The organism is Acinetobacter tandoii DSM 14970 = CIP 107469 (assembly GCF_000400735.1).
In the GTDB taxonomy this organism is placed as follows: Bacteria; Pseudomonadota; Gammaproteobacteria; order Pseudomonadales; family Moraxellaceae; genus Acinetobacter; species Acinetobacter tandoii.
Genome location: NZ_KE007360.1, coordinates 148,979 through 206,649, shown reverse-complemented (window position 1 = coordinate 206,649; position 57,671 = coordinate 148,979). Strand labels below are relative to the sequence as shown.

Genomic DNA, 57,671 nt, shown 5'->3' with positions numbered 1-57,671 from the left:
TTAATCGATGAGCTATTCTCTACTGTATCTAAAGAATAATTCCCTTCAGATAAATAGGTTTTATTGGAATCGGCTACCGTATTATCGTCATCATCATTACAAGCTGTTAAAAATAGACTTGAAAGTGTCAATGTAAGTGCCAAAGCTATTTTCGTGCGCTTCATAAAATATCCTTTTTAATCTTTATTTTTTGGGCATGAAACTACATGCAGAATTATTAAGGCATAAAAAAAGTGCCCTGTATAGGACACTCTTTAACCATATGGTCATTTTAAATTGTTAATTCTAAAAAAATTCCCATAAAAATGATCATTCCTACCCAACGATTGTGACGGAATGCCCAAAAACAGAGTTGTGGATCACGGTTTTTGGTTTTAACCGCTTGAAAGATAAAATCCCCAGCAACTAAAATTAATGCAAGCAAACCAAATGGCATCAATAATTGTTCTAGAAATAAAGCCGTTGCAATTAAAATCAGGCTTAACACCTGTAACGTACCAATAATTTGAATATCGTAACGTCCAAATAAAATCGCGGTTGATTTCACCCCAATTTTTAAATCATATTCACGATCAGTAATGGCATATTGCGTATCATAAGCAACCGTCCACGCTAAATTCCCAAAATACAATAACCAACAGGTTAATCCCAAAGGTTCACCCACCGCGGTATAGGCCATTGGAATAGACCACGAAAATGCAGCTCCCAAAAATACCTGTGGCAAATGGGTATAGCGTTTCATAAAAGGATAGATAAACGCGAGAAATAGCGCACCGAAAGAACAATAAAAAGTTTCTATCGGTAAAAAAAATAGCATACATGCACTGGCCAAAACCAGTATTAAAAACACATAAACCGCTTCTTTTGCACTAATCACCCCTGTTGCCAAAGGTCTGTTTTTGGTTCGCTCTACATGAGCATCTACTTTACGATCTGCGAAGTCATTAATGGCACAACCAGCAGCACGCATAAAAATGGTGCCCAAAATCATTGGAATTAAAATTCCTGAACTTGGCATACCTTTATTCGCAACCCATAAAGCCCACATGGTTGGCCAAAAGACTAATTCAGTACCAATGGGTTTATCGAAACGACATAAATAATAATAAGCTTCTAAGCGTTCACGCCAAGTAATATGTTGCACCGTAGCCATGAAAATCCTTTAACAATTTCATAATTTGGTTTTGCGTAGATACTGCTCGAATGCAGGTAAGAACGTTTCTTGAACAATAAATTTACAACCGTGCCAAGTATAACAACTTTGGCGTGTCCAACCATCTTCTAACCAAATCACACGGCGTTCACATGCTGGATTGGTACGCTGGAACAAAAACCAGCCAATTGGTTTTGTGCCAATATGTTTAAAAAGTCTTGCTCGACCTTGCAAACTTAGAATCGGAAAAATACTTTTCGCTTTAACCCAAGGCTGCATATCATTGCCATATAAAAAGCTTTCTCTAACCCATGAGGTATGCTGATGTGGCATTCTCATCCATTTTGCATCAATAAAATGTAGGCGCTGAAAATGTTCTTTAATCGGTTGTACCCTAAATTTTCCACCCGCTAAATCCGTGAGTTGCTGCGTCAATGAACCTGAAGCATACAACCATGTTTTCAGTTCAGTTGGAATCTGCTGCTGCATAACCTTACCTGTTTAATTGATCCACTTTACGTTTAAACCCTTTTAGAGTTTATAAAGAATGTTATTGATTCAATTTAAAGATCAATTATTAACAATTATCTGTTTTTGCGATGACTTCAAACTTCCCTTGTGGCGTTTTCACTAATATGAACCCTTCAGCACTCAGAAAAAAGCTTTGGGGATAATCATAATCGAGTGCCAATTCTGGGCTTTTTAGTGCAACAAACTCTGCCTGTTTATAACCTTCTGGAGTACGCCCAACTTCAATATAGGTCACCATTGAAAAATTAAGTTTAAAACCTTTGTCATGGTCTTTGGGATCAATCCAGGGATAAAAACTGGTGTGTTTTTTACGCTGTGCCATAAAGCCGTTCTATTTTTTAAATAAAACAGATGATACAAAAAAAACCCGCGACAAGCGCAGGTTTTTTACAGTGGAATTCCGTTCAGAATTACAAGCTGTAGTACATATCAAATTCAACTGGGTGAGTAGTCGTGTTAAGACGACGAACTTCTTCAGTTTTAAGTTCGATGTACGCATCAAGCATTTCTTTAGTGAATACACCACCTTTAAGAAGGAAGTCATGATCCGCTTGAAGTGCTTCAAGAGCCATATCTAGGCTATGTGCAACTGTAGGGATTTTAGCTTCTTCTTCTGGAGGAAGGTCATACAAGTTTTTGTCAGCAGCTTCACCTGGGTGAATCTTGTTTTGGATACCATCAATACCCGCCATTAACAATGCTGCAAAACCTAAGTACGGGTTCATCATTGGATCTGGGAAACGAGCTTCAATACGCTTGCCTTTAGGGCTAGAAACGTAAGGAATACGGATAGATGCAGAACGGTTACGCGCTGAGTAAGCCAACATAATTGGTGCTTCAAAGTGCGGAACTAAACGCTTGTACGAGTTTGTAGAAGGGTTAGTAATTGCGTTCAATGCACGAGCGTGCTTGATGATACCACCGATGAAATAAAGCGCCATTTCTGAAAGACCAGCGTATTCATCACCAGCAAACAAGTTCTTGCCATCTTTAGAGATTGACATGTGAACATGCATACCTGAACCGTTATCACCTACCATTGGCTTAGGCATAAACGTTGCAGTTTTAGCATATTGATGCGCAACGTTCCAAACAGCATATTTAAACTGTTGTACTTCGTCTGCTTTACGAACCATGGTATTGAAGCTCACACCAATTTCTAACTGGCAAGATGCAACTTCGTGGTGATGTACTTCTACACGACCTGGGCCCATGATGTCTTCAATTTTCGCACACATTTCTGCACGCATGTCATGTGAAGAATCAACTGGAGGAACTGGGAAGTAACCACCTTTAACACGTGGACGGTGACCTGAGTTACCAGATTCATAGTCTTTACCAGTAGACCAAGCAGCTTCTTCAGCGATTAATGTATGACGAGCGCCAGACATATCGATGTCCCACTTCACTTCGTCAAATACAAAGAATTCTGGTTCTGGACCAAAGAATGCAGTATCTCCAATCCCTGTAGATTTTAGATATTCTTCTGCACGGCGAGCAATAGAACGTGGGTCACGGTCATAACCTTGACCAGTTGATGGCTCGATGACATCACAAGTAACAACTACTGTAGGCTCAGCGAAGAACGGGTCGATAAAACCTGTTTCTGCATCTGGGCGTAAAATCATGTCAGACGCTTCGATACCTTTCCAACCAGCAATTGAAGAACCGTCAAACATTTTACCGTCTTCAAAAGTATCTTCATCAATTGTATCTGCTGGGTAAGTAACGTGCTGTTCCTTACCTTTAGTATCAGTAAAGCGGAAATCGACCCATTTTGCGCCACTTTCTTGGATGAGTTGAAGGACCTTGTTCGCCATGCTCATTTTGCTCCGATGATTTTTTGTTGCACCTGTGGAGTGCGTGTTAGTAGTTGGCAGTTATAAAGCAATTCTCATACCAACTTTTAAAAAGCAAAGCTAAAACATTGAATTATTTATCAGAATACAAGATTTATAAACTTCGCTTAACACCTATTATACTGTTTGAAAAATGAAATGCACCATATTCAGACATTTTCATTATCAAGCAATTAATCACCTCATAAAAAGAACCAAAATAGTGCATTTAAATATAAATGTTTTAATGCAGTGCATTTTTCAGCATATTTCACCATGTTGATGTGTCTTTTATTTATAAACCTCAGCGTAATTAATCAGGAAAGCTTATCAATAATATAAAATTTCGTCTTTGGAACTACTTCACACAATAATGAGATGACTTTTTACTCGACTTTCCATCCCCATCCTCTATTTTTAAGTACGTCTAACAAAAAGTTTGCACTACTTTATTGCGAGTTAAGACCATCCTTAACTCGAACTCATTTTGTGACCCAATGGTTCTGACATCTTTAAAAAAAAAGACGAAAGCTCAATATCTAGCAATATAGACAATCAAAAAAATTGACCAACACTGCTCTACAACAGGTCAAGAACAAAGGCCCGATCACAATGCTTTTTCAACGACTTAGCAGTTATCAAAAAATGATCCTTTTAAGATTTAAGTAAACGAAAAAATTGGTTACTACCTTCCTCATCTAATCACAATTATGAAATGTAAAAAATTTTATGTTTAAGTCTTTGTTCTCTCTTTACGAGAAGTTTACGCTACGGATAAGCACATTAAGCAAAGTAACATGCTAATTCTATTGCTGATATGGTCAACATACCTTTTCAATTTCACTATGATGAGAGGATTGATGCAATTGAAGATACAAAGAGCGGGATCAACTCAATATTCAACCTGTGATTAACGACAGTTCTAAGTGTGATCAGTAGTGTACTGGACATAGATTACGAAGTTTGTTTCATTCTTCAACTGATCTGGAGCAGGAACCGTTGTATTTAAACAAATGAATGATGTAGCTTTTGACACTTTGGCAAATCATTTTTAGGCAGTTCAAGATAAAACAATGATGGCATCCCCTTCTTTATGAGGCAGTACGGGTAGACCACCAACATAAAAACGAACCTAAAGTGACCAAAGCGGCACCTTGCCAAAATGCCCATGACAGCTCCAAATCAAGTAACTGCATAGCAATAAATGAAGAAATAATCGGCGTGAAATAGGATGCCGCTGTAAGCAATTGAATATTGCCATGCAAAATGCCAATATTCCAAGCAGCGTAACCTAATCCAAATGCAGCAGCACTAATCGCCAAATAAACAAAACTCTGTAGGTGAAGCTCAGGAACTTGAAAATCACCCATCCAAACATATTTAAGCCATAAGGCCACTGCCGTTAGGCAAAAAAATAGAGCTATTGCATTCTGACCATCGCCAATTTTCTTCGTAAGCGTGCAATACGCTGCCCAAATAAAAGCGCCCATAGAAGCTAAAGCATAACTGATCGGATTAAGCGCAATATTCTGTATCAGTTGATTTAAACTAAACTCACCGTTTCCAACTTGAACCTGAATAATTCCAAATAAAGTTAGTAATATCCCCACAATCACTAAAGGATGAAACTTTTGCTCTTGGGTTAAAATTAAAAGTAAAACGGTCAGGCTTGGCCACAAATAATTCAGAATGCTCACTTCCACAGCTTGTTGGTTATTTTGAGCAAATGCTAAAGAAAGTGACAGGCATAACTCATAAGCAACAAATAGAATTGAACCCCAAATGAGGTAAACTTTAGGAAATAAATGTAATTTTGGTGGTTTAAATAAGATCAGTAAAATGAAGGAACTTAAACTATAAATTAAACACACACCCAAAATTGGCCCGAAGCTATCCGTTACTTGTCGTAATAAGCCAACAATAGCGGCCCAGAATACAATGGCGCACAATCCAATTATAGTGGCGAAACGATACGACATAATCCCTGACTTAACACCTGTAAATTCATGTGAATGTAGCAATAGTCAGGTAGGGCGACAAGTTATTTATGCCAAAGACAAATCAATATCATCATCTCATTTAGATCCCGTTTGGACTGATCGTGATGATAAGTAATCAAACAATCATGAATGATAAATTTTTATATCACTTCTAATTCGCACCTTGCACCATATTTTGCTTCGGTAATAATTTACAGCCGCAAGATAACGCATCATTGACCCTTGCAACGGCTTTGCCCATCACCAACATATGCATATCTCCTGAAATAATGGTCGCGACCACTTTATGCAACGGACAAGTTGCTTTATCTCCAATACAAGCAACTGCAATCCCTTCGACCAAGAAACTTGCATTTCCAGAAATTACTTTACCACCACCTGTTGTTGGACATCCAACTGTTATATAAGGCACCGCCATACCCTTATCCCCTTATTAGCAATTAAAGTACTTCAAACTCAATTCTACGATTTTTTTTACGTCCCTCTATTGAGGCATTATCCGCGACAGGTTTCTCTGAACCCAATCCAGCCGTACTTAAACGTCCTGCAACAATTTCTTTCTGAATTAAATACGTTTTGACTGCTTCTGCGCGTGCTAAGCTCAACGCCACATTCTTTTTAGCATCACCAGAACTATCAGTATGGCCAATAATTTTGACGTTCTTGTCTCGTACTTTATTTAATGCCACTGCCATCTCATCCAGAATTTTTGTTCCTGTAGGCGTTAAAATTGCACTTCCAGATTCAAATTCTACAATTCGATCTTTCAAAGCATCATCTACGATTTTTTGTTCGGATTGATTAATCGTAAAACTCGTATTTACCCGATAAGGTGGCAGTACAAGAGATTGAAACATAGATGTAACTGGTTGAATTTCTGTTGGATTCATCAGTTTTCCTGTTAATTCAACTTGTGTTCCTTTTACAGTTAACTTACCAGCTGTGATTTTTTTTAAATCTGGAGTAATCACCCGTGCCACAGTATTATCCCAAGCTTGGGGTGTGGCGACAGGTCTTATCTGGATTTTATCCACAACCTGATCCTGCCCATAAACAGCATACAATTTCTGTAAAATTGCCTGTTTACTGGTTTGATTAGCAACCACACCTTCAACAATTACAGGCTGTGCATAAAGTAAAGCACTAGACAAAAAACTACATGCCAAGATGATATTTTTGTAAATCGTTCTATTTTTTAAATTCATTGTTAATATTAGCCACGAATAAATGTTTGTTTAAAAAGTTTAACCCCTTGAGTGAGGCTCAATTGTCGCTCACACAAGGCCTGTTCTAAGGCTGCTAAACCGGCATTTTGTTCCAAATAGCGATCAATCCATTCGGCATGAATCAAAGAAACCCAACGTTCAGTGGTAAAATTTTGCATAAAAATATCGCTGAGTGCTGAAATATCGGCACCTTGAAATCCAAAGAGTAAAATAGGTTCTTCGGCATGCAACAACCCGATCAAAACTTCTGTATTTTGGCTACCAATGAACAAATGAATTAAATTGACCCAGAATGCTGCAATTTCATAACGATAACGTGCATTATGTATGGGTAAAATCAACACCTTATTTAAATTAGCAACGCCTACACTGAGAATAGGTTGTAATAACAAACCTAAGCCAATCATACTTTGAGCCAGTTGATAACTATTCATTTTCATTAAACTGGCAAATGAATACATGGTCTGATGATCAAAGAAGTCGAGACTAAGATTAAGATGACAACTCTGCTTATCACGACCAAAATGTGATAATTGTTCCAGTAATTGATCGGGTTCCCGAATTGTTTGCAACTTTTTATTCGTTTGAAATAAATCAATTAATAACGGTTTATACACAACTGGTGCATAGCACAAATTCTGCATTGGATTAGAAACTTCTAGCAAATGACACAATACCATTGGAAACTTTCGCCCCGAAGCATCTTCACTGGCTTCTAAGTTGGCAAGTAAAAGCGCTGATTCCATTGGATTGGCAATAAAAAAATCTAAGCTCGGCAGAGTTTGATATGATTTTTCAAAGTCAGGCTTTTGCATCGCCAACTCCAATGCTTCAGTCATCCAGCGATCAATCATTTGAATAACATTAGACTGCCCTTTACTTTTTAGGAAGTCTCCACGCGCTGGACTCTTACCAAAATAAAATGATGCCGTTTTACTTACTTGCATTGGGTCCCTCCCTCACTCCTTTTCAAGCATCGTGTCATTGTGGTTTTACTCCTGATAAAACTTGCGAAGGAGAGGTCAAATTTTGCGGAGCTTCTTTTATGTTGACTTGTGGCGGAGCAACTTGTGCAGCAACCACTCGTACAGCTTTGTCCATAACCACTTTATCCACCAGTTGCAGACCTGCATAACCACGACCAGCACCAACACTGCCACCGCTATTACCACTAATCAGGCGGAAATTTAACTTCACAGCAAGTGATGGATCTTTTGGACTGGCCCAAGTCATTTCAAAACTGCCGTTTTGTGGCTTTCTTTGCGCAGAATCAATCAAGCGGTTAATGCCATATTCACCTGGTGCCTCAAAAATGGTATGAGTTTGTCCTTCCAAGTCGACAGCTGTGATTCTGACACCAGGAATAGCACCTGGATTTGGCCAAATGAAATTCACCCACTGCTGTATTCCATTTTCATACACCATTCTTTGACCATCAATATCGACGCTATAGGACAGAAATTTTGGATTCGGTAATGGATAGAATTGGAAATTCGATTGACTCGCGGCAGTAGAAGGTGCTGTTTGATTTAAATCACCTGTCGCTACACCATTCGCTGGCGCAACATAACTTTGAAAACTCATCACAAACTGCGGATTTAGACCTATACCTAAATCTTTCCAAGTTTTGGAGGACAACATATATCCACGTCGGATCACTAAAGGATCCAGACTTTCTTTAACAAAACGAGCAATACTGCCTGTCTCACCAAAAATCTGTGCAATTTCCGCGCTGGTCGCTTGTATTGTCGCGCCCTGATTAAATGGATATTTTTGTCCCAAAGTCGTGCTGAATGGTTGATATGCCTGCATGACCCATAATTTATTCAGTTCATCTTGTGCAGGAGGCAATAAAGCATTAAAAGCTTGGGTCAATGGACTCACCAATAGACGTTGTAACACTTGCTGATCTGTCGCATTCAGCCCAACCATTAACTTTTCATCGACAATTTTCTGCGTAGCATTAAATACAGAAGTTTGTTCATTAATCGTTTGTTTAACGACGGTTAAAGCACTTGGGCCAATATCCCCTGCATTTTTTAAATCATTAAACTTACTACGTACCTGAGAAAGGTTATTTAAATATTCATCCAAAAGAGACTGATTTTGCTGATCATCACGCTTACGTATCAGTTGATAGAAAAATACAAACTCTTGCGATATTGGCCCTTGAGCCTGATTGATGGCTTTCTTTATGGCATCTTCGTTATTTTGTCTTAATATCGTACGCTTGAACCATGCAACAAAACCTGTTTGTGGTGCTGCCAATTCAGCTTGTACAACTGGGTTATCCCAACTGGTTTCTTTCGTCACACGTTCTATCAATATTCTGATTGGTGAGTTTTGCGGTTCACCTAAGATTTCGACAATACGAGCATCACTTTTAAAGTCTGTTCCTTTTGCATAATGTACGGCGTTCAGGAACTTTTTCCATTCTGCAATATATTCCTGCTTATACAACTGGGTGAGTTGTTTTCGAATTTGATCTGGACTTCCAGTAAAAGTTAAATCATCCGATTGAGTCGTATTCAGCACCCAATCTTTTGTATCAGTCGGTTTATTCGCGGCATCTTCAATGGCTTGAGCAACGTAATCATCCCATGCCTTATAAGTGAATACACCTGGTAGCGCATAGCCTCCCATTAATATGCTCTTATTATTTTCTCCCACAATTTGACCAACAGTCAGTGCAGGGAAACGAACTGATGCACGCATTTTAATTTCATTATAAACTCGGTCTCGCGCTGGCATACCCCGTACTACAGCCACCATCACTTGACGAGTTTGATCCACCAATTGTGTATCCGCTTCTAATACAGGGAACTGTTTTTGATTTGCTAGAGACATCGCATAAGTTAAAACTTGCTCCGCTTTTTGCATCAGCTCACTTTGCGGCATTGCTCCACGATTTGCCAATAACCAAGAACGCCAGAACTTTGTCACCTGATCACTGAGATGACTTGCATCCATATACTGTGGATTGCTCAGCATGATATATGCCTTTAAAGCATTATAAGCATCTTGAGGGTTAGTATCAGACGGTTCAAAGTACTGTTGATTCTTATTGGCGGCCAATTGTTGAATTTGTACATTGACATGATTCGCCTTTAACGTTGCTTCATTACTTTTAACCCGCTGCAAATATTGCGCAATATTCTGTTGCGAAGGTTCCAATACAATCTGCCGAATACCTTTCAAATATTCACCTTGTAATTTCTCACGCAATTGATTGCCTTGATATAAACCGAATGAAAATTTGAAAGGATGATCTTGATCAAAGGTATCTAATTGCTGCAATCGATTTTGCAGTATTAAAAGGGCTTCTAATTGTGTCGCTAAATCATTTTCGGATGTTTTTTCCAACTGTTGGACTTTGTTTAGGTCCGCTTGTACATCCAAAATCAACTGCTGGTTATTACGATAAGACCAAACCCATACGCCAAGTACCATAGCAACTGTTATTAAACCCACCATAAAGCCCAAGTAACGTTGGCGTTTACGCAAAGGATTAATATGTTGCTTAACCAAATTTTTGTCTTTTAAAATTACATTTGAAAATAAACCTTTCAAAAAATAACCATGATTTTGCGCATTGATTTTCTTTGAGGCATCTTCAACATGTAGCCGATTCAAATCAAATTCTTGCGCAATTTGCTCAGTCATCGGGCTTTCAATAATGCCCTCTTGTAATGCACTGGTAAAATAGAAACCACGAAAAACAGGTTTAAATTGATAAGGGTTGTCTTCAAATAATGCGGCAATAAAGGTCTTTACCGCTGGTTTTAATGTTTTAAACTCGAGCGGAAATGTCATTACCCCAGGTGAAATATTTTGTGCATGGCGACGACTTAAATGTGTGGTGCTTACGCTTTTTAAGCCATCAAATAGCGTATTATAATGTTGCTCAAATAAGTCTGAAGCATTCGGCGAAGAGTCAGCGTGATATGGAAGTGTTGCACCCCACACTTGATCGAATTCCTGCCCCTCATAATATTCAAAAAACTCAGTAAAACCCGCAATCAAATCCATTTTCGTAAACACCACATAAACTGGTGCAAAAACTTCTAATCGTTCTGTTAAGTCTTGAATACGTGCTCTTAAATTTTTGGCAAGTTTTAGTGATTTCTCAGGACTCTGACTAATCAATTCGGCAATACTAACCACCACAATTAAGCCATTCACTGGTGCTTTCGGTCGATTTTTTTTCAATAGTTTTAAAAAACCAAGCCATTCACCATGGTCCTCTGCATACACAGAATAACGACCTGCTGTATCTAATAAAACACCATCTGTTGAGAAAAACCAGTCACAGTTTCGGGTTCCACTTAGCCCAGCAGACACTACTTTTTGATGGGATTCTTCAAATGGAAACTTTAAGCCAGAATTATAAATCGCCGAACTTTTACCTGCTGCTGGATTGCCAATGACCATATACCAAGGCAGTTCATATAAAGCAGCATTGCCCTTCTTATCCCCCAATTTTGATTTACGAATCAGTTGAATGGATTCTTTCATTTGTTGTTGAATCAATCTTAATTCTTCATTATTTTTGGTTTGACTGTACTCAGATTCGGTTTCCTTACCCATTGCTTCTGCAAGTTGTTCACCTTGCTGTTCATACTTTCGACGTTGAATCAACCAGTAAATACCATAACCGATTAAACCTAAAAGATAGGCAATACACAGCATAATAAAGATATGCCGAGGCACCACATTAAATGAAGATATCAGAGCAACCAATATGGAAAGTGCAATCATTGCTTTTGGGTTGGTAATGTACTGCCACAAGTAGCCTAAAATTGTATACATTGTTATCTCGTCAATTTTAATATTCTTAAGTATTTAATTCTGATAGTAATTCTTCAGACTGAAATATCACATGTGTGTGTGGAGCATCCAGACTGAACATAAAACTATGCATAGATTCAGGTGCTTGAAGTCCAAGAAGAAATCCGAAAATCTTAGCCAAACTTTGCGTATGTCCTAAACTGTAATGACTATATAAGCAGTGATACGACTGTATGTTTGATGCACCAATACGTGTTGCTATTTGTTGAGCAACTTTGATTTGAGCAATATTGTCTGGCACCACAAAAAACGGAGTTTCGTTCTCATATTGTTCTAAGTTTTCAATACCTAATTTTCTAATAAAGTTCATTACATTGGTTTCATTTTCAACCAGTTCAATCACCTTGACTCTAGAGAGTTCCTCAACTCGGACCGATTCAGCTGAAATACAACAACTACCAATAAACTCTGCAGGAATATATTGATCCATTGCCCATAAATGTTCGTCGATAATGTCCTGATCTATGGCTGAGTCAACCACCGTAATATATGAAACTTCATCCTTTTGATGCTGAATGGCTTTAAGTAATTCAATCCATTCCACGTAAGCAGTTTCGGTACCCCAATAATGGTAATGCACGTTTATTTGTTGGACTAATAGCCCTAAACTCTGTAAATACTCTTCAATCAATACATCACTCGATTGTTCATTCCAAACATGGAGTAAATAATCGGAAAGTACGACATGAATATTCAACATATTGAGGCGTGGAACATCCATAACCACTGTTTGTTCCTCTTCATCTTCCTGATAATCAGAGCGAACCCAAGCAGGATGCATACGATATTCATAAGCAAGTTGTTGGTCATAAAACATCGCAGAATTTTTCAAATGCTCCACAATAGTTAATAAGGATGCACAATTTTCATTGAGTTCTGCCTGAATCAATGCCTGTATGCGTTGTTGAATTTCGCTTATATCAGGGCGATCCACCTCACGGTCTAAAGTCTCATCGACAGGATCAGGCATTCGGTAAGATAAAATTGGATTACCCATCTGATTCACAAGTTTGGAATCCAATGTAGGTGCAGGCATCTCAGCCATTTTGGCAAATATTTCTTGGTTTTGCCCCAAAGCCGATTGCAACGATACTGCATAAACATTTAAACGTAGATACTCAGGAGACAGCTGATTTTGTGTATTTACATTGTCAGAAGATGAATGAGTTTCTATCAGTTGTGCATCTCGTTGCTTATTTTGTATAAATTGGTACAGCTTCCATAGGAGATAAGGACTGAGTACTACCAATGAAATCAAAAAAGGCATCAACACAAAATAAAGCAATAAATCTTGTGCTGTCGGTTCAAATTTAGCATCGCGCCAATAATAAATAATCAGCGTAGAACTTACGAAAAATATGCTTAAAACTGTACTTAATATAATTTTAAGCATTTTAGATCTCTCGTATTAACGCATAACAAAATTCGTTATGATCTTCTGTCAATGTTGGCATTAAGAAAGTTCCCTGCCCCAAACCTAATGATTGGTTTGCACCAATTTGAACTGTTTTTTTGTCAGTTCTTTTCAAAATTAAACGAACATCGACATGTAAAGTCGGGTCACACCAACTCTTAAAAATCTTTCGGAGTTGTTCGCTTAATCCTTTTCCAGGCAAATAATCTAAATAATGTGGGTAGGTTAAAGGCCCAATTTGAACTTCAATTTTTCCATCCACCTGACGGACTTTTTCGCCACAAAAAGTATTTAAACCTAAAGCATTTTTAGCCAAGCTGCCCAAACTGGTTTTCTGAACATCATTAAGCTGGAAGATTTCCACAATAAATTCTTTAATTTCGATTTTTTGCTTAAATACACAATGCAACATCGTTTTCAAGGCATGCACATTATTATTCTGCCCTTGCATTAACCCTGAAAACTCGGCAAAAAAATCTTCCAATTCAGAAGGCTGATGTTGCTGACGTACAAAACCATTCAATGCATGTAAAATCGTTAAATAGTGATTATTCTGATCAATTTCGTAACGAACAGGTAAGTTATATACCAGACTGGAATCGACATACTGAGCAGTCAACTTGTGATTAAACAGCCCAATAAATTTCTGTACTTCATCACGTTGCTTGCGTGGTGATAACTTAATTTTCTGCGTATAACTATAAGGTAATGCCCCTTGTATCCCGAGTAATCCCACCATCAAATTTTTGAGTTCAATTTTATTGTCTACTAGATTTAAGGACTCAAGCTCAGAAACAGGAAAGTTGAGCTGAATTGAGCTCTCAAAACTAAAACGATCCGCCCAATGTTGAACCTGATTAAAAATAGGATCATGCCGTAACAAGCGAGTCGTTTGGATAAACTCATAAGCCGTAGGTGTATGAAACAGGCCATCAATTACAGAAGCTTCTTGCCACCAACGTTCTGAACGCATTGGTATAACTCCTGTCCTGATTGATCATCAAAAATAATTAAATCAACGAAACTGTTCATTTGTACTTTTAAGTTGAATACATAGCTCAATAACTGGCTAAAAATATATAAACTATGCCCCCGAAAGACTTCCGCTTGGATTGATACTTTGACTTTTATACCGCGGACAAAAGCTGGGAATGGCTTGATATTCATCATTTTATGGGTAGATTCAAATTCAATGCCCTGAATAGCATCAATCAATAGATGATTTTCTTTGGCATTTGATAAATTATATAAAGCCAACAATTCTTGAATATGGGGTACGGCATTTTCTTGCATTAATGTCATTAAATTCAAAGACAAATGTGAAATCAGGCGCCACTGTTCTTCTTTATTTCCATTAAAAACATAACATGGGGTAGGTCGTTTTAAGACCTGTGCACGTCGAACCAAGCCTGTACCATTCATATTTAGAGTATGCTGACTCAGACTCATGCTCTCGTAAGGCAAATTACCATTCGAACACAATAAGTTTGTACTAATAAAATCAGACTTGATTTCATGTGGATTCAAATGCCGAGAAATAATGGAATAACCCAATTCAATATTCTTATGTTGGTATTGTTTTTGATTCAGTGCATAAAAGTATCGGACATTCTCTTTATGGGCATGACTCATGGCAAAAAATGGTGTGATCGGATAAGTCACAGCATCCTGTTCATGTTTTTCTCTCATCATTTGCATATTAAGGATTGAATAAACACGATAAAATTCAGGGTGATGCGCATCCGTTAAAATTGGATATTCTAATTTTTTATGATCAATCTTCTGAGGCTCAGCCTTTTTCTCAAATAGATTAACGGCAGGACTACTAAATAACTTGAAATTTGCAATATTCAAAGCTGAATAATTATGAACAATTGCAGGGTCAGTCAAATTGAGTTTTAAATGAACATGTAATTCAAATTGGCTATTTCGTTGTGTTAATTTTTTCAGACCCTTTAAATTCAATTTAAGATAGTTGAATTTTTCTGAAAAGCAAAAATACTCCATTAAAAGCCGATAAGCATGATGAGTATGCTGATCGAGAGGCAATAGACTTTCATTCTCAGCAAAGCCCATCACTTCAAATGGATTCTCAATTGCCAAAGTATGCTGACCTGATTTCAAGCTAAAACTGGTTTCAGATTTAAAAACTGCATCTAAAAACTGCAAAGGAAAATTTGAAATAGCATCTAAATAAATAGGTAAGACTTCATTGTCCAACCATGCTTCTGCCCCATTGAAAGCTTCAAAAGAAAAAACTAAAGTGGCATTTTGATTCAAATGTAAATGTGAGCTCTGATTGGTCTGAAATTCCAGAGATTTCAACTGAAGCGGTAAGAGCTGTACAGCCATACTGGTTTTAAACTCACACTGTACCCCTTTTACACTTCGTGATTTCAGTGTTGTATTTTCTGGGACAATCGTACCTTCCGTAAGCTTCTTCTGTTTTTCTATATCTTCGAAACTCACCACGGTACAAGCAGGAAAATGTCTCAAATATTGAGGAAACATCACCTCAAATAATGACCGTGTAAACACGTCATAACTATCTTCTAATTTTTTATCAATTCTTGCTGCGATTAACGAAAAAGCTTGAATCAGCCGCTCAATGTGCGGATCATCAATTTGCTCTTGATTTAGAGATAAACGTTGCGCAATTTTAGGATACTTTTTTGCAAATACTCTGGACTGTAGCGCAAACTCTTGTAACTGCTTTTCATAATAAGGTAAAAGTTCTTCGATCACAGCGTTGTCCTTATACCTTAAGCTTGCGCAGAAATAACATATTGTTGCGTCGTTGGTTTTAATAATGCATCAAAAACCACAGGCTCATATAAGGGATGGATATTTAAATATGCCTGGATGGTTAAACACAATGCCCCCATATTGTGACCATCTAAAAGCATCTCCACTTTGACTTGTTTTAAGCGTGGCTCATGTGCAGAAATAGATTGTTCTATCGACTGACAAATTTTATCGCGATCAAGAGGATTTGCAGTCGAAAGTCCAACAAAATCAATAATGCCAAATTGTACAATCGATTGTTTTGACAAAGGATAAGCATCAATAAGATGATCTAATTTTGCTATACGGCTATTCAGTAAATCTTCAAGATCATTGGCGACTGACTGTCTTAATTCTTGAATTGAAAGTCCTTTTATACTCTCAGTTTCAGGAAGCAAGCGATCAAACAGTGTGGACTGAAAACCGTAGGGATGTAATTGTTCTAAACTCATGCTCATTATCTCAGTCAATTTATTCTGCATTCAAAAAATAGAGGACAACATTAGTTATCCTCTATGTATTGATCTGAGTTTAGTTACGCAGCATAAGATGCTGTGTTATTCGACAATGACCATTTCTTGGTCACAGCACCTTTCGCAGTACCGTTAATATCTTGTTGATTATAGGTCCACTCAACTGCAGCATATTTCAAACCGAAAGTTTCAGTTGGCACACCTTCTTCATTAACACTTGGTGCAACACTTGAAACTAAAACATGTTTCAATTTAATTTGAAGATATTTAATACGCTTATCACCATTGGCACGGTAAAAATCGATTTGCACTTCATCAAAAGTGTAACCTGCTGAACATGCTTCCCATAGTTTCGGGCTAGTCGCATCAAGATCTTTTACAAAGTGCATATCTGCATGTTCAACACGTTCAGCGGTATGACCACCTACGCTAGATGAAGTTGCAGACTTAGGCTGACGAATATTGTGTGCCCAAGAGTTTACTTCTAACCAACCCTTGTGCTCTGAGTCGCGTGACTCACCATCAACTTTGTATTTACCTCGAAATTCGACGTATATATCTTTCATGAGATTATCCTATATTATAAAGTTCTTAATTATTGAGCTGTTCTTAATTTAATTAGAAGACTGAGGCAACTCAGTGACGAGTCGCAAAGATACGGACAACTCGTCCAGCTGGAAATGTGGTCTTAAAAAAACCACAGACTTGTAGTGACCAGGCTCTGCTGGGTTTTCTACAACTTTCACGGAAGCTTCTCTTAATGGAAATTGGGCTTTTGCTTCTTGAGAAGCCCCATCATCCAAGAGCACATATTTTGCCAACCATTCATTTAAAAATGCTTCGACATTGCCTGCTGATGCAAAACTACCGACTTTGTCACGCATCATGGCTTTTAAATAGTGTGCAATACGAGAAACTGCCATAATGTATTGAATCTGGCTCGATAATGCAGAATTTGCATTTGCAGTATCGCTGTCATATTTCTTTGGCTTTTGCGCTGATTGCGCACCAAAAAATGCTGCATAATCCGTGTTCTTACAATGTACCAATGGAATAAAACCAAGATCACTTAGCTCTTTTTCGCGGCGGTCTGTAATCGCAATTTCAGTTGGACATTTGAATGCAACTTCACCATCACTGGTTTTAAAGGTATGTACTGGTAAACCTTCTACCAATCCCCCTCCTTCTACTCCACGAATTGCAGCACACCAACCATGCATATCAAATGCATTAGTTAAACGTGTCCCAAATGCATAAGCAGCATTCATCCATAAATATTCATCGTGGTTTTGACCCGAAACCTCTTCTACAAAATTAAAGCCTTCGGTTTGCATGCCTTGCTTTGGATCATAGGGTAAACGACCTAAAACACGTGGCATGGTTAATGCCACATAACGGGCATCATCACTTTCACGGAATGAACGCCACTGCACATATTCAGCGGTTTCAAAAATTTTTGATACATCTCGCGGTCGGTCAATATCAGTAAACGATTCCAGACCTAACATATTGGCACTGGCTGCGGAGATAAATGGAGCATGAGATGCCGCAGCAACATGTGAGATTTGCTCTAACAAATACATATCAGCTGGAGTACGGTCAAATTCAAAATCACCAATCAAAGTTGCATACGGTGCTCCACCAAAGGAACCATATTCTTCTTCATAAATTTTCTTGAATAAGGTGCTTTGATCAAAATCTGTAGCGCTTTGAAAATCTTTAATCAACTCTTTTTTCGTGGTGTTTAATACCCGAATTTTAATGAGTGGATTTGAAGGTGATTCTTGACAGAAGTAATATAATCCGCGCCATGTTGATTCAATTTTCTGAAACTCAGCATGATGCATAATTTGACTTAATTGTTTAGAAATCAAGTCATCAATTTCGGCAATCCGCTTATCAATCGACATCGACATATTATCTGAAACTGTAATTGTTCCAGCCATGACTTCCTTTGCCAGCTCAGCAATGAGGCTTTTCGCACGATCATGCTCTTCACCATTTCGAGCAATGCGACTCTGCTCAACAATAGAATCGAGTAGACCAAATTCACTTGAGTTATCTTTTATAGCGACTGCCGATTGCATATTACTCATTGTCCGCTCCTACTTCTTCACTCAGTTGGCGGACTTGTTCAGTATTTTTTAAAACATCATCTAACAAGTCTTCTAAACGCTCACTATTCGAGATTTTGTTACGTAAATCCGTTAAACGTTCACGCGCTTCGACCAGTTTACGCAGTGGTTCAATTTGCTGTGCAATATTTTCTGGTCTAAAGTCATCCATTGATTTAAAGGTTAAATCAACTCCAAAGCGCCCACCCGTTTCTGAAAGCGTATTTTGCACCTGGAAAGTCGCTCGTGGTGAAAGTGATTCCATGACTTCATCAATATTTTCTAAATCGACGTTCACAAACTTTTTATCTTTAAGTTTGGTTTTTTCCTGTTCAGAAGCCGCAGAAAAATCTCCTAAAACACCAACAACAAAAGGAAGTTCCTTGATTTCTTTACCTTCACCCACTTCTACGTCATAAGTAAGTTGGACACGCGGGGGGCGAATACGTTGCAATTTTTTTTGCACGCTTTCTCGTTTAGCCATGATTTAAAGCCTTGTATTTTAAATTGTTATAAACCAGCAAAAGGGTTGCTACTACTATTTGTACTCGTATTTGTCGTATTGACTTTAGCTGTCGTTGTACTTGCCTTCACCTTATTGGTTGTTACTACTGTAGGTTTGGTTTTGGTCTTATTCTTTACAGTTGTGGTAACTTTTGCTGATTTCTTTTTCGATGATTTTGATGTCGTTTGATTCTTTCCAGCATTATCTAAAGCGGTTTCTAATAAAACTGAAGCAGGTTTTGCTGAATCTATTGATCGAATGAGTTCACTTGCTGCAGGATATGTAATATCCGAACTGAGATAGCGCATTTCTTTCTGACGCATTTGTTTTAATGCATCATTTGCAATATTAGTCGCTGCTAGAAACTTGACATCAGTCAGAGTATTGCCTTGTACTTTTTCAGCTTCAAGCTGCTGTACCAGTGCTAAAGCCTTATCGCTTCGACCAATTTGCTGAAAACGTTGCGCTGCCTGAACTAAATAACCATTTTTATTATCTGCGTTTTTTTTATCGCAAATTTGGCTATATGTTTTTAATAAAACAGGATCATTTTCACCAGAAACTAACGGATTTTTCTTGATGCAACTTCGAGAAATATCAATATCTGAATTACTCGCAAATGCACTCATAGATAAACTAGACAGCATTAAGCCTGCCCACAAGAGAATATTCGTCTTCAAAACAACCTCTATTATTAAGTCTTTGTCTAAAGTTTTAACCGTTTATATTCTGGTTTTTACTTTATGTATTTTTAAAGTAGGCAGATTTAACTAAATATTAACCACAGTAGTCAAGACAAATTTTGTCATCTTTCGACATTTAATAAATTTAAATAACACTTTTTTTCTTAAATTTTATGATATATGATTCGCACGACTTTATACCAATTACTTAAAAACATAATTTTTCATGCTAGAAAGTTATGATTTTTTTGACTAAGAAAATTTGATTATTACTTTTTTATTAATAACTTAACCAACAAAAATATTCGTATTAAAGTAGTAATTCAAATCTTAGTCTCAAAAGCTGAGATCCATAATGAATAATTTAAAAGTTTTAATTACAAAACTGTCTATTCCTGCACGTGAAGCTTTAGAAAAGGCAGCGAACTTTTGTGTTTCTCAACAAAATTTTGAAATAGAGATTGAGCATTTACTGACTGAATTGGTGAAACAAAATTCAGATAATGATCTGCAACTCGTATTAAAAAAATACAAAATCGCGCATGAAGAACTTTTAAATGATTTAAGCCAAAGTATTGCATTATTACCTAAAGGTAACACTCGTACCCCTATTTTTGCTTTGTCTATTGTTCGTTTATTTGAACAAGCTTGGCTAGTGGCCTCTGCTGAGAAAATACCTGTTATTCGAAGTAGCCATTTATTGATTGCATTACTTACCGCGACTGATTTACACCAGATTGCAACCCGAGCATCTGTACACTTAACCATATTGCCAATCGACACAATAAAACATCAGTTTTTAGACATTTGTCGAAACAGTACCGAATGTCATACAACGCCAGCAGTACAGCCAAAAACAGATCTTCCCTCTAGTTCCCAACCATCAACTTCACAAACACCTGCTTTAAATCAATACACCATCAACTTGACGCAAAAAGCACAAAACGGACAAATTGACCCTGTAATTGGACGTGAACATGAAATTCGCCTCATGCTCGATATTCTGATGCGACGCAGGCAAAACAACCCGATTTTAACTGGCGAACCAGGCGTCGGAAAAACAGCGGTTGTTGAAGGACTGGCGTTAAAAATTGCACAAAACTCCGTTCCAGATGCGCTCAAAAATGTACAACTTCACACCTTAGATATGGGGTTATTACAAGCAGGAGCCAGTGTAAAAGGCGAGTTTGAAAACCGACTCAAACAGATTATCCAAGAAGTTCAAAGTTCAAGCCATCCTATTATTTTATTCATTGATGAAGCACATACACTGATTGGTGCAGGAGGACAAGCGGGGCAAAACGATGCTGCAAATTTACTTAAACCCGCGCTAGCTCGTGGTGAACTGCGTACTATTGCTGCAACAACTTGGGCAGAATATAAACAATACTTTGAAAAAGATGCAGCCTTAAGTCGTCGCTTTCAAGTTATTCAAGTTGAGGAACCAACCGAAGCTGTCGCCATTGATATGCTACGCGCCATGATTCCAGTTATGACTGAACATTTTAAGTTACAAATTGATGATGAAGCAATTATCACCGCTGTTCATGCATCACATCGTTATATTACAGGGCGCCAACTCCCCGATAAGGCGATTAGCGTTTTAGACACTGCGGCTGCACGTGTCGCACTTACGCAGAATGCTCAACCTGTTCAATTAGACCAATTTCAAGCGCAATTACACAATCTCAAATTAGAACTAAACATTCTACAAAATGAACATCAAAGTAATCCAATTCATGAAGAACGTTTGAACAGCATTCAAGAAAACATTCTGTGTTTAGAACAAAATATTCAAGTCATACAACAAAAATGGCAGCAAGAACTGGTTTTAGTCAAACAAATTCAAGCGCTGCAAGATGGCCAAACCGTTAACTGTAATGAGCAAATTGTTGAATTAAGATTTAAACTGCTGCAATTACAAGACAATAACCCTCTCGTGTATGACCGTGTGAATGCCACCATCATTAATGAAATTATTTCTGATTGGACAGGTATTCCTGTAGGTAACATGGTCAGCGATGAAATTAAACAAATACTGAACCTAAAAAGCAAACTTGAACAACGCGTCATGGGGCAAGATTATGCGTTAAAACTGCTAGTTCAAGGTATTAAAACTGCTAAAGCTAAGCTTGAGGATCCCAATAAACCACAAGGTGTGTTTATGTTAGTGGGACCAAGTGGTGTAGGTAAGACCGAAACAGCATTGGCGCTAGCACAGGAATTATATGGCGGTGAATCGCACTTAATTACCATTAACATGTCCGAATACCAAGAAGCCCATACCGTTTCCTCGTTAAAAGGTTCGCCTCCGGGTTATGTCGGCTATGGTCAAGGTGGCGTATTGACCGAAGCTGTACGACGAAATCCGTATAGTGTTGTTTTACTGGATGAAATTGAAAAAGCACATCAAGATGTTCAAGAGTTATTTTTCCAAGTCTTCGACAAAGGTACTCTAGAAGATGGTGAAGGACGTGTCATTGATTTTAAAAACACTACGATCTTACTGACTTCAAATACAGGCTCAAGCAGCATTATGCAAGCCTGTCTAAATCATCCTGTCGAGCAATGGCCTACTGCTGAGCAACTGCTTGATAAATTAAAACCAAGTTTATATCAGCAATTTAAACCTGCATTTTTAGGTCGTATGCAAATTGTTCCTTATTTCCCATTACATGATGATCTTTTAATTCAAATCATTGAGCATAAATTAGGAAAAATTATCAAACGCATCGAGCAGCAATATCATGTGCAGGTTCAGTATAGTGATGATGTCAGTGAGCTATTACTTAGCCGTTGCACTGAAGTGGATAGCGGTGCCAGAAATATAGATCATATATTAAATGCTTCGATTCTACCTGCTTTAGCGACGGAAATTTTACTGGCTTTAAGCGAACAAAAGTTGCCAAATCAAATTTGGATAGACGTAGACAATGATGAATTCATTTATGTTCTTGATTCTAAGATAAAACAATCTAAAAAGAAAAAAGCCAAAGCAGTCAAAGCTGAAACTGTATAAAACGTAAATTGGATTATTTCGTATTATGAATATAGAGTTAGACAAGTTACTCGAACCCATTTCGGGCGCAAAAGCATGTGGGGAAGATTTATCCTTTTCCAATGAATTTCATGCCATTAAAAAAGCCAAGACTGAAGATGATCCATCTTTGGTCTTAGGTGATTGGATTACAGAACCCAAACAAGCAGACTGGAATTTTGTTGCAGAACAAAGTTGCCAACTTCTAATTGAAAAAACCAAAGATATTCGACTGCTCACTTGGTTATCTGAAGCATGGGCAAATTTGTATGGTTTCTATGGCTTATCGAAGAGTCTGGAACTGTCACACCGTTTATTAGAACAATTCTGGCTCAAGTTACACCCTGCAATTGAAGAGGATGACTTAGATCAACGCTTGGGATTATTAAAAGGTTTAGTCAATCAACTTCCGCTATTAATCAAAAAAACACCATTGATTGAAAGTTCGCCAGCTTATTCTTTATGTGATTATGAAAATTTTCTGTATCAGAACAACAATCAAAGAAAACTAGCAGATGATGATACGGTATTTTCGAATCAACTTGAACAGTTTGACCTCGCACTTGCGCAAAGTTCCCGAACGGTACAATTACAGAATTACCAAAGTTTTGAACAACTTTTATTGCATTGGGAAACCTTAAAACTGGTACTAGACCAACTCATGCAACTGGAAGCGCCAAGCTTTGCACATATTGATTCACAGCTTGAAGATATCCATAAGTCATTAAAGAAAATTTATAAAGCTGATCAATTTCAATATGGATCTGACACTTTAGATACTTCATCTACGCTTGAAATATCAACAGACACCCGTCAATTGCCTCAAACCGAAACAGCTTTCGCTATGCCCCTGCATTCACAACAAGGTTTTCAGCCTTCACCACAAAGTCATTTACAAAATCGGGAACAAGCTATCAAAGTTTTGCAGGACATTGCCGATTATTTTCAAACCCATGAACCCCATAGCCCAGTGAGTTATATGCTGCAAAAGACAGTGAAATGGAGTCAAATGCCTTTACATGAATGGTTAGCTCAGGTCATTAAACAGGAAAATCCACTTGAATCTGTTCAAGAATTATTGGGCATCTCCTCAACCAACAATGAAACAAGTAACTGGTAATTGACATGTTTAAAGCAGAAAAAATTCTTTGGGGCGAAGGCTTATTTTTACGTCCTCAACACTTTCAATTACAAGACCGTTATCATGAACAGCATCTGAATCATACCATTCGCGCGACCATCCCTTTTGCCTACGGTATTCAAAAAATTAGTTTCGATGAAAGCCAATTGAACTTAAATGTTTTGGCTTTAGAAGCGATTGAAATGATCTGGCAAGACGGTGAAATTTATGCCGCTCCCTCACGTGACCTTTTACCTGAACCCATTTTATTGGACAATTTAAACTTGCAAGGTGAAATGCAAATTTATTTGGCGATTCCTATTGTACAAGCCAATAAAAAAAATGTCTCATATGAAAAAAGTTCACAGCCGAGTCGTTATCATTGTTATTTGACAGAAACCCATGACCTGTTTACCGATGCGTCTCCTGCTGAAATTTCCCTATTGCGACGTCGGGCAGAATTTAAGCTATTAGAACCACATATCATGCCAACCCATGAAATGGATGGTTTCTTGTATCTACCCGTTGGCATGATTAAACGCCAAAGTTCGGGACATTTTGAACTTGACCCGAAGTTTATGCCACCGTTATTGCATATTGAATCAAATGCAGCATTGTTGAATCAATTGAAACGCCTGCTGAATATCATTCGTGCCAAGATTAAAACCATTCAATCTAATAATCGTGAAAATGAACAAAAACTGATTGAATTTCGTTCTGGTGATATTGTGTCTTTTTGGTTGGTCAATGCACTAAATACGGCATATGCCAGCCTCAATCACATTTTTCAACACCCTCAGATTCATCCTGAACGCTTATTTTCCGAACTGTTACGATTGACTGGTTCTTTACTGACGTTCTCGTCCGTCTATGAAGTAGACCAACTACCCAAATACCAACATCACCAACTGCAACAGAGTTTCAGTGATTTAGAGCAAATTTTACGTGACTTACTCGATACGATTATTTCAAACCGCTACATCAGTATTAGCTTAAAAGAAACACGTCCATCGTACTGGGTCGGTAGTCTTGAAACCGACAAAATTACCCGAGATACCCGACTCTATGTTTCTGTGTCGAGTAGCATGATGCAAACGCATGAACTAATTCAAATTGTTCCTTTACGCTTTAAAGTGGGCAGTACCATTGACGTCGAACAACGTGTGGTTGCAGCACTTCCTGCGATTCCATTACATCACTTAATGCAAGTTCCTACTGCCATTCCTGTGCGTTCAGGGGTGAGTTATTTTGAAATTGAACCTCATCATGAACTTTACCAACAGATGTTGTCTTCTGAAACCATTTGTATTTATGTTCCATCTGGTTTCCAAGACATTAGTATTGAATTAATTGCTGTGATGAATAGCTAAGGAATAATAAAAATGAATTCTTCTAGTCAGGCACCCTCTTTGTTTGATGATGGTCAAATTGGCTCAAATACCTTGCCTTATCACCCTGCGATTGTGAAGCCAACATCCTGCCTTATTGATTTACTGTATGACGGTTTTTATGTGGTTTTTTTATTAAGAAACCAATATGTTCCCCAACAACCCGAACAATTTAGACAAAAAGTTCTGGATTTATTACACCGCTTTGAACAACAGGCACGCAAATTACAATTTTCTGCGGAAGATATTCATGATGCCAAATATGCCTATTGTGCCTTGTTGGATGAAACTATCGTCACGCAGCAAAACGATGCTTTTTTTAATTTGCAAAATCTATGGTTAATTAACCCACTGCAATTGAGTTTGTTTGGTTCACAACTGGCAGGTTATCAATTCTTTGAAGTTTTGGAGCAACTACGTAGTAAAGGTAAAGACCGACTCGCCTCACTTGAAGTTTTTCATTATTGCCTACTGTTGGGTTTCCAAGGCAAGTATCGAATCGAGTCGATTGAAAGCCTAAATCATTTGGTAGCACGAATTGGAGATGAAATTGATTATTTAAAAGGGAAAAAAGCTGCATTCTCACCTTTTTCAGCTCTACCTGATCAAATCAGGAACATCATTCATCGTGAACTGCCTTTTGTCTGGATTATTCTATTTTTATTGATTTTTAGCCTTCTGGCTTTTGCAGGCTTAAGATACACCCTTAACCAGCAAACACAAAAGTCGCTTGCACCATTTAACAATGTGATTAGTACGCCAACTGAACAGGCCAATATCACGATTTATTTACCTTAAATGGTGGTAGTTCCATGGCTCAAGAAAAGCAAAATACCCTGCGCATTTTAAAAGCAAATCCTGCAAAGCCACAAAAGCGTTCAAGCATTTATGTGATTGCAGGTTTTGTCGGTGGCATTATTTTAAGTTGTGGATTTTTCGGTTTTTATCTTTATGCACAAAACACTGAAAAAATGACATCCACTGACATAGAACCGAATCAAGCTGAGACAACTACGCATACACCTCCCCAAGAAACCAAGCCCGTGGAAAATGCGACTACAGCAGATGAGGATATTGATTATCCAAATCAAATCAATGAACAAGAGATGTCCGCACTATTTAAGCATTCAGTGAATAGTACAACCAATCTTAATACGCATACGCCAAACAGCTCACCCTTCGCCAATCTGGGGCAAGAACCCAAATCAGCGAGTAAAGCCGTGGTCTCAATCGAAAAAAGAATGCAGAAACATCATACTTCCACCCCGACAGCACAACCCTTGGCTCAAGGCGTAGTGAAGCCTGCCTTATTAGATCAACTGGATAAAGAAGCTGAATTGGCTCAACCTCAAGCACAAACCACACATCCATCATCACCTGCTACCCATTAAAACCAAGATGATTATTTTTATTGGCTGTAGCTTTCTGGCGTTGGTGATTGGTTTGAGCTTGTTAATGTCTTATGAGCTTCGGCTGCGAACCCTAAATTATGTGCGGTTGATTCTACCCAACAGCAAACAAAAGCTTGGGCACGCACGTCAGTTTGCACAAGAAATGGGTTATGCAGCCTCCGCCGAACAGACTCAAACCCATTGGCATTTACAACAATGGTGGATTTTGATTGCTGGATTTTTTTTATTGGGCAGTATTCTACTTTTTGCCTTTACCCGCCCGATTGATCCGACTAAAGTCGAGGCTAATTATCTGGAAAAAGTCGACCCACAAATTTATGCCTTATTGAATGGTGAAATATTGACACCACCACCAGAGGTCGATGAACAGTTGGTGGATGCTGCAATTGTTGAAGCCATGCAACTAGAACAGCAATATCAAGCACAGAACAACAGTGTCACGGCTCAACCTTTCTCTTTAGAACGCGATACGACATTTGAACAAAGTCATGGGCATTTTGATACTTCATTGATTGACCGTAAATGGGATCGGATGAATTTACGCTACAAGCAACGGCTATTAATGGTGTTTAAAATCATGAAGGAACGTTATGGTTATGAACTGGTATTGTTAGAGGGTTATCGTAGTCCCGCGCGTCAAAATATGCTTTCTGGCAATAAAAATACCACGCGTGCTAAAGCCTTCCAAAGCTATCACCAATTTGGCTTGGCTGCAGATGTTGCATTTAAACGGGATGGTAAAGTGGTCATTTCTGAACGTGATCCTTGGGCTTGGAAAGGTTATCAACTATATGGTGAAGTTGCCGAGTCGGTTGGTTTAACTTGGGGCGGACGCTGGAAGTCTATTCATGACTATGGTCATACCGAGTTCCGTATGCCAGGTTTGAAAAAAACAGCGGAAATGGCAGAAAAACTCACTACGGAAGGACAGCTTTTAGCACAAGAGTTAAATTAATAATGCGCCCAATTAGGATGACTGCATACCAAGTCCTATATTTTTATATGGTTCATAACAACAAAAAGCCCTATGGATGAATAGGGCTTTTTTTAAAACAGGGATATCTGTTTTAATGTTGTTGCTTAATCACTTTTATTTTTGAAATTGAGTGCAAGCGCATTTGGTACACGGGGGTAAACGATCAGTACCAATTTCTAAGTAGACTCGACGTCCGCATTGAACACAAAAATAGAAGCCTGTTCCGGGTTTTTCGCCAGCAGTAACCATTTTTGTCCTCCTTATGTTGTTTTAGAAATGGTAACCCTAGTATAACGCGCTTATGCTCAATGTCCACTGATCATTTTAAAAAATAATGGTGTCATAAATGTAAGAAATAATGTATTCAAAAAATTGGTGAGCTAAATAAAATTTAATCATTAAAGTAAAGATTTGCTTACTTTACGTACACAAATGAGGCTTTAGATCACATATGCCTTGTTCTTTAGAGTGATTGATCGTGAACAAATATTCAAAGTTCTCAATACGGCTGAGTACTAGTATCAGGTTTCGTTCCCTTCCATAGTTTTCTTGATACAAATAAAAAGCCCTATCTTGTGTGACAGGGCCTTATTCCAAACAGCGAATCACTGTTTGTAGTGTGCAGCTTAGACAATCTTGCTGTTAAATTGATTGCCAAGGCATTTGGTACACGGGGGTAAACGGTCTGTACCAATTTCTAAGTAAACGCGGTGTCCGCATTGAATACAAAAATAGAAGCCTGTTCCAGGTTTTTCGCCAGCAGTTACCATTTTTGTTCTCCATGTGTTTTAGAAATGGTGAACAGAGTATAGACAAGCTTTTCAGATTTTAGAGTCTATTTTGTGACCGTATGGGTCAACAATAAAACTAAGAATTACTGACACCGAAATTTCACTTCATTTGAATGAAATTCCCTTTATCTTGAAAGTATTTATCAGATACCCATCATTTCATTCCATCTTTAATTTTGATGGGATCTACAATAAAACCTTGTACGACTTTTTTTGCTTGTTGTTGAATGAGTTTCCAATCCTGCAGATGAACACGCTGAAATAATATAGAAAGACTAGCTTTCATTTCTGGTTCCAAAACAAATTCCTGTTTACATTGACGTGCTATAGGGTTTTCTGAATATCCACATGTAATTAAGGTAAGTACATTTCCTTGTTCATTTTTTTCAACATATAAGTCATCTATATTATATAAAATATTAGACCCCGTATTTTTAGCTATTAATTTTTTATTTCGTTTCACCCATTCAGGATGTGGAACATACTTTTGTAAGTCATATTCATACTCATCTGTGGGCAAATATATACCTCTAAAATTGAATTCTTCTAACTGTTTTTTTGATAATATCTTCGTTTCTAACGTTGAATTGACTAATCTCTTTGTTAAATCTCCATAATAGCTTTTATCTGCGTAAACACCGACTCTTACCCAATGATTATCAGGCAGGTTAATTTCTGCGTTATATTGTTTCTCCGAATACGGTGATGCTTTATAATAGCGAACTAAAACCAATCCATCGGTGTAACGCATATAAAATCCAAAGGCCTGAATTTTAGATTGATAGGTCCGCGTCTGACGTTTATATTTCTTACCTGTTACGAAGCCTGTATTATCTTCATATTCAACCCATGGGGCTTCTCTACCAAGGTTAACAGGCCTTCCTCCTAAATCACCTACACTATAGCGTGCGCCATATTGGTCGCGTGGTGTTATAAATTCAGGTTCTGTTTTTTTCTGCTCACAGGCTGTTAAAAAGAGTGAACTTATACAAGCAGCTATAATTATTGTTTTCATTTATTTTTTTCTTTACCTCCATACCAAATTCAAAAGTATTTTTATTCTATATTTTCATTTACATAAAAAACCCCACTCTAAAAGTAGGGCTTTTTTCAAACAATTTCAAATACTTTTAAACTAAGCTCTTAATTGCTCTTCTTGGCTTTCCAAAAAGTCCTGAGCAAAACGCTGAAGTACACCACCCGCTTCATATACAGACACTTCTTCTTCCGTATCTAGTCGGCAAGTTACAGGCACTTCCACAACTTCATTCTTACCATCCGCTGTGGCACGTTCAATGACTAAAGTTAAAGTCGAACGTGGTGCAATGTTACCAATCACGCTGTATAGCTCAGTACCATCTAACTTTAAGGTATTACGGTTTACACCTGCTTTAAACTCAAGTGGTAACACGCCCATACCCACCAAGTTAGTACGGTGAATACGCTCAAAACCTTCTGCCACAATTGCTTCTACACCCGCAAGACGTACACCTTTTGCTGCCCAGTCACGGCTAGAACCCTGACCATAGTCTGCACCTGCGATAATGATGAGCGGTTGCTTACGGTTCATGTAAGTTTCAATCGCTTCCCACATGCGCATGACTTCGCCTTCTGGCTCTACGCGCGCTTTCGAACCTTGTTTCACAGTACCGTCAGAGCGACGCACCATTTCGTTAAACAATTTCGGATTCGCAAATGTTGCACGTTGTGCGGTTAAGTGGTCACCACGGTGCGTTGCATAAGAGTTAAAATCTTCTTCAGGTACGCCCATTTTGTGAAGATATTCACCCGCAGCCGAGTCCATCAAAATCGCGTTTGAAGGCGACAAGTGGTCGGTGGTGATGTTGTCACCCAAAATCGCAAGTGGACGCATATTTGCCAAAGTACGTGGCGCAGCCAATGCCCCTTCCCAATATGGCGGACGGCGGATGTAAGTACTTTGTGGACGCCAATCGTAAAGTGGGCTTTTCGCTTGCTCAACTTCGCCTAAATCAAACATTGGAATGTAGACTTTACGGAACTGTTCAGGCTTCACAGCTTCTTTAACTAAGGCATCAATTTCAGCATCAGATGGCCAGATGTCTTTCAGGTAAATCGGGTTACCTTCTTTGTCATGACCTAAAGCATCTTTTTCGATATCAAAACGAATCGTGCCCGCAATTGCATACGCCACAACAAGCGGTGGAGATGCCAAGAACGCTTGTTTTGCATAAGGATGGATACGGCCATCGAAGTTACGGTTACCAGACAGTACTGCTGTTGCGTACAAGTCACGGTCAATAATTTCTTGTTGAATGACTGGATCTAACGCACCCGACATACCGTTACAGGTCGTACAAGCGTAAGCCACAATACCAAAACCAAGTTGCTCTAAGTCTTTTAGAACGCCCGCTTCTTCAAGGTAAAGTGCAGCCGCTTTTGAACCCGGTGCAAATGATGATTTCACCCAAGGTTTACGAACCAAACCAAGTTCATTTGCCTTACGTGCTAACAAACCTGCCGCCACGGTGTTACGTGGGTTAGAGGTGTTGGTACATGAAGTAATTGCAGCAATAATGATTGCACCATCTGGCATTAAGCCATCAGAACGGTTTTCAACAACACCTGCAATACCTTTTTCTTTTAGGTCCGCAGTTGAAACACGTGCATGTGGGTTTGATGGACCAGCGATGTTACGCGTCACTTTTGATAGGTCAAAACGAAGTACACGTGGGTACTCTGCTTTGGTCATATCAGATGCCCAAAGACCGATTTCTTTTGCGTACTGTTCAACCAATGCCACTTGAGCATCTTCACGGCCTGTTAGGCGTAAGTAGTCAATCGTGTTTTGGTCGATGTAGAACATCGCAGCCGTAGCGCCATATTCTGGAGTCATGTTCGAAATGGTTGCACGGTCGCCCACAGACATGCTGTCAGCACCTTCACCAAAGAACTCAAGGTAAGCACCAACCACACGCTCTTTACGCAAGAACTCGGTTAAAGCAAGTACGATATCTGTTGCTGTAATGCCTGCCTGACGCTGACCAACAAACTCAACACCAATAATGTCTGGCAGACGCATCCAAGATGCACGGCCTAACATTACGTTTTCAGCTTCTAAGCCACCAACACCCACAGAAATTACGCCCAAAGCGTCTGTATGTGGTGTATGTGAGTCTGTACCAACACATGTGTCTGGGAATGCTACACCATCACGCGCCTGAATCACCGGAGACATTTTCTCTAGGTTAATCTGATGCATAATGCCGTTCCCCGCAGGGATTACATCAACATTTTTAAATGCGGTTTTAGTCCACTCAATAAAGTGGAAACGGTCTTCGTTACGGCGGTCTTCAACAGCACGGTTTTTTGCAAAAGCGTCTGGGTCAGCACCACCGTATTCCACTGCTAAAGAGTGGTCGACAATGAGCTGTGTTGGCACAACTGGGTTGACTTTAGATGGGTCGCCACCTTTGTCTGCAATCGCATCACGTAAACCTGCAAGGTCAACCAATGCTGTTTGACCCAAAATGTCGTGACACACGACTCGTGCAGGATACCAAGGAAAGTCTAAGTCCTGACGGCGTTCAATTAACTGCGTTAAATAAACAGTTAAGTTCTCGGCATCGGCACGGCGTACCAATTGCTCTGCGAGTACTTTTGAGGTGTAAGGCAGTTTTTCGTATGCGCCTGGCTGAATATCTTCAACGGCTTGACGCACATCGTAATATTCAAGCTGGGTATCGCTACTCTGATTTGGCAGCGGTTTACGGTATTTTGTGTTCATTAACCACGCTCCGCCAATGGTTTAAATTCGAGGTTTTCAGGGCCTGTGTAGTTCGCACTTGGACGAATGATTTTGCCGTCTTGACGTTGTTCAATCACGTGCGCTGACCAACCTGCTGTACGTGCAATCACGAACAATGGTGTGAACATTGCAGTTGGAACACCCATTAAGTGATAGCTTACTGCACTGAACCAGTCGAGGTTCGGGAACATGTTTTTCACTTCTTTCATCACGGCTTCTAAACGTTCCGCTATCAAATACATTTTTTTGTTTTCTTGCGCATCCGCCAATTCAAGTGCAACTTGCTTAATTACTTCGTTACGTGGGTCAGCGATGGTGTAAACAGGGTGACCAAAACCAATCACGACTTCTTTGTTTTCTACACGCTTACGAATGTCTGCTTCTGCTTCGTCTGCATTGTCGTAGCGCTGTTGAATCACGAATGCAACTTCGTTTGCACCACCATGTTTAGGTCCACGTAATGCACCAATTGCACCTGCAATAGTTGAGTACATGTCTGAACCTGTACCAGCAATTACACGTGAAGTAAACGTCGATGCATTGAACTCATGCTCTGCATACAAAATCAATGACGTGTGCATTGCTTGAATCCATTGTTCACATGGTTTTTCACCGTGTAACAAATGAAGGAAGTGCGCACCAATTGAGTCATCATCGGTTTCAACTTCAATACGTTTGCCGTTGTGACTAAAGTGATACCAGTAAAGCAACATTGAACCGAAAGATGCCATTAACTTGTCTGCGATGTCGCGTGCACCCGCATAGTTATGGTCTTCATGTTCTGGTGTTAAGCAACCTAGAACTGAAACACCTGTACGCATCACGTCCATTGGGTGTGCATATGGTGGGAGTTGTTCTAACGCCGCTTTAAGTGATGCAGGTAAACCACGAAGTGCTTTCAGTTTATTCTTGTAGGCCTTGAGTTCCGCTTTATTCGGTAATTTGCCATGAACCAAAAGGTAAGCCACTTCTTCAAATTCGCTTTGACCCGCAAGGTCAAGAATGTCATAGCCACGATAGTGCAAGTCGTTACCGCTACGTCCTACGGTACAAAGTGCTGTGTTGCCTGCAACTTGTCCGCTGAGTGCGACTGATTTTTTTGGCTTGAATCCGTTTGTTGTTGCATTCATGAGATCTTCCTTCTTCCATTGGGTGGATCAATTCATTTTTATGCTTTGCGTCAGTTTTATTTCCTACACTGACGCAAAGATTTTATGGTTAAACTGTTATTTATTTTTGACAAAAGAGGCATCAAGGTATTGTTCAAACGCATGGTAATTAATGCGGTCATACAATTCTTGACGGGTTTGCATGGTATCGACCACGTTCTTTTGTGTACCTTCTTTACGTAAAGTAGTGTAGACATTTTCCGCTGCTTTGTTCATCGCACGGAAAGCTGAAAGAGGATAAAGCGCAATGCTGACATCCGCAGAAGCCAATTCCTCTGTGGTAAATAATGGCGTAGAACCAAATTCAGTAATGTTTGCCAAAATTGGAACATTCGTTGCAGCCGCAAATTGTTTATACATCGCCAATTCAGTAATCGCTTCTGGGAACAACATGTCCGCGCCTGCTTCAATATAAGCACCTGCACGGTCAATTGCAGCTTGCAAACCTTCTACCGCCAAAGCATCCGTACGCGCCATAATCACGAACTTGTCATCACCACGCGCATCAACAGCTGCTTTAATACGGTCTACCATTTCTTGTTGTGAAACAATGGCTTTGTTTGGACGGTGACCACAACGTTTCGCGCCAACTTGGTCTTCAATATGCATAGCCGCTGCACCAAACTTGATGAGTGCTTTGGTGGTACGGGCAATGTTAAATGCTGAAGCACCAAAACCTGTGTCGGCATCGACCAATAAAGGCAAGTCACATACATCGGTAATACGGCGTACATCTGTCAGTACATCATCGAGGTTGCTAATGCCTAAGTCAGGCAACCCCAAAGAACCTGCTGCTACACCACCGCCAGATAAATAAATGGCTTTGTAACCTGCACGCTTTGCCAATAAAGCATGATTGGCATTGATGGTTCCGACCACTTGTAGTGGATGTTCACTTGCAACCGCATCACGGAATTTCTGCCCTGCTGATAACGTTGACATACGTCCTCCCTCTCTCTTCATCATTAAATTAGGTTTTGTTCAATGTTCTGATAAGACGCAGCAATGTGGCGTCGCATCAGTAATTCCGCGAGTTCTGCATCACCTTCGGCAATAGCATCTAAAATACGAATATGTTCCGACAAGGCTCGATGCGGACGATTTGGGGTTTTGGAATACTGAATTCGGTACATCCGAATCAAGTGATACAACTCATCACACAGCATCTTTTCTAGGGTTTTATTGCCACAGTTTTTGATGATGCAGTAATGAAAATCATCCTGACCTTCTTGTAAGTAATATCCTTTACCTTCTTTAAAATCTGGGTCCTGTGCATGCATATGCAGCACTTCACGCAAGTTTAGAATCTGTTGCTTGTCGATGCTTTGTGCCGCCAAACGACAAGCCAGTCCTTCCAAGTTTTCACGAATTTGATACAGCTCGAACAATTGCTGATGCGACAAGGACACCACACGTGCACCCACATGCGCAGTTCGTTCCACCAATTTTTGCCCTTCTAGGCGGTGAATGGCTTCACGTAAAGGACCTCGACTGATGCCATATACACGAGCCAGCTCAGGTTCAGAAATCTTGCTACCCGCTGCAATTTCACCACTGACAATTGCAGTTTGGATCTTTCTGAAAATTTGGTCTGTTAAAGTCGCAGTAGCGGCTTGTTTTGTCTGCGTAGACAGCTCTTCGGTTAGCATATTGTCAACAATCAGTTCAATTATTAGCTAAAATAAGCACAAATAAATTAAAATGCAACAAGATTGTCAACAACTTTGGTATTAGAGTTGCAAACCTTCTTAAAGATGACTTGACAAAGACTGAGTAGAATCATGGCTGGCTTCCGTTCTAGAGATGTTGCATCACCACACCTAAATAAATTATTTTAATTCAATATTTTAAATCTTATTTCCATACTTGTTCCTTGATAGAACTGCAATTTTTATAACAATGTCATGACCTGCTCTAACTACACTAGGTTTCAGTCAAATCACGCAGTCGTCCCGAATGACCCTTGAGTTTTATTGTCGACACTTCAGTTTTTGTTTTGCTCTATCTGTTATGCCGTAATCAAAAAAAAGCCTCAAGGAAATGCTTGAGGCTTTTGTTACCATTTATATGCTATGTGACTTACTTCGCCTTTTGTAAGCGCAAGGCATTTAGCACCACCGACAGTGAGCTGAGTGACATCGCCACAGCGGCTAACATCGGGGTCAACAACAAGCCAGTCAATGGATAGAAAATCCCTGCTGCCACGGGTACACCCAAACCGTTATACACAAAAGAAAAGGCAAGGTTTTGTTTCATGTTGCGTACACCGAGTTTCGCCATATGCACCGCATCGGCTGCGCCACGAATATCCCCTTTGACCAAGGTCACTTGCGCCGTCTGTTTGGCAATATCAGTACCATTGCCCATGGCAATCCCGACATTGGCTTGAGCCAGTGCTGGTGCATCGTTAATGCCATCACCCGCCATGGCGACAATTTTGCCCTGTGCCTGATACTGCTTCACAATTTCCAGTTTTTCAGTTGGCGTGCAGTTGCCATGCACATGCTGAATCCCCAGTTCTTGTGCCACCAACTGCGCATTTTGTTCATGGTCACCTGTTGCCATCACCACTTCAATGCCATCAGTCATCAATTGCTGAATGACCTCTTGTGCATTGGTTTTAATCGCATCGTGAATCGAAATATACGCCAGCACTGCTTGGCTATTGCTCAAGAAACTAATCACGTTACCTGCTGCACGCTGTTGATCCAACTGACTTTGTATAGCAGGGTCTAAACCAATACCGAGTTGTTCCAGCAACTTTTGACTGCCGATATACAGTGTTTGTTCACCAATCTGACCTTTAACCCCAAAGCCTGTGACATCTTCAAAGTCTTCCACTTTCAGCAGTTGCTGGGCAGGCACAATCTGCGTCAGGGTTTGTGCAATTGGATGACTTGAATATTGTTCAATCGAAGCAATCCATTGTTCCACTTGCACCTGTTCCACATTGGAACTGAGTAATCGAATTTCTTTCAGACTCGGCTTACCTTCAGTCAGGGTTCCTGTTTTGTCGACAATCAGCGTATTGACTTTACTTAAGGCTTCAATCGCTTCTGCATCTTTAAACAGAACACCTTTCTGTGCTGCACGACCTGTAGTGGCCATCACGGACATTGGCGTTGCTAAACCAAGCGCACATGGACAGGCAATAATCAGTACCGCTACAGCACACATCAATGCCAAGTCAAATTGCGCACCACCAAACACCATCCATGCCACGAAGGTCAAAGCACTAATGAACAACACCACAATCACAAAATATTTAGCAAACACATCGGCTAAACGTTGTAGCGGTGCTTTAGAACGCTGCGCTTCTGCAACTGTCTGAATCATTTTCGATAATGTTGTATTCGCACCTACAGCCGTGGTTTGTATACGAATGCTACCCTGCTGATTCACTGTGCCGCCAATGACTGTGTCATGTACTTGCTTTTTCACAGGTACAGGTTCACCTGTCATCATGGCTTCATCGACATAGGTTTTGCCTTCTACCACCACGCCATCCAGTGGAATCTGATCACCTGAGGAAATCTGTAAAATATCGCCTTGTTTGACCATGCCAATATCCACTTCAATCACTTGATCGTTTTGAACCAACTTGGCGGTGTTGACTTGGAGTTTAAGCAAGGCTTTCAATGAATCGGCTGTTTTGGCACGGGCTTTTAGCTCCATGATTTGACCAAGCAAACTCAGAGATACAATCATACACGCCGCTTCATAATACACCGCGACACCATGTCCTGTTTTGGCTGCCATCGGAATCAGGCTTGGAAAGATGGTCGCCACGACACTATAAATATAGGCGGCTAATACCCCAACCCCAATCAGGCTCCACATATTGAGGTTACGGGTTTTATACGAGGTCCAGCAACGTTCAATAAACGGCTTACCTGCCCACAGCACCACAGGGGTCGCGAGGACCAGCTCAATCCACGGCTGAATATGCGGTGAAATAAAACTATGAATATGTGAACCCATCGCCAGTACAAACACGATTAACGTCAGTGGTAAAGTCATCCAAAAACGATGGCTAAAATCCACCAATTCAGGGTTTGGTGCATCATCTAAAGTCGGTTGCATCGGCTCTAGTGCCATACCACAAATTGGGCACGTGCCTGGCCCTTTTTGCACAATCTCAGGATCCATCGGACAGGTATAATCCATATCCGCTGCCCCTTCAGGTACAGGACGCTGATCAGGTGGAATTAGATAAAACTCAGGATCTCCCTTAAATTTGTCTAAGCAAGATGGATTACAGAAATAATAAGTCTGTTGCTGATAATCCGTTTTTAACTCAGTATTTGGGTCAACAGACATACCGCAGACGGGGTCAATAAAAGCTGACGCTCCTGACTGGACATGCTGCTCATGTGCGTGTTTCCCGCCACCACAGCAACCTGTTTTAGCTGGTTCTGGTTTAGGCTTTGCTGCACAACAACTTGATTTTGATTCAGCTTGTGCTGTTTCTGGAGTTTTAGATTCTGTACCACAACATGTTGAGGCTTTCTTCTCTTCTGGTTTAGAAGTTCCACAACATCCTGATACTTTCGCGGACTTTTCTTCAACTGTCGTAACATAGCTTTCAGGCGCAGCGATAAATTTTTGCTGACATTTTTCACTGCAAAAATAATAGTTTTTGCCCTGCCATTCGCTATGCGGTTTAGTCAAATCTGTCACGGTCATACCACACACAGGGTCAATAAAGCTTTCTGCTTTTGACACCTCACTTTGCTGGTGTTTGCTCGCACAGCCACACCCTTTTGATGAAGCCACCATGCTTTCAGCTTCAGGTTGAGCTGGAACATGAGTTTGTTCTATTTTCGCTTTGCTGCAACAAGAACTGTGCGCTTTTTCTGAAGATACATAAGCTTCAGGATCGGCTGCAAATTTGTCTAAGCAGCCAGCACTACAGAATAAATATCGAACCGATTGATATTCATAGGCATGTGGCGAATCCTCTGCAACCGTCATTCCACAGACAGGATCAATGGACACCACCGTTGGCGATTTTTTTTCTTTGGAACAGCAAGAGCTTTTGGGTTGCTCGTTCATCGGACTCACCATTTCTTTTTTGATTGTGTTAGCATAAAGTCTGTACCTAGGTACTGAGTCAAGCCTTTTGGAGATTATTTTATGCTCACTATCGGCAAACTGGCAAAACAGTGTCACGTTAATGTTGAAACGATTCGTTATTATCAACGGATTGGTCTTATGCGCATTCCTGAAACCACACAAAACTATCGTTATTACAGCCAACAAGACATTGAAACCTTAAGCTTTATTCAAAAAGGTAAAGATGCTGGCTTGCAGCTCAGTGAAATTCAAGATCTATTACATTTACAACTGAATGACCGAGAAAAAGTCCGTGATGTGATTCAACAACGACTGGAAAAAATTGATCAACGGATTCAAGAATTAAATGCACTGAAACAGCGTCTTTCAACTTGGGTAGATGAATGTAAAACCACGACAGACAGTTGCTGCCCAATTTTGCAAGAACTGAAAAAAGGTTCAACGACTGAACTATAAACAGTTACCGTCTTTTAAATTTGGCGATCACTTTTCCACTCACCTTTTCGATACTCAGGACTGCGTTCATTATGTCGATTGAACTTGCCCAACTCAGAAAACAGCTTCGCAAACAACGCAGACAAGTTTCCGTTTATCAACAACAACAGTCTGAGCAGCAAATTTTACAGCGCCTAAGATCTGTGCCCAAATTTAAACAAGCCAAGCATGTCGGCATTTATCTACATGCCTTTGGAGAAATTCAAACTCATAAAATCATTGAATATTGTTTTCATCAAAAAAAGTCGGTGTATTTACCGATGATTTGCAATATGAATCAGCGCTTGGTGTGGGTCAAAATTTCACGTAATCAATTTCAAAATAAGCGTTTTTCTCATCATCCGTTCGGTATGCAAGAGCCCATGGCAACACGTGGACAGCACGTTTCACATTTGGACCTGCTATTGATGCCTTTATTGGCATGTGACCTTTATGGCACACGAATTGGCATGGGGGGCGGGTTTTATGACAAAACCTTAGCGTCTACACCTTATCACCGTCCATTTCGCCTCGGTTTGGCCCATCACTTCCAGTTAGTACCGCAGCGCCTCATCCGAGAAAAATGGGATCAACCTTTAGATGGACTGCTTACGCCTCAACAACATTTACGCTTCAAGCGCTAAAATTGACATTTTTGACTGTTGAGAATACTTAAAAATCACATGTTTAGTCATTTTTTATACAATTTATTTTGACCTGCCCTTGTATTTTTTAAAATACCCATCACTATAAAAAACATGGCAACACCGTTGTCACTCATTAGGAGTGCCCATGTCTGAAATTATTATGAATCAAGAAACCTTAGAGCCTCAGGTTCCAAGTGTATTACCACTTTTAGCGTTACGTGATGTAGTGGTGTATCCACACATGCAAATCGCGCTATTTGTAGGTCGTGAAAAATCGATCAATGCAGTTGATGTGGCTCGTAACAGTGACAATCTAGTATTTGTAGTTGCTCAGAAAGATTCTCTTTCAGAAGAAATTGATCACGACAACTTATATCAATACGGTACTGTCGCGAAGATTGTACAAGTTGTGAATCATGAAAATGATGAAAACTGTATAAAAGTATTAATCGAAGGCTTGCATCGTTCAAAGCTAGAAAAAATCATTGATGAAAATGATTATCTAACTGCGGAACATGCGCTTAGCCCAATGTCAGTTCACATTGACGAAACAACCCAAGAAACACGTGTACAAGAGTTACGTGCTCTATTTGCTCAATATGCTGAAGCAAAATTACGTAATGCGCGTGAACTTGTTGCTGCAGCAAACAAGATTGACGATTTACTACAATTGTTATTCTTCGTGGCAACTCGTGTTCCACTGAATATTGATGTGAAACAAAAATTCCTTGAACACGATGAGTTTGAGGCACATCTACAAGAACTGATGACCTATTTGTTGCAACAGTCTGAAGAGCAACAGATTGAGCAAACTTTACATGACTCAGTGAAGCGTCAAATGGAGAAAAATCAACGCGAATACTTCCTCAATGAAAAGATGAAGGTGATTCAGCGTGAGCTTTCTGACATGAATGGCGGTGCAGAAGACGACGTAGCTGAAATTGAGAAACGTCTTGCTGAAGCAGATTTACCTGAGCACGTACGTAAAAAAGCAGAAGCTGAATTCCGTAAGCTGAAAGCCATGCAACCTGCGTCAAGCGAAGCGGCTGTAGTGCGTAACTATTTAGAGGTGATTTTAGATACACCTTGGAATAAAGCCAGCAAAGTCAGTATCAATCTTGCAAAAGCACAAGAAATTCTCGATGCAGATCATTACGGCCTAGATGACGTGAAAGATCGTATTGTGGAATATCTTGCAGTACAGTCACGCGTGAAAAAACTCAAAGGCCCAATCCTTTGTTTAGTTGGCCCTCCGGGTGTAGGTAAAACCTCACTGGGCGAATCTGTTGCGAAAGCGACTGGCCGTGAATTTGTCCGTATGGCGCTGGGCGGTGTACGTGACGAAGCGGAAATCCGCGGTCACCGTCGTACCTATATCGGTGCGATGCCAGGTAAAATTGTGCAATCGTTAACGAAAGTTGGCGTGAAGAACCCATTGTTCTTGCTCGATGAAATCGACAAGATGGCGCAAGACTACCGTGGCGACCCTGCTTCTGCATTACTTGAAGTACTCGATCCATCACAGAACAACAAGTTTAACGATCACTATTTAGATCTTGATCTTGACCTGTCTGAAGTAATGTTCATCTGTACTGCTAACAGCATGAATATTCCTGAAGCATTGTTGGATCGTATGGAAGTGATTCGCCTACCGGGTTATACCGAAGACGAAAAAGTCAATATTGCTGAGCGTTACCTTGTTCCGAAAGCCATTAAGAACAACGGTTTACGTGCTAAAGAATTGACTGTTCATGAAGAAGCGATTCGTGACATTGTTCAACGTTATACACGTGAAGCAGGTGTGCGTAACTTAGAACGCGAAGTCTCTAAAATTGCACGTAAAGTGGTAAAAGAAGCCGTCAGCAAAAAGGCGAAAAACCTACAAGTTGATGTGACTTCGGCTAATCTTCCAGACTACTTAGGTCCGCACAAATTTGACTTTGGTATGGCAGAAGATGAAGCGCAAGTGGGTCGCGTCAACGGTTTAGCGTGGACGTCTGTCGGTGGTGAGTTATTGACCATTGAAGTTGCAGCGGTCAAAGGTAAAGGGAAATTTATCACCACGGGTTCACTCGGTGATGTGATGAAAGAATCGATTACCGCAGCCATGACCGTGGTACGTACACGTGCAGATGAGTTGGGCATCGAGTCAACTCGCTTTGAAGAGACCGATGTTCACGTCCACTTACCAGAAGGTGCAACACCAAAAGATGGTCCATCTGCTGGTTTAGCACTGACTACAGCATTGGTTTCTGCCTTTACAGGTATCCCAATTCGCCCTGACATTGCCATGACAGGTGAAACGAGTCTTGGTGGTCGTGCAATGCGTATTGGTGGTTTGAAAGAAAAATTGCTTGCTGCACACCGTGGTGGCATTAAATTAGTCTTCATTCCTCAAGATAACGTCCGTGATCTTGCAGAGATTCCTGAAAATGTGAAAGAAGGGCTTGAAATTAAAGCAGTAAAATCGATTGATGAGATTTTACCTCTTGCCTTAACGTCTAAGCCTGAACCTTTGGTCAAAGCACCAATTGTAAAACCAGTCGATGATGGTAAAAAAGCCGCACGTCACTAATTTTAGCAAGAAAAAAAAGAGAGCTACGGCTCTCTTTTTTTATTACAAATTACTGTAAATAACACCACACATCTTCGAGCTTTTATCCCCTAAAATAAATTGCATCCAAAGGATGACACAGGACCATTAAAATGAAAAACCCTGTCGGATGGTTTGAAATATATGTCAATGACATAACCCGAGCCAAACAATTTTATGAAGCAGTATTTAATATTCAACTCTCTGAATTGACTCCTCCTTCTGAGGGTAACTCGCTTCAAATGTGGGCGTTCCCATCGGATATGCAAGTTTATGGTGCTTCTGGTGCTTTAGTTCAAATGACAGGAGTCGCCGCAGGTGGAAACAGCACATTAATCTATTTTTCATGTGAAGACTGTGCAGATGAAGCAGCCCGAATTGGTGAAGCGGGCGGCAACATTCATGAATCAAAAACTTCAATTGGTGAGTACGGATTTATTGTTTTAGCTTTTGATACAGAAGGAAATATGATTGGTTTACATTCTATGAAGTAAACCAGCGTATCGTAAATAATTTAAGGTTATCGTATGTTCTAACTTTGAATATTAAGCAGGTTTCCCTTCACAAATCAGACTTGAAAAAATCCAAAGAACACCCAATATTAAATAATAAGAATACATATGTGCTGTATGTTTCTTATTCTTAAAGGTTATCTGTTTCTCCAGGCAGATAATCTCTTGATCGCAGTCCTTACACTATTCAAGGACTGCGTTTTTTATTGGTATTCTTTAATTTTTCTACATAAAAATGATGATGCCCTTTTCATCCTACATTATTTACTTCAATATCGTTTGCACCAACCCATCGATCACCTGAGTCATCTTTTCAAGATTTAGGGTCTTTAATGTGTCGGCAGCCGTATGATAATTCTTATTCCGATAAAAAGCGGTATCGGTCAGCATAATCGCAGGAATATCATAATTCCAATAGTTGCTATGACTTGAAAAATTCAATCCTGGGGTAAAAGACGGTGCGACTAAACGCTGGCATTCCAACTGCTGCATGGCAGCACAAAAATTCTCACCTAATCCACGCGAATCGATATCACTCACCGCCGCAATAAAATTGCCGTGACTTGGATAAATCCACTTCAAGCCAACAGGATATTCTTGAACCAGTGCTGTATCGTAGTAGCCAATCATTTCCAGAATATAAACCCCTTGGATCTTATCGCGTTGTGCTTGTACTGACTTGGCATGTACATAACTGCCCATATATTCTGTATTGGTATATGGCGGTTCTTCAAGCGTATAAAAAGCAAATTCCACATTATGGCTTAGATGGCTTTTTTCTTGTGACAAAATACGAGCCGCTTCAATCACTCCCGCGACTCCAGAGGCATTATCATCTGCTCCCTGTACTTGACCAAACACATCATAATGTGCGCCAACGATGACTTTTTCGGCTCCTCCCACATTTAATGAACAGACCACGTTGCGATAATTCTGCCGATTCACAATATAATTCTGAAATTGACAAGGAATACCAAATAAACGCATTTGCTCTTTGATCCAAGCTGAAACTCGATTTAATTCGGCAATATTTTGATGATTCCGAAATGAACCTGTACCAATAATTTGTTGTAAGTAAAGTTGGACATTCTGGACGTCAGCTTGTTGGCTGGTCGCAGAATTGGCCTGACTCTGCGTAACCACCGAAATAGCCGTCATCAGTAAACCAACCCAAGCTACTTTCAAAAATTTATTCCTTTTCATTTATTATTATTCCACCGTCATCACAATTTTTTTCGTTCTTAAAGAGCATTAATGCAACAGCCAGTAATTATTTTCAATTGCAAAATGTATATCGAGATTGGATTGTATTCATTCAACGCTATAATTCTGCTGAATTAGCATGTGATGCCAGATATGAAAATACGAATTCTGACCATCGGTCAAAAAATGCCAGCTTGGGTTCTGACGGGTTTTGAAGATTATTTCAAACGAATTCAACCTTTTGTACAAACGCAAATTATTGAGTTGCCCATGGCAAAGCGTGGAAAAAATGATTCTGAAGCCGACATTTTAAAATATCGACAAATTGAAGGTGATAGCATTTTAAATGCGCTCAAACAGAATGAGACGCTCATCGCGCTTGAAGTGGGTGGTCGTGAATTCAGCACTGAAAAACTGGCTGATACCATGAAGTCTTGGATGCTAGAAGGCAATGATGTCGCCTTGGCGATTGGTGGACCAGATGGTCATTCAGAAGCGGTCCGTAAAGCAGCCGCATGGCATTGGTCATTATCAAAACTGACCTTGCCACACCCATTGGTGCGTGTCATGCTGATTGAACAGTTATATCGAGCCATGAGCATTAATCACAATCATCCCTATCATCGGGCGGGTTAAAGCCATCTCCTATCATTCTATAATTGCAACAATACGTTGAATAGAAATGCTTTATTCAACTATTTCTCTTTGGCATGATGAACATATTCTCTTATTCAAATTAGGCGCAAGACGATGAATCTACAAACTTTACCAGGTTTATTTATTTCTCATGGATCTCCCATGCTTGCGCTTAACCCTGAACAAGTCGGTCCAGCCTTACAACGTTTGAGTTCAAATCTACCAACACCTAAAGCGATTGTCGTGATGTCAGCACACTGGGAAAGTCAGGCACTTGAGGTCAATACGGGCATCCGCCCAGAAACTTGGCATGATTTTCGTGGTTTCCCCCCTGCGCTATATGAAATTCGCTACCCTGCTCCTGGTGACCCTCAACTTGCCGAAGACATTTTAAAGCGACTGTCTGATGCAGGATTTGATGCCCACGCCAATAATAGCCGCCCGCGTGATCATGGTGTGTGGATGCCATTACTCCACATGTTCCCGAATGCAGATATCCCAGTGGTTGAAATTTCACTACCTATGCATATGTCAGCAGAACAGATTTATCAAATTGGGCAAGCTCTTTCAGTTTTACGTGAACAACAAGTTTTACTGATTGGTTCGGGCAGTATTACCCATAATTTGTCTGAATTGTCATGGCATGGGGAATCGCAGGATGTGCCTATATGGGCATCGACCTTCCGAAACTATGTAGTTCAAAAACTGTCGCATCAAGACTATGAAGCAGTATTGGACTGGAACAGCATTCCCTATGTACAGCGCAATCATCCAACTTTAGAACATTTTGCGCCTTTATTTTTTGCAATGGGTACGGGCAAACGCTTTAATATTGTCCATAGCAGTTTCACAATGGGTTCATTGGGAATGGACATTTACCGTTTTGACTAATCCTTTCTAAAAATTAAAGAAATGAATACAAATGTTGTACACGTATTCATTTCTTTTTTTTATTAATCATTTAACCTTTAGTTTTGTATCTATTCACTAAAGTGTTAATTTAAAAATGAAATTGAAATACCTTTTACTTGCTTTGTTGCCTTTTTCTCTTGCTGCTTGCCAATCAACTCAAACACCATCAAATTTGGATCAAGCTGTGAATGTACAATCAATTCCTGATCAAAACAAAACACTTGCTGCCTATGAATGGATCAGCACCACATCGACCACGCCAAAACCTTTAACGCTGTCGTTTAATACACAAGGACAGTTGTCCGTAAAAACTAGCTGTAACGGTTTAGGTACGAGCTGGAAAATTGAAGGTGACAAAATTGTCACAGGTGCAATGATGGGCACGCAAATGGCTTGTGCTGAACCTGCGATGCAACAAGAACGCTTAGCCGCAGATTTACTCGGTCAACGTTCAATTCAATTTACCTTGAATAGCCAAAATGTTGAAGCACCGACTTTAACACTGGTTTCTGCGAAAGGTGAAAAACATGTCTTTGTTGGGAAAATGACACCTGAAACCAAATACCAATCTCAAGGTGAAACCATCTTTTTAGAAATTTCACCAGAAACAAAAACCTGTTCCGCAGGTGTCGCTCGCATTGAGTGCTTACAAGTTCGTGAAATCAAATATGATGACAAAGGTCTGAAAACAACTGTCGATAAAGATTGGACTTTATTCTACGACCATATCGAAGGCTATATTCACGATTCTAAAACCCGCCAAATTGTTCGGGTAAAACGTTTTGAACGTCAAAACCCTGCTGCGGACCAATCTAAATATGCTTATGTCAAAGATATGGTGATTGAAACCGAAACTGTAAAATAAATACAAGCATAAAAAAGCCGATACAATTGCATCGGCTTTTTTACAACTTAGGCGGCTAATATCTAGAATACGCCTTGAGACAACATCGCGTCTGCCACTTTCACAAAGCCTGCAATATTGGCACCATCCACATAATTAATGCTACCGTCTGCTTTCGTGCCATATTTAACGCAATTACGGTGAATGTCTTTCATAATTGCATGTAAACGCTCATCGACTTCTTCGAAGCTCCATCCTAAACGCAATGCATTTTGTGACATTTCAAGACCCGAAGTGGCTACACCACCAGCATTAGATGCCTTACCTGGTGCATACAGAATTTTCGCTGCAACAAATTTTTCTACAGCATCGAGTGTTGAAGGCATATTGGCACCTTCTGCAACACAGAAAACACCATTAGCCAATAATACCTCTGCATCTTCACCCGTCAATTCATTCTGAGTTGCACATGGTAAAGCGATATCACAAGGAATCCCCCAAGGGCGCTTGCCTTCTAAATATTCAAATCCATGCTTAGATGCAAATTCAGAAATACGTCCACGGGCTTCATTTTTCAAATGCATCACTTCTGCTAAAAGTTCATCGGTGAAACCATCTTTGACATAAACCGTACCATTCGAGTCTGAAAGTGATACCACTTTTGCGCCTAGGAACATGGCTTTTTCAGCAGCAAATTGTGCAACATTACCCGAACCTGAAATGGTCACAGTTTTTCCGTGGAAACTATCACCACGCGTTTTTAGCATTTCTTCAGCAAAGTATACTGTGCCATAACCCGTTGCTTCTGGACGTGCCAAAGACCCACCAAATGCCAAACCTTTTCCAGTAAATACACAAGAAGTATCATTACTGAGTTTTTTCATCATCCCAGCCATATAGCCGACTTCACGGCCACCAACACCAATATCTCCAGCAGGAATATCTGTGTTAGAACCTAAGTGACGGTATAGCTCAATCATTAATGCTTGGCAGAAACGCATAATTTCGCCTTCTGACTTCCCTTTAGGGTCAAAGTCAGAACCGCCTTTTCCGCCACCCATAGGCAACGTTGTTAAGGCATTTTTAAAAGTCTGTTCAAAACCCAAGAATTTTAAAATGGATAAATTGACAGAGGGATGGAAACGCATCCCACCCTTAAATGGACCAATTGCTGAGTTGTATTGAACACGAAATGCTCGATTTACTTGGGTGTTACCTTGATCATCGACCCATGACACGCGGAATTGGATAGCACGTTCTGGTTCAATTAAACGCTCAAGTAATCCATGTGCTGCATATTTTGGGTTCTTTTCAATGAATGGCCACAGACTGGTCATCACCTCTTCTACCGCTTGTAAAAACTCGGGTTGGTGTGCATCACGTGTTTTTACGTAATCCAAAAAGTCGTTTAGGCTACTGTATTTCAACACTTCATCCTCAGCAATTTATGAATCAAAATAGGTCAAAATTAAATTAAGTGATAAATTTTGGCGCAAAACATTAAATACTTTTTATCCACCTTCCACAATATTTATTTAAAATAACTTGATATTTTCAATATATAACAAATAATTATTTTAACTATTAAATAAAGTTTGTCTTTCCTATTTTTAAACCCTGACTTAATAATCCACTTTTTTTTGCACCATATAAACACATTTAATGCATTAATTTGGAACACAAGATTAATCACCTAAATCATGCTAAAATTCAGGAAAATTTGACTCTATCTCTCTAATCCTGTTCTAAAAACAGGCGTGGTTTTCGCATGATTTCGCAAATTGCTCTCATTCAACGCATCGACGCGCTACTCCCCCAAACTCAATGTGGTTTATGTGGTCATCGAGATGGTTGCCTTCCCTACGCCAAAGCGATTGCAGAAGGAGAAGCAGCCAATAAATGCGTCCCAGGTGGACAGCCTGTGGCTGATGCTTTAGCTGAATTATTACAACGCCCATCTCTAAAAGCAGAGGAAAGCGTATGGCCTCTTCAATCGGATGGTCGTCCACAACGAATGAAAGCCATTATTCGAGAAGATGAATGTATTGGTTGTACCAAATGTATTAGTGCATGCCCCGTTGATGCGATTATCGGATCGGGGAAACTCATGCATAGTGTGTTGACTGATTTATGCACGGGTTGTGAACTTTGTATTCCACCCTGTCCAGTTGACTGTATTGATTTAGTCGAAGATTTAAATAGCTTACCGAATGAAATTGAACGCACAATAGAGCAAAACGATTTACGCCAACGCTACTATGCCCATATTCAACGTGAAGAAACTCGTCGCTTGCAGCGTAAGGGCCCTGTAGTACGTGCCGAAATTGATACAGCATTATTTGCTCAATTCTCCACGCAACTTGATTCAGTACCTGTAATTGAAGTTGCCGACAAAACACCTACTGTCACCCAACAAGATGCCAAATCAACCATTGAGTTAGCAAAATTACGAACACAAATTAAAAAGTTAGAGAAACAACTCAGCGTTCGTGAAGATGTAACCAAGCGCGCTCAATTACTGACATTGACCGAACAACTCAATGCTTGGCAAGGAGCTTAAACATGGTGACCAAAACCTCTACCGTTAAAAACATGACCAAGAAGCAAATTAAAACCTTCTTTGAACGTTTACGCGATCAGCGCCCCAACCCGACAACAGAGTTAAACTTTTCTACGCCGTTTGAGTTATTAGTTGCAGTAACCCTTTCAGCTCAGGCAACTGATGTTAGTGTCAATAAAGCCACAGATAAATTGTTTCCAATCGCCAATACACCTGAAACCATTTTGGGGTTAGGTGTTGAAGGGCTCAAGCAATACATCAGAACCATTGGTTTATATAATTCCAAAGCTGAAAATGTCATTAAAACCTGCCAAATTTTAATTGAACGACATAACAGTCAAGTGCCGAATAATCGTGCCGACTTAGAAGCTTTACCTGGCGTTGGACGTAAAACTGCAAATGTGGTGTTGAACACTGCATTCGGACATCCCACCATGGCGGTGGATACGCATATTTTTCGATTAGGCAATCGGACAGGTTTGGCAGTAGGAAAAAATGTCCTCGAAGTTGAGCACCGACTAGTCAAAGTTATTCCTAAAGAATTTATGGTCGATGCGCACCACTGGCTGATTTTACATGGTCGTTACTGCTGTATCGCACGTAAACCCAAGTGTGCCGAATGCGTGGTTTCAGATGTATGTAATTGGCCAGAGCGTTTTGAATTTGGTGCAGCACGCGCAATTCCTGTTAATAACATTTAAGAAGCGCAGCGGATCTAGTACAAGATACGCTGTTATCTCAAAATCACACTCTTATTTTTTCGACTGTTTTTGTTTCAATTTCGGATGTAACTGATATTGGGGTTTTTTCGCAATTTTACTTTCTTCTTTTTGCTTTTGTTGGGTTTCTTTTAACATTTTAAAGCTGATATATAACAAACCCAGTAACATGACCAAGCATGCCAACACTAAAATGAATAAACCAATTTTTAACAAAATCGTATCCTCAAAAATTTAGGACAAATAAAAAGAGCCCTAATATGACTTAGGACTCTTTTAAAGTCAAAAATTCAGGTTTGAATTATTTTGACTGATCTAAAATTGCGAACAAATCTTTTTGTACGTCTTCAATTGGGCGTAAACCATTTAATTTGTCATAAGTCGGTGCATTTTCACCAGAAGCAGCACGACCTTGGTAGAATCCAACCAACTGCTCAGTTTCTGTATGATATGAACCTAGACGCTTACGAATAGTTTCTTCTTGGTCATCTGGACGTTGAACCAAGTCTTCACCAGTTTCATCATCTTTGCCTTCAACTTTAGGTGGGTTGTAAACAACATGATAAACACGACCAGATGCAGGATGCTGGCGACGACCAGACAAACGCTGAACGATTTCTTCATCAGGTACATCAATTTCGATCACGTGATCGATGTTAATGCCTTCTTTTTCCAAAGCCTCAGCCTGTGGAATTGTACGAGGGAAACCATCGAAAATGCAGCCGTTCACACAATCAGGTTGAGCAATACGTTCTTTCACAAGACCAATGATCAGTTCATCAGAAACCAGACCACCGCTTTCCATTACGCTTTTAGCTTTAAGACCTAATTCAGTACCTTCACGAATTGCAGCACGGAGCATATCACCGGTTGAAATTTGTGGGACATTGTAGCGCTTACAGATCAACTGAGCTTGTGTACCTTTACCTGCTCCAGGTGGTCCGAGTAAGATAATGCGCATAAAAAAACATCCTCATTTAAAACAATATGTATGATACTTCGAGCCAACAATTATGCAGATCTAAACAGTCAGCATGAGTATCTAATTATAAGAAAGCCACAAACAAATGTATTGTACCAGCTATAAATCCAGTGACCCCACCTAATACAATCAGAATCCATTCGTCTTCCTGAAATGCAGGACGTAACAGGTTCTGGAACTCTTTCGGCGTTAACTCTCGGATACGCTCTCGGAACATTTGAAAGATTTTCTGTGCACGGCTCGCATTGAACGCAGGGTCGCATACTGGCACCATCGTAATTTCAATTGAGCGATCAATCAAGTCCGTCTTGAGTTTTGCGTACTCTTTTGGCCCTAAAGAGAGCTGTAATGATGTGCGAACCAGTGGAGTTTCCATAATTTGGTTAATATGCCGTTTGACGATACGACGAGTTTTGTCTTTTTTCGTGCCATACATCATTTCAGTCATGATAGATTTTAACGTAATCAAGTCTTCAGTAACGACACTGGCAAATACATCCGATACTTCTTCCTGACGCTTCATAAACGCGCCTTGGATATTATACGTTCCGATTCTCGGCCAGACTGGTTTCACCCAAGGAAACTTACGATCTTTAGTTAATTCAGTGAGTTGTGGGTAACGTACATAATGTGGCTCTATCGGGTTAAAGACCATCCAAATTGCAATCCAATTGGTTAAAAATCCCCAAACCGATGCCCAAAATGGGACTGTCCAGTGCCAAGGCACCACAAACCACACAATCATTTGGAACACACCAAAAAACATTCCTATTAGGGCACTAATATGCCAAATAAAATTGATTTCCTTTTGTCCCACTTTTAAGAACATACGCACCATTAAACGACGATCACCCTCCATTTGGCTGACCACCATTTCTCGCATGTCTACCAATGACTCGACGTTCACCGTTAATTCTGTTACCAGTTCTTTCAACACCTCTGGAAGCTGCTTGTGTGCCTGTGCATAAATACGGCGTTTAATCGAATATGGTAAATTTTCCCAAAGTACCGCATTGCGATCGACCATGACTTCATCAATCAGATGTTCCAGTTCAAAGCCAACCTGCTCACCAATAATACGCGCCATATCTTCTGGATCCATGGCATCTAAAAATTCGCGCAAAGAACCCAGTTTAGATAATGTATTATCCGTAATAATGCCTGAAATGCGTCCTGCTTTACGTGGCACAATACCTTGCCAACCCACAGGCAAGGGACCTAAATGAAAACCCCAAAAAGTAATTGGATAGAACACCATTTTGAGTGCCATCCAAACATGTGCCCAAGTTACAAAAGCAGTTACAGGAATAATGCTCAGCACAGCCCAAAAATCGGGACGATTCAAAAAGGTTTGCCACAACTGATTGATGTACTCAAGCATGCATATTTTCCAAAATAATGACCAAATAACAGAGATTAATTCTTAATTTTTTAAACAGGTTATTTTCTGCCTAAGCCCATACTTAATGTATAAGAGAATTGTATTTTCGGTTCTATGTGTTCTACAACCACACCCTCACGATTTTTTAATTCTTCTCCTGCCCCAAGCCCGACACTGAATGTACTAATGCGATCTTTGTTTAATAAAACATATGCAAGATCTACACCTGCACCTAAGCGTGTTTCATCTTTATTATCCACTTGCTTACTGGCAATATGACCTGCATAGGCACCCACATAATACCCGTTTTTATCCTTTCCTGTGAAATAGTAAGGATATCTAAAACCTATTTGTGTTCCAAAAGGGGAATCATCGGTAAGAAAAAAACCCACTTTGGCATAGGCTATGCCATAAGGATTAACCCATTCTGTATTTAAATGAATCAGTTGTTGGGTTACCCCTGCTCCCAGATTCCATGTGCTGACACTTTCAGGAGGCAATTTCGCATCTGGTAAATAATGATGATCTTGCGCATAAGCTGTATTGAATAATGTTATCAATGCTAACAAGGGATAAACTCTTGTCATTATTGTCACCTTTGTCCTTATTTTAATTGTGCATGCATTCCAAATTTTTTGCATGTTTTTGACTTTAACAGAATTGTTTCTATTCTTATATACAACACCTGATCTTTTTACTGTCTATAAAGTCAAAACACACTGTTGCAATTAAACAACCTAGCCCCCCCCACTTCCAGCAGATAAGCATTATCAAAGCCTGTGACTTGAGTTAGAATAGCGCCTTCCTGATTCTCCCCCACTGTGTAAGTCAATCGCGTATGAAGCAGCACTTTCCTTTAAAAAATGTCCAACAAGAAAAGCGCATTTATCGCAATCGAGTATTAATCTCTGTCGGGATCGTCAGCTTTTTTATGTTGCTGTTGGTGGCACGTTATGCCTACTTGCAAATTATGCAATACCAACAGTTTTCAACGGCATCAGATCAAAACCGTATTCGACTTCAACCACTTGCTCCAGCGCGTGGTTATATTTATGACCGCAATGGTATTTTATTAGCCGATAACTACCCAGTGTTTACCGCGACCATGAGTCGTGCCGATGTGGAAGATATTGAGGATACTGTTAAGCGTCTTACACCAATTTTAAATCTGACCGACGAAGATATTGAACGCTTCCTGTCACGTATTAAAACCTCGAAGAAAACCGAACGTGTCTCGATCAAACTCAATTTAACTGAAACTGATATTGCCAAATTCAGTGAAGTTAAATTCCAGTTCCCAGGGGTCAATATCGAAACTCAAATGACCCGTTATTATCCACATGGTGAGCTGTTTGCCCATGTGATTGGTTATGTGGGGCGTATTAATGACAAAGAACTAAAAAGTATTGATAAGGACTTGTATGCGGGAACCAACCTGATTGGGAAAATTGGGGTAGAAAAATCTTATGAGGAACTCTTGCATGGCGTACCAGGGAATGAATCTGTCGAGGCCGATGCACATGGTAATGTTCTACGCCATTTAGGACGTAAAGAACCCGTTCGTGGCAATGATTTATACCTTTCTCTGGATTATGGCTTGCAGACTGTTGCGACTGAACAACTGGCAGGTCGACGCGGTGCCATTGTTGCGATGGATCCTCGTACAGGTGAAATTCTAGCGCTGGTTTCCAGTCCAAGCTTTAACCCTAACCTGTTTGTAACCGGGATTAGTCATACTGACTATAGTGGATTACGCGACAATTTAGATCAGCCACTTTATAACCGTGCTGTACAAGGCGCTTATCCACCCGGTTCAACCATTAAGCCGATGTTTGGTTTAGGCGGCATCCACTATGGTTATATCGACTGGGGCACTGCAATTTCCGATCATGGCTACTTTACCTTACCTGGCGATTCTCATAAATTCCGTGACTGGAAAAAATCGGGGCATGGCGTAGTCAATCTTCATAAGGCCCAAGTCGTTTCCTGCGATACCTTTTATTATGTTCTCTCTTACCGTATGGGTATTGAGAAAATGAATTCATGGATGCGTCAATTTGGCTTCGGTCAAAAAACAGGGGTAGATTTACCGAGTGAAAGCGAAGGTTTATACCCAAATCCTGACTGGAAAATGCGTACCCGTAAAAGTAAATGGTTAAAAGGCGAAACGATTTCTGTGAGTATTGGACAGGGTGCTTTTACCGCAACGCCGTTACAACTGGCTATGGCAACTGCAATTACAGCCAATCATGGGGCACATGTGATTCCACATGTGTTACAAGTCAGCAAAGGGGCAAAACCACATAAAGTTTTGAATGCACCAGATGGACATATTCAGTTTAACGGTAAAGATGAAGACTGGGTTCAAATGCGTGACGCCATGGTAGATGTTATTGAAACAGGTACAGGTCGTGGTATTCGGACACCGATGTATAAAATTGCAGGAAAAACAGGTACAGCACAGGTCAAAAGTATTGCGCAAGGGAAAAAGTATAATGAGGCTTTACTGACCGAGCGTCAGTTAGACCACGGACTTTTTGTTGGTTTTGCACCTGCTGAAAATCCTGAAATTGCCATCGCTGTTGTGTGGGAAAATGGTCGTCATGGTGGTTCTGCTGCACAATTGGCCCGCCCTGTCTTTGACTATTGGTTATTACAACGTAAAAAGAACCCAATTAAACCAGAAGGTCATCAAATTAGCGGTGGCTTAATGACTGCTGGAATTAAACCAGGCGAATTGCCAAGTGGTTCTGGCACAGCTCCAGCGTCCTCAACGACAGGCTCTCAAGCACGACCAACAAGTTCAACTACTCATACAGCTCAGCAACCAGCTACTCCTACCAACCAAGCTGCTCCTGCGGCTGCAGCGGATGATGTCGAATAATGAAAAATCAACTCAGAATTATTGGCGGAGAGTGGAAGCGCCGCCAACTCGCGTTTGCCAGTATTGAAAGATTGCGCCCGACTCCTGACCGCGTCCGCGAAACACTGTTTAACTGGTTAATGTGGGATATTCAAAATGCTCAAGTCTTAGATATTTGTACAGGCTCAGGGGCTTTAAGCTTTGAAGCCTTATCGCGTGGTGCCAAGCATGTGACCATGATTGAACCAGACCGAACTCAAGCGCAGTTTTTAAAACAAAATATTCAGTTATTAAAAGCAGAAAACTGCGAATTAAAAGTGGCGACTGCTCAACAGGCCCTTCCCACCCTAAAATCTAGTTTTGATTTAGTGTTTTTAGATCCACCATATAGCTTAAATCTTTGGGAAGAACTGGCCAAACTGGCTGATCCGTTGATTACTGAAAATGCCCTAATTTATATAGAGGCTGACCGAGAGCTCAACATGTTGAATTTACCGCACAGTTGGCACACTATAAAACAAACCAAAGCAGGTACAGTTCGAGCAGCTTTATATAAAAAAGTGGCAGGTCGTTAAAATACACTTTTCTTTATACTTATTATCTGTACTTTACTTCGACTTGCTTAAGATAAAAAACATATAAGAAATTGTTTTTAAAAATAAAAACCAGATGGAAAAACTATCCCCATCTGGTGCAATGATACTCATAAATCAATTAAAGGGTATCGGATAAATTCAACTTTGGGAGATGAACCATTTTATCGTTCATATATTTTTGATGAGATGGTTCTGATTGATAATCAGTTTGTTGAAGCATTGGACTGGTATTTGAATGATCCATGCTTGTGCTAGGTGACATACAACCCATCATCAAGCCTGTAATCACTACAAGCAATAAGGTTGCTTTTATCATTTTCCTTCCCCTTTTTCTCTAGGGTCGAGTCTGTATTATTCACCTTTAATCCAAATTATAATCCCTTGATTTGTGCGTTTTTTGTACTATTTTTTAAAAAATGCCAATTCTACCGCTTATAAGAAATTTCGATATAGAGGTTAATCTACGATTGGCGCGCTGGCGCTTGCTTTTATTGTTCTTAGAACATCTCCTTCCTTTTACGTTTAATACAGTTAAATAAGGCGACAAGCCTTATTTAACCCAAGCATAAGACCTCAAAATGCAACTAATGTGGTAAGGGTCGAGTCTGCTTATAGTATGGTCGATCAGGTCGATGATCTGGCGGTCGACCTTCAGGTGGACGGTGTTCTGGTGGTCTATTTTCTGGAGGACGATGCTCTGGAGGGCGATTGTGCGGAGGTCTATAATCTGGACGTCCATTCCATTCATAGCCATAAGAGGGTCGATGATCATAGTCATGTGAATAACGATGATCATGATCATACCAATCATCGTCATACCAAACACAACCCGATAACATGATGACCGACAAAGTGGATAACACAATTAGTTTTATCATAATGCTCCCCTTGTCAACTGGGTGTACTTGTTCATTATTCAGGATAAGTATGGATAAAAAATCAGCTACTTGTTCTTTTTTTGTTATGTACAAATAAATGTGTTTTTATCTCTTAATAACTAGATTTTGATTTATTAAAAATAGAGGTATTCCATCATCTGAAAACCTTTTACCAGATGATTGTTCATTTAAATGGAACTCATATAACCCCGTATAAATCAAATTGGGGCATCCATCTGTTTAAACTAATTTTCAAAAATATGATCCTTTTGAATCTACTTAATTTCTGTTCAATACATCCCAATACGAAATAATTTCTTACAAGTCTCCCGTGAGTAATCCCTCTATAAAACAGCTTCTACCTACCCGTTTTGTGTAGTTTAAGTAAATGAAAATTGCTTGATGACATGCTGTTGAAATATTTAAATACAAATCCTGATGACAGTTTCACCTCATTGTTACCCTAGCTACACAGTTTGTACATTATTGTATTATTCACGTAATTCATTCTGTTTCGCTTTGTTGTTTTAATTGATTGAACGCCTGTGAATACTTAGCATGAGTCCTGTTCTGACTTAAGTGATGATAAGTAGAACATCTTTAATTTTATCTCGTTAATAACACAGGATGCCTATTATGAAATTAACTCATATCCTACTTGCAACAACATTTGCTGCTGCCGCAACCACAACTTTTGCTGCAACTACTGAACAGCCTCAAACTGAAGAGAAAGTCATTGTTTCAACCCAAGAACAACCCGCAACTTCTGCAACTGAAGGCACGGCTGCTCAACCCACTACTCAACCTGCTGCAGACTCAGCAAGTGAAGCTACGCCAGCACAATAAAGCCTAGTGCACCAGTTTTCTAAGACCTTCACTCCACCTCATTCACTCGAAGGTCTTAGAAATTTTCAGGTGATTCAGAGTATTCTGTCTCGCCTGAATCTCCTCAAAAATGCATGATCCTCTCGAATATCTGAATCATAAATATAGTTAATTACGATGATTCCCACGACATCAACTATCATCAAAATCAAAACAAATCTTTTTAAATCAATATAATAACAAAAGAAAAAAACTGGATTCAAGCCACTTTAATACTCGCTATCCACTATGGCATAGCTTGTTTGTAGCCCTCTCTTCACCGTTAATAGCCTCATTGTGAATTGATTGAATGGAATTCGCTGTGAGCACAAAAAATACTGAATTTACCACTGAAGTGGCAATCCTTGGCGCTGGTCCTGTAGGGCTTACGCTTGCAAATTATTTAAGCAAGCAAGGGGTGCAAGTCACCGTCATTGAACAACTGGATCAACTGATCGATTATCCGCGTGCCATTGGTATTGATGATGAAGCTTTGCGCACGATTCAATCACTTGGACTGGTCGAGCAAGTTTTACCGCACACTACTCCCAATCATGCTATGCGCTTTTTGACCCCAAAAAGTCATTGTTTTGCCGATATTCAGCCTTTAACCCGTGAGTTTGGTTTCTCACGCCGAAATGCATTTATTCAACCGCAAGTCGACAATGTACTGCTTCAAGGA

The 57,671-nt window shown here is 39.9% G+C and carries 53 protein-coding genes (2 of these 53 running past the window's edge); 19 read left to right on the top strand and 34 right to left on the bottom strand.

Going from position 1 to position 57,671, the window contains the following annotated elements; all coding sequences use genetic code 11:
* The 18 genes from I593_RS01885 to I593_RS01800 form a co-directional block, all read right to left on the bottom strand.
* Positions 1-164: the 5' portion of an alpha/beta hydrolase gene (locus I593_RS01885; protein WP_016165898.1), read on the bottom strand. The gene continues 1,282 nt to the left of window position 1, outside the view; 164 of the gene's 1,446 nt are visible here — the first part of the coding sequence; it begins with the start codon at positions 162-164; its stop codon lies off the left edge, out of view.
* A 107-nt stretch (positions 165-271) separates the two neighbouring features.
* Positions 272-1,153 carry a 4-hydroxybenzoate octaprenyltransferase gene (gene ubiA, locus I593_RS01880; protein WP_016165897.1) on the bottom strand — a complete coding sequence of 294 codons (882 nt, stop codon included), beginning with the start codon at positions 1,151-1,153 and terminating at the stop codon, positions 272-274.
* Positions 1,154-1,171: 18 nt separating this feature from the next.
* Positions 1,172-1,642 carry a chorismate--pyruvate lyase family protein gene (locus tag I593_RS01875; RefSeq protein ID WP_016165896.1) on the bottom strand — a complete coding sequence of 157 codons (471 nt, stop codon included), beginning with the start codon at positions 1,640-1,642 and terminating at the stop codon, positions 1,172-1,174.
* An 88-nt stretch (positions 1,643-1,730) separates the two neighbouring features.
* Positions 1,731-2,006 (bottom strand): hypothetical protein, encoded by a 276-nt coding sequence (locus I593_RS01870; RefSeq protein WP_016165895.1) that lies wholly within the window; start codon positions 2,004-2,006, stop codon positions 1,731-1,733.
* A gap of 88 nt (positions 2,007-2,094) precedes the next feature.
* Positions 2,095-3,510, bottom strand: coding sequence for a type I glutamate--ammonia ligase (gene glnA / locus I593_RS01865; RefSeq protein WP_171069565.1), 1,416 nt, complete (start codon positions 3,508-3,510; stop codon positions 2,095-2,097).
* A 1,103-nt stretch (positions 3,511-4,613) separates the two neighbouring features.
* A complete protein-coding gene (gene yddG / locus I593_RS01860; protein ID WP_016165893.1) occupies positions 4,614-5,501 on the bottom strand; it encodes an aromatic amino acid DMT transporter YddG in 888 nt (295 codons plus the stop codon).
* Between the two features lie 172 nt (positions 5,502-5,673).
* Positions 5,674-5,940 carry a PAAR domain-containing protein gene (locus I593_RS01855; protein WP_016165892.1) on the bottom strand — a complete coding sequence of 89 codons (267 nt, stop codon included), beginning with the start codon at positions 5,938-5,940 and terminating at the stop codon, positions 5,674-5,676.
* A 22-nt stretch (positions 5,941-5,962) separates the two neighbouring features.
* Entirely contained in the window at positions 5,963-6,727 is a 765-nt protein-coding gene (locus I593_RS01850; RefSeq protein WP_016165891.1) for an OmpA family protein, read from the bottom strand.
* Between the two features lie 8 nt (positions 6,728-6,735).
* Positions 6,736-7,695, bottom strand: a complete 960-nt coding sequence (gene tagF, locus I593_RS01845) for a type VI secretion system-associated protein TagF (protein WP_016165890.1) — start codon at positions 7,693-7,695, stop codon at positions 6,736-6,738.
* 34 nt (positions 7,696-7,729) lie between these two features.
* Positions 7,730-11,557 (bottom strand): type VI secretion system membrane subunit TssM, encoded by a 3,828-nt coding sequence (gene tssM / locus I593_RS01840; RefSeq protein WP_016165889.1) that lies wholly within the window; start codon positions 11,555-11,557, stop codon positions 7,730-7,732.
* Positions 11,558-11,582: 25 nt separating this feature from the next.
* The gene (locus tag I593_RS01835) at positions 11,583-12,989 is read right to left on the bottom strand and encodes a hypothetical protein (RefSeq protein WP_016165888.1); all 1,407 of its coding nucleotides are present in this window, start codon (positions 12,987-12,989) and stop codon (positions 11,583-11,585) included.
* Between the two features lies 1 nt (position 12,990).
* Positions 12,991-13,983, bottom strand: coding sequence for a type VI secretion system baseplate subunit TssG (gene tssG, locus I593_RS01830; RefSeq protein WP_016165887.1), 993 nt, complete (start codon positions 13,981-13,983; stop codon positions 12,991-12,993).
* Complete coding sequence (tssF, locus tag I593_RS01825) at positions 13,947-15,755, bottom strand: type VI secretion system baseplate subunit TssF (protein WP_016165886.1); 1,809 nt, start codon at positions 15,753-15,755, stop codon at positions 13,947-13,949. The genes tssG and tssF overlap by 37 nt, the downstream gene beginning before the upstream one ends.
* 17 nt (positions 15,756-15,772) lie before the next feature.
* Entirely contained in the window at positions 15,773-16,246 is a 474-nt protein-coding gene (gene tssE, locus I593_RS01820) for a type VI secretion system baseplate subunit TssE (RefSeq protein ID WP_016165885.1), read from the bottom strand.
* A gap of 83 nt (positions 16,247-16,329) precedes the next feature.
* On the bottom strand, positions 16,330-16,833 hold the full coding sequence (locus I593_RS01815) for an Hcp family type VI secretion system effector (protein ID WP_016165884.1): 504 nt from the start codon (positions 16,831-16,833) through the stop codon (positions 16,330-16,332).
* A gap of 48 nt (positions 16,834-16,881) precedes the next feature.
* Complete coding sequence (tssC, locus tag I593_RS01810; RefSeq protein ID WP_016165883.1) at positions 16,882-18,363, bottom strand: type VI secretion system contractile sheath large subunit; 1,482 nt, start codon at positions 18,361-18,363, stop codon at positions 16,882-16,884.
* On the bottom strand, positions 18,356-18,865 hold the full coding sequence (tssB, locus tag I593_RS01805; RefSeq protein WP_016165882.1) for a type VI secretion system contractile sheath small subunit: 510 nt from the start codon (positions 18,863-18,865) through the stop codon (positions 18,356-18,358). Before tssB ends, tssC begins: the two co-directional genes overlap by 8 nt.
* Positions 18,866-18,891: 26 nt before the next feature.
* Positions 18,892-19,566 carry a hypothetical protein gene (locus I593_RS01800; RefSeq protein WP_016165881.1) on the bottom strand — a complete coding sequence of 225 codons (675 nt, stop codon included), beginning with the start codon at positions 19,564-19,566 and terminating at the stop codon, positions 18,892-18,894.
* A 355-nt stretch (positions 19,567-19,921) separates the two neighbouring features.
* On the opposite strand from I593_RS01800, the gene tssH reads away from it, so the two are divergent.
* From tssH to I593_RS01770, 6 genes are read left to right on the top strand one after another with little or no spacing between them, the layout of a single operon-like run.
* Positions 19,922-22,588: a type VI secretion system ATPase TssH gene (tssH, locus tag I593_RS01795; RefSeq protein ID WP_154653723.1), complete on the top strand. Its 2,667-nt coding sequence runs from the start codon at positions 19,922-19,924 to the stop codon at positions 22,586-22,588.
* 25 nt (positions 22,589-22,613) lie between these two features.
* Positions 22,614-23,726, top strand: coding sequence for a type VI secretion system protein TssA (tssA, locus tag I593_RS01790; RefSeq protein ID WP_016165879.1), 1,113 nt, complete (start codon positions 22,614-22,616; stop codon positions 23,724-23,726).
* A 5-nt stretch (positions 23,727-23,731) separates the two neighbouring features.
* Positions 23,732-25,096, top strand: a complete 1,365-nt coding sequence (tssK, locus tag I593_RS01785) for a type VI secretion system baseplate subunit TssK (RefSeq protein ID WP_016165878.1) — start codon at positions 23,732-23,734, stop codon at positions 25,094-25,096.
* A gap of 12 nt (positions 25,097-25,108) precedes the next feature.
* Positions 25,109-25,912: a type IVB secretion system protein IcmH/DotU gene (gene icmH / locus I593_RS01780; protein WP_016165877.1), complete on the top strand. Its 804-nt coding sequence runs from the start codon at positions 25,109-25,111 to the stop codon at positions 25,910-25,912.
* Positions 25,913-25,926: 14 nt separating this feature from the next.
* On the top strand, positions 25,927-26,505 hold the full coding sequence (locus I593_RS01775) for a hypothetical protein (protein WP_016165876.1): 579 nt from the start codon (positions 25,927-25,929) through the stop codon (positions 26,503-26,505).
* A gap of 7 nt (positions 26,506-26,512) precedes the next feature.
* A complete protein-coding gene (locus I593_RS01770) occupies positions 26,513-27,481 on the top strand; it encodes a M15 family metallopeptidase (protein WP_016165875.1) in 969 nt (322 codons plus the stop codon).
* A gap of 135 nt (positions 27,482-27,616) precedes the next feature.
* Here the strand turns inward: I593_RS01770 and I593_RS20745 are convergent, their stop codons facing one another.
* The 8 genes from I593_RS20745 to I593_RS01740 all read right to left on the bottom strand — a co-directional run bounded on the left by I593_RS20745 (position 27,617) and on the right by I593_RS01740 (position 38,304).
* Positions 27,617-27,766, bottom strand: coding sequence for a zinc ribbon-containing protein (locus tag I593_RS20745; protein ID WP_304521100.1), 150 nt, complete (start codon positions 27,764-27,766; stop codon positions 27,617-27,619).
* A gap of 362 nt (positions 27,767-28,128) precedes the next feature.
* Positions 28,129-28,272, bottom strand: coding sequence for a zinc ribbon-containing protein (locus I593_RS19865; RefSeq protein ID WP_016165873.1), 144 nt, complete (start codon positions 28,270-28,272; stop codon positions 28,129-28,131).
* A gap of 175 nt (positions 28,273-28,447) precedes the next feature.
* Positions 28,448-29,308 (bottom strand): hypothetical protein, encoded by an 861-nt coding sequence (locus I593_RS01765; RefSeq protein WP_016165872.1) that lies wholly within the window; start codon positions 29,306-29,308, stop codon positions 28,448-28,450.
* 120 nt (positions 29,309-29,428) lie between these two features.
* A complete protein-coding gene (acnD, locus tag I593_RS01760) occupies positions 29,429-32,059 on the bottom strand; it encodes a Fe/S-dependent 2-methylisocitrate dehydratase AcnD (RefSeq protein WP_016165871.1) in 2,631 nt (876 codons plus the stop codon).
* On the bottom strand, positions 32,059-33,210 hold the full coding sequence (gene prpC, locus I593_RS01755) for a bifunctional 2-methylcitrate synthase/citrate synthase (protein WP_016165870.1): 1,152 nt from the start codon (positions 33,208-33,210) through the stop codon (positions 32,059-32,061). The genes acnD and prpC overlap by 1 nt, the downstream gene beginning before the upstream one ends.
* 96 nt (positions 33,211-33,306) lie before the next feature.
* Complete coding sequence (gene prpB, locus I593_RS01750; protein WP_016165869.1) at positions 33,307-34,191, bottom strand: methylisocitrate lyase; 885 nt, start codon at positions 34,189-34,191, stop codon at positions 33,307-33,309.
* A gap of 23 nt (positions 34,192-34,214) precedes the next feature.
* Positions 34,215-34,898: a GntR family transcriptional regulator gene (locus I593_RS01745; protein ID WP_016165868.1), complete on the bottom strand. Its 684-nt coding sequence runs from the start codon at positions 34,896-34,898 to the stop codon at positions 34,215-34,217.
* A gap of 430 nt (positions 34,899-35,328) precedes the next feature.
* On the bottom strand, positions 35,329-38,304 hold the full coding sequence (locus I593_RS01740) for a heavy metal translocating P-type ATPase (RefSeq protein WP_016165867.1): 2,976 nt from the start codon (positions 38,302-38,304) through the stop codon (positions 35,329-35,331).
* Between the two features lie 81 nt (positions 38,305-38,385).
* Here I593_RS01740 and I593_RS01735 point away from each other — a divergent pair, with 81 nt between their 5' ends.
* The 4 genes from I593_RS01735 to I593_RS01720 all read left to right on the top strand — a co-directional run bounded on the left by I593_RS01735 (position 38,386) and on the right by I593_RS01720 (position 42,533).
* The gene (locus I593_RS01735; protein WP_016165866.1) at positions 38,386-38,781 is read left to right on the top strand and encodes a MerR family transcriptional regulator; all 396 of its coding nucleotides are present in this window, start codon (positions 38,386-38,388) and stop codon (positions 38,779-38,781) included.
* 71 nt (positions 38,782-38,852) lie between these two features.
* Positions 38,853-39,443, top strand: a complete 591-nt coding sequence (locus tag I593_RS01730; RefSeq protein ID WP_016165865.1) for a 5-formyltetrahydrofolate cyclo-ligase — start codon at positions 38,853-38,855, stop codon at positions 39,441-39,443.
* Positions 39,444-39,591: 148 nt separating this feature from the next.
* On the top strand, positions 39,592-42,021 hold the full coding sequence (lon, locus tag I593_RS01725; protein ID WP_016165864.1) for an endopeptidase La: 2,430 nt from the start codon (positions 39,592-39,594) through the stop codon (positions 42,019-42,021).
* Positions 42,022-42,152: 131 nt separating this feature from the next.
* Positions 42,153-42,533, top strand: a complete 381-nt coding sequence (locus I593_RS01720) for a VOC family protein (protein ID WP_016165863.1) — start codon at positions 42,153-42,155, stop codon at positions 42,531-42,533.
* Positions 42,534-42,815: 282 nt separating this feature from the next.
* On the opposite strand, the gene I593_RS01715 is transcribed toward I593_RS01720, so the two are convergent.
* Positions 42,816-43,754, bottom strand: coding sequence for a M20/M25/M40 family metallo-hydrolase (locus I593_RS01715; RefSeq protein ID WP_026441299.1), 939 nt, complete (start codon positions 43,752-43,754; stop codon positions 42,816-42,818).
* Between the two features lie 153 nt (positions 43,755-43,907).
* On the opposite strand from I593_RS01715, the gene rlmH reads away from it, so the two are divergent.
* From rlmH to I593_RS01700, 3 genes are all read left to right on the top strand, one after another.
* Complete coding sequence (rlmH, locus tag I593_RS01710; protein ID WP_026441300.1) at positions 43,908-44,390, top strand: 23S rRNA (pseudouridine(1915)-N(3))-methyltransferase RlmH; 483 nt, start codon at positions 43,908-43,910, stop codon at positions 44,388-44,390.
* A gap of 114 nt (positions 44,391-44,504) precedes the next feature.
* On the top strand, positions 44,505-45,281 hold the full coding sequence (locus tag I593_RS01705; protein WP_016165860.1) for a DODA-type extradiol aromatic ring-opening family dioxygenase: 777 nt from the start codon (positions 44,505-44,507) through the stop codon (positions 45,279-45,281).
* A 115-nt stretch (positions 45,282-45,396) separates the two neighbouring features.
* Positions 45,397-46,167, top strand: coding sequence for an META and DUF4377 domain-containing protein (locus tag I593_RS01700; RefSeq protein ID WP_016165859.1), 771 nt, complete (start codon positions 45,397-45,399; stop codon positions 46,165-46,167).
* A gap of 62 nt (positions 46,168-46,229) precedes the next feature.
* On the opposite strand, the gene gdhA is transcribed toward I593_RS01700, so the two are convergent.
* A complete protein-coding gene (gdhA, locus tag I593_RS01695) occupies positions 46,230-47,573 on the bottom strand; it encodes an NADP-specific glutamate dehydrogenase (protein ID WP_026441301.1) in 1,344 nt (447 codons plus the stop codon).
* Positions 47,574-47,914: 341 nt separating this feature from the next.
* Between gdhA and I593_RS01690 the strand changes: the two genes are divergently transcribed.
* Positions 47,915-48,706, top strand: a complete 792-nt coding sequence (locus I593_RS01690; RefSeq protein ID WP_016165857.1) for an RnfABCDGE type electron transport complex subunit B — start codon at positions 47,915-47,917, stop codon at positions 48,704-48,706.
* 2 nt (positions 48,707-48,708) lie between these two features.
* Positions 48,709-49,407 carry an endonuclease III gene (nth, locus tag I593_RS01685; protein WP_016165856.1) on the top strand — a complete coding sequence of 233 codons (699 nt, stop codon included), beginning with the start codon at positions 48,709-48,711 and terminating at the stop codon, positions 49,405-49,407.
* A gap of 51 nt (positions 49,408-49,458) precedes the next feature.
* Here the strand turns inward: nth and I593_RS01680 are convergent, their stop codons facing one another.
* The 4 genes from I593_RS01680 to I593_RS01665 all read right to left on the bottom strand — a co-directional run bounded on the left by I593_RS01680 (position 49,459) and on the right by I593_RS01665 (position 52,375).
* Positions 49,459-49,641, bottom strand: coding sequence for a hypothetical protein (locus tag I593_RS01680; RefSeq protein WP_016165855.1), 183 nt, complete (start codon positions 49,639-49,641; stop codon positions 49,459-49,461).
* 85 nt (positions 49,642-49,726) lie between these two features.
* Positions 49,727-50,386, bottom strand: a complete 660-nt coding sequence (gene adk / locus I593_RS01675) for an adenylate kinase (protein ID WP_016165854.1) — start codon at positions 50,384-50,386, stop codon at positions 49,727-49,729.
* A gap of 85 nt (positions 50,387-50,471) precedes the next feature.
* Positions 50,472-51,788, bottom strand: coding sequence for a DUF445 domain-containing protein (locus I593_RS01670; RefSeq protein ID WP_016165853.1), 1,317 nt, complete (start codon positions 51,786-51,788; stop codon positions 50,472-50,474).
* A 59-nt stretch (positions 51,789-51,847) separates the two neighbouring features.
* Positions 51,848-52,375: a hypothetical protein gene (locus tag I593_RS01665; protein WP_016165852.1), complete on the bottom strand. Its 528-nt coding sequence runs from the start codon at positions 52,373-52,375 to the stop codon at positions 51,848-51,850.
* Between the two features lie 251 nt (positions 52,376-52,626).
* Here I593_RS01665 and mrdA point away from each other — a divergent pair, with 251 nt between their 5' ends.
* Both mrdA and rsmD read left to right on the top strand, forming a co-directional pair.
* Positions 52,627-54,672, top strand: coding sequence for a penicillin-binding protein 2 (gene mrdA / locus I593_RS01660; RefSeq protein WP_016165851.1), 2,046 nt, complete (start codon positions 52,627-52,629; stop codon positions 54,670-54,672).
* The gene (rsmD, locus tag I593_RS01655) at positions 54,672-55,226 is read left to right on the top strand and encodes a 16S rRNA (guanine(966)-N(2))-methyltransferase RsmD (protein ID WP_016165850.1); all 555 of its coding nucleotides are present in this window, start codon (positions 54,672-54,674) and stop codon (positions 55,224-55,226) included. Before mrdA ends, rsmD begins: the two co-directional genes overlap by 1 nt.
* A gap of 139 nt (positions 55,227-55,365) precedes the next feature.
* On the opposite strand, the gene I593_RS01650 is transcribed toward rsmD, so the two are convergent.
* Both I593_RS01650 and I593_RS01645 read right to left on the bottom strand, forming a co-directional pair.
* The gene (locus I593_RS01650) at positions 55,366-55,563 is read right to left on the bottom strand and encodes a hypothetical protein (protein ID WP_016165849.1); all 198 of its coding nucleotides are present in this window, start codon (positions 55,561-55,563) and stop codon (positions 55,366-55,368) included.
* A 268-nt stretch (positions 55,564-55,831) separates the two neighbouring features.
* Entirely contained in the window at positions 55,832-56,125 is a 294-nt protein-coding gene (locus I593_RS01645) for a hypothetical protein (RefSeq protein WP_016165848.1), read from the bottom strand.
* A 636-nt stretch (positions 56,126-56,761) separates the two neighbouring features.
* On the opposite strand from I593_RS01645, the gene I593_RS01640 reads away from it, so the two are divergent.
* Positions 56,762-56,971 (top strand): hypothetical protein, encoded by a 210-nt coding sequence (locus I593_RS01640; protein WP_016165847.1) that lies wholly within the window; start codon positions 56,762-56,764, stop codon positions 56,969-56,971.
* A 328-nt stretch (positions 56,972-57,299) separates the two neighbouring features.
* On the top strand, positions 57,300-57,671 hold the start of the coding sequence (locus I593_RS01635) for a bifunctional 3-(3-hydroxy-phenyl)propionate/3-hydroxycinnamic acid hydroxylase (RefSeq protein WP_016165846.1). The gene runs 1,254 nt beyond the window's last position; 372 of the gene's 1,626 nt are visible here — the first part of the coding sequence; the start codon lies at positions 57,300-57,302; the stop codon falls past the right edge of the window.

Excerpts from the sequence above, each read along its gene's own strand:
- I593_RS01700 (WP_016165859.1), top strand. The coding sequence starts at position 45,397 with ATGAAATTGAAATACCTTTTACTTGCTTTGTTGCCTTTTTCTCTTGCT.
- I593_RS01715 (WP_026441299.1), bottom strand. The coding sequence starts at position 43,754 with ATGAAAAGGAATAAATTTTTGAAAGTAGCTTGGGTTGGTTTACTGATG.
- nth (WP_016165856.1), top strand. The coding sequence starts at position 48,709 with ATGGTGACCAAAACCTCTACCGTTAAAAACATGACCAAGAAGCAAATT.
- glnA (WP_171069565.1), bottom strand. The coding sequence starts at position 3,510 with ATGAGCATGGCGAACAAGGTCCTTCAACTCATCCAAGAAAGTGGCGCA.
- adk (WP_016165854.1), bottom strand. The coding sequence starts at position 50,386 with ATGCGCATTATCTTACTCGGACCACCTGGAGCAGGTAAAGGTACACAA.
- tssM (WP_016165889.1), bottom strand. The coding sequence starts at position 11,557 with ATGTATACAATTTTAGGCTACTTGTGGCAGTACATTACCAACCCAAAA.
- I593_RS01770 (WP_016165875.1), top strand. The coding sequence starts at position 26,513 with ATGATTATTTTTATTGGCTGTAGCTTTCTGGCGTTGGTGATTGGTTTG.
- tssC (WP_016165883.1), bottom strand. The coding sequence starts at position 18,363 with ATGAGTAATATGCAATCGGCAGTCGCTATAAAAGATAACTCAAGTGAA.
- I593_RS01720 (WP_016165863.1), top strand. The coding sequence starts at position 42,153 with ATGAAAAACCCTGTCGGATGGTTTGAAATATATGTCAATGACATAACC.
- mrdA (WP_016165851.1), top strand. The coding sequence starts at position 52,627 with ATGAAGCAGCACTTTCCTTTAAAAAATGTCCAACAAGAAAAGCGCATT.
- I593_RS01645 (WP_016165848.1), bottom strand. The coding sequence starts at position 56,125 with ATGATAAAACTAATTGTGTTATCCACTTTGTCGGTCATCATGTTATCG.
- I593_RS01835 (WP_016165888.1), bottom strand. The coding sequence starts at position 12,989 with ATGCTTAAAATTATATTAAGTACAGTTTTAAGCATATTTTTCGTAAGT.
- I593_RS01855 (WP_016165892.1), bottom strand. The coding sequence starts at position 5,940 with ATGGCGGTGCCTTATATAACAGTTGGATGTCCAACAACAGGTGGTGGT.
- tssA (WP_016165879.1), top strand. The coding sequence starts at position 22,614 with ATGAATATAGAGTTAGACAAGTTACTCGAACCCATTTCGGGCGCAAAA.
- I593_RS01650 (WP_016165849.1), bottom strand. The coding sequence starts at position 55,563 with ATGATAAAAGCAACCTTATTGCTTGTAGTGATTACAGGCTTGATGATG.
- I593_RS01705 (WP_016165860.1), top strand. The coding sequence starts at position 44,505 with ATGAATCTACAAACTTTACCAGGTTTATTTATTTCTCATGGATCTCCC.
- tssG (WP_016165887.1), bottom strand. The coding sequence starts at position 13,983 with ATGCGTTCAGAACGTTGGTGGCAAGAAGCTTCTGTAATTGATGGCCTG.
- I593_RS19865 (WP_016165873.1), bottom strand. The coding sequence starts at position 28,272 with ATGGTAACTGCTGGCGAAAAACCTGGAACAGGCTTCTATTTTTGTATT.
- I593_RS01640 (WP_016165847.1), top strand. The coding sequence starts at position 56,762 with ATGAAATTAACTCATATCCTACTTGCAACAACATTTGCTGCTGCCGCA.
- I593_RS01730 (WP_016165865.1), top strand. The coding sequence starts at position 38,853 with ATGTCGATTGAACTTGCCCAACTCAGAAAACAGCTTCGCAAACAACGC.
- icmH (WP_016165877.1), top strand. The coding sequence starts at position 25,109 with ATGAATTCTTCTAGTCAGGCACCCTCTTTGTTTGATGATGGTCAAATT.
- I593_RS01870 (WP_016165895.1), bottom strand. The coding sequence starts at position 2,006 with ATGGCACAGCGTAAAAAACACACCAGTTTTTATCCCTGGATTGATCCC.
- I593_RS01670 (WP_016165853.1), bottom strand. The coding sequence starts at position 51,788 with ATGCTTGAGTACATCAATCAGTTGTGGCAAACCTTTTTGAATCGTCCC.
- I593_RS01735 (WP_016165866.1), top strand. The coding sequence starts at position 38,386 with ATGCTCACTATCGGCAAACTGGCAAAACAGTGTCACGTTAATGTTGAA.
- tssB (WP_016165882.1), bottom strand. The coding sequence starts at position 18,865 with ATGGCTAAACGAGAAAGCGTGCAAAAAAAATTGCAACGTATTCGCCCC.
- I593_RS01850 (WP_016165891.1), bottom strand. The coding sequence starts at position 6,727 with ATGAATTTAAAAAATAGAACGATTTACAAAAATATCATCTTGGCATGT.
- I593_RS01740 (WP_016165867.1), bottom strand. The coding sequence starts at position 38,304 with ATGAACGAGCAACCCAAAAGCTCTTGCTGTTCCAAAGAAAAAAAATCG.
- prpB (WP_016165869.1), bottom strand. The coding sequence starts at position 34,191 with ATGTCAACGTTATCAGCAGGGCAGAAATTCCGTGATGCGGTTGCAAGT.
- yddG (WP_016165893.1), bottom strand. The coding sequence starts at position 5,501 with ATGTCGTATCGTTTCGCCACTATAATTGGATTGTGCGCCATTGTATTC.
- I593_RS01745 (WP_016165868.1), bottom strand. The coding sequence starts at position 34,898 with ATGCTAACCGAAGAGCTGTCTACGCAGACAAAACAAGCCGCTACTGCG.
- tssK (WP_016165878.1), top strand. The coding sequence starts at position 23,732 with ATGTTTAAAGCAGAAAAAATTCTTTGGGGCGAAGGCTTATTTTTACGT.
- I593_RS01690 (WP_016165857.1), top strand. The coding sequence starts at position 47,915 with ATGATTTCGCAAATTGCTCTCATTCAACGCATCGACGCGCTACTCCCC.
- I593_RS01815 (WP_016165884.1), bottom strand. The coding sequence starts at position 16,833 with ATGAAAGATATATACGTCGAATTTCGAGGTAAATACAAAGTTGATGGT.
- I593_RS01775 (WP_016165876.1), top strand. The coding sequence starts at position 25,927 with ATGGCTCAAGAAAAGCAAAATACCCTGCGCATTTTAAAAGCAAATCCT.
- tagF (WP_016165890.1), bottom strand. The coding sequence starts at position 7,695 with ATGCAAGTAAGTAAAACGGCATCATTTTATTTTGGTAAGAGTCCAGCG.
- rsmD (WP_016165850.1), top strand. The coding sequence starts at position 54,672 with ATGAAAAATCAACTCAGAATTATTGGCGGAGAGTGGAAGCGCCGCCAA.
- acnD (WP_016165871.1), bottom strand. The coding sequence starts at position 32,059 with ATGAACACAAAATACCGTAAACCGCTGCCAAATCAGAGTAGCGATACC.
- rlmH (WP_026441300.1), top strand. The coding sequence starts at position 43,908 with ATGAAAATACGAATTCTGACCATCGGTCAAAAAATGCCAGCTTGGGTT.
- I593_RS01875 (WP_016165896.1), bottom strand. The coding sequence starts at position 1,642 with ATGCAGCAGCAGATTCCAACTGAACTGAAAACATGGTTGTATGCTTCA.
- I593_RS01665 (WP_016165852.1), bottom strand. The coding sequence starts at position 52,375 with ATGACAAGAGTTTATCCCTTGTTAGCATTGATAACATTATTCAATACA.
- prpC (WP_016165870.1), bottom strand. The coding sequence starts at position 33,210 with ATGAATGCAACAACAAACGGATTCAAGCCAAAAAAATCAGTCGCACTC.
- tssE (WP_016165885.1), bottom strand. The coding sequence starts at position 16,246 with ATGAGTTTAGAACAATTACATCCCTACGGTTTTCAGTCCACACTGTTT.
- I593_RS01765 (WP_016165872.1), bottom strand. The coding sequence starts at position 29,308 with ATGAAAACAATAATTATAGCTGCTTGTATAAGTTCACTCTTTTTAACA.
- lon (WP_016165864.1), top strand. The coding sequence starts at position 39,592 with ATGTCTGAAATTATTATGAATCAAGAAACCTTAGAGCCTCAGGTTCCA.
- ubiA (WP_016165897.1), bottom strand. The coding sequence starts at position 1,153 with ATGGCTACGGTGCAACATATTACTTGGCGTGAACGCTTAGAAGCTTAT.